The organism is Paludibacterium purpuratum (assembly GCF_004363805.1).
GTDB classification, from domain to species: domain Bacteria; phylum Pseudomonadota; class Gammaproteobacteria; order Burkholderiales; family Chromobacteriaceae; genus Paludibacterium; species Paludibacterium purpuratum.
In genome coordinates, this window is record NZ_SNZP01000014.1 from 57,672 (window position 1) to 114,784 (window position 57,113).

Sequence of the window (57,113 nt, forward strand, 5' to 3'; positions counted from 1 at the left end):
AGAGGCAAGACGCGAAATGCCGTTGCAGTTGTGGTATTCTTTGTCCTATGCGACAAGAAACCCGACTGAGCCTGATCCTCGACTTGTTGGCGGAAAAAGGCAGCGTGACCGTGACGGAACTCGTCGAGGCGCTGGAGGCTTCCAGCGCGTCGATCAGGCGCGATCTCGAATTGCTGGAAAGCCAGCATCTACTGTCGCGCACGCATGGCGGCGCGGTGGCGGGCGGCTTGGCTTATGAGCTGCCGCTACGCTATCGAGGCGGGAGAAACAAGGAAGAGAAGCAACGCATCGCCGCCGTGGCGGCGACGCGGGTCGGCGAGGGCCCGCTGTCGCTGGGCTTGACCGGCGGCACCACCACCACCGAAGTGGCGCGCGCACTGGTCAACCACAAGGGGCTGACCATTGTGACCAATGCGCTGAACATCGCATCCGAATTGGCGTTGCGCCCCAATTTGAAGCTGATCGTCACCGGCGGCACCGCGCGCAGCGAATCCTACGAGCTGGTGGGGCCGCTGGCCGAGGCGAGTCTGGAGGGGATGAATCTGGATCTGGCCTTTGTCGGCGTCGACGGCATCAGCGCCGATGTCGGCTTGAGCACGCACCACGAGGTCGAAGCCCACACCAACCGTGTGTTGATCGAGCGGACGCGTCGGGTCATCGTGGTGGCAGACGGTTCCAAGGTCGGCCATAAGGCCTTTGCCCGTATCTGTCCGCCGAGCGGTGTGAGCGAATTGATCACCGATGCCAGCGCCGACGCCGACGCGTTGCAGCAGTTGGAAAACGCCGGCATCAAAGTGACACTCGCCTGATTCAACACCGCGCCAGCGGATTGGGCGTCGGTTCGCCGATCTTTTGCAGATGGTTGCGGTCGGTGTGATGGAACAGCTCGTCGCGGCCGAGAATCTTCATCACGGTATCTTCGTCGTATGCCCAGCTACCGTCGTCGTGAATCGTCACCTTGATGCGAAATTCCACGGTATCGAAGGCATGCTCCAAAAATGCGCTGGAACTGATGCCGCAGCCGGTGCCGCCTTTGGTGGCGACCAGCTCGAAAGTCTTGGCCTCCGGTGTCGCCTTGCCCGTCGCCAACACCGCCATGCCGCGCGGAATGGTCAACGTGTGCATCACCGTGCCGGTCGCCGGCTCCCACAACCAGTACCCCACCTGATCGTGATAGGTTTCCACCTCGCCCGGCTTGACGATATGGGTGTGATAACGCAGGCCGTACAGTAACTGCGGCCCATTGGGCTGCGGATCGATCGGCTGCAGTTCCATCCGTTCCACGTAAGCCTGCTCCTCCCGGCCTTCGGCCACCGGCTTGATGTCCAGGCCGCGCACGCTTTGCCAAATGCCGGCCATGGCGCGCAACGGGCCGAGATTATTCAGGGTGTGGATGTCCCGGTCGTCGTCTTCGGTGTAGATATCTTGAGCGAATTCCTGCATGTCCGGCCTCTCGGTGAAATAAACCATTGTCCTGGCCGATTTTACCCTCCCGCACGCCGCGCCGCGATTTTCCTTTTTTCCAAGAAACTGTCTCCTCGTTCCTCGTCTGGTTTCGCTGTCCGCCTGCCGACATGATGGGCCCAACGTTTACTTGATGAAGGATGAAGACGATGAAAGCCGTTGCCTATTACCGCAACCTTCCCATCGAGGCACCCGATGCCTTGCTGGATATCGAATTGCCCGATCCGGAGCCGGGGCCGCGCGACTTACTGGTCGAAGTCGCCGCGGTGTCGGTCAACCCGGTCGACGTCAAGGTCCGCGCCGGTATGGCACCGCCGGAAGGGAGCGCCAAAGTCCTGGGTTGGGACGCCGCCGGGGTGGTTCGCGCGGTGGGGCGCGACGTGACGCTGTTCCAACCCGGGGATCGCGTCTGGTACGCCGGGGATTTGCAACGACCAGGCAGCAACGCCGAATGGCAGGCGGTGGATGAACGTCTGGTCGGACATATGCCGCGTTCGCTCGATTTTGCCGCCGCCGCCGCACTGCCGCTGACCAGTATCACCGCTTGGGAGTTATTGTTCGACCGGCTGCAGATTGCCGAGGGGGCGGCATCGAACGGCCAGTCGCTGCTGATTGTCGGCGCAGCCGGCGGGGTCGGCTCGATCATGCTGCAACTGGCGCGTCAGTTGACCGGCGTCACGGTGATCGGCACGGCTTCGCGGCCGGAAACCGCGGCTTGGGTGCGCGAGTTGGGGGCGCATCATGTCATCGATCACAGCCAGCCGTTGGCCGAACAGTTGCGGCGGCAGGGTATTGAATACGTCGATTTTGTCGCCGGCCTAAACCAGACCGATCGCCATTTAGATCAGATCGTCGAAGCGTTGCGTCCGCAGGGGCGGTTGGCATTGATCGACGACCCCGAGTCGCTCGATGTGCGCCTGCTGAAACGTAAGAGCCTGTCGTTGCATTGGGAATTTATGTACACCCGCTCGCTGTACGCCACGGAGGACATGATCGAACAGCATCGGTTGTTGGCGCGCGTGGCCGAACTGGTCGACGCCGGTACGCTGAAGTCCACCCTGACCGAAAAGTTCGGCCGCATCGTCGCCGCGGATCTGAAGCGGGCGCATGCCTTCATCGAGCGCAACCAGGCGCGCGGCAAGGTGGTGTTGGCGGGGTTTTGAGCGTTATTCGCCAGCCAGATAGTCGGCGATGCGTTGCTGCAGGAAGCGGCGCAGCCGATCGATGGCAGGCGACAGCATCTTGCGATGCGGGCACAACAGGTACAGCGGCGCGGCCTCGCCTTGCCAATCGTCGAGCACGGTCTGCAGGTGGCCGGCGCGCAGATCGGCCAGCACATCGAGACGGGATTTGTAGGCCAGGCCGAAGCCGGCCAGCGCCCAGTGCCGCACCAGATTGCCATCGTCCGCGGCGCGGTCGCCGCTGACCGGTACCGTGGTCGGTTGGTCCTCGCGCCAGAAGGTCCATTGATCGTGGGTGGTCTCGTTCAGCATGTAGCGCAGGCAATGGTGACGCCTGAGCGCGTCGGGGTTGGCCGGCCGGCCGTGGTGGCGCAGGTAGTCCGGCGCGGCCACCAGCACGCGCCGGTTGTCGGCCGCCAAGGGCAGCGCGACCAGCGACGAATCTTCCGGTTGACCATAGCGCACGGCGAGATCCACCGGTTGTTTGAACAGATCGGTCAGGTGGTCGCTGATGCGCACCCGTAGCGACAGCTCCGGGTACTGTTGCATGAAGGTGTCGAGCCAGGGGACCAGCAGATTGCGGCCCAGATCCGATGGGATGGCCAGCGTCAACGGGCCGCCGATTTGTTGCTGCTCGCGCGCCAAGGTATCGCGCCCCGCCTGCAGCGACTCCAGCGCGGCGCGGGCGTGAGTCAGATAGTGTTCGCCGTGGCGGGTTAGGCGCAGACTGCGGGTCGAGCGCGCCAAAAGACGCGTGCCCAGCTCGTCCTCCAGGCGCTTGATGGCGGCGCTGGCGACCGCCGGGGTGAGATCCAGCTCGCGCGCGGCGGCCGACAGACTGCCGCTGTCGGCCGCCAGCACGAAAATCGCCAGGTCGTTGAGGCGCATTAGAGGCGGGTGATCACAGCCTCGGCCGGCAAGCGCGACTTCGGCAATTGGGCGTTGAAGTCTTCGCCGCTACGATAACCGAGCGCGACGATCACCGAGCTGACCAGGCCGCGTTCGTGCAGGCCGAGCACCTCGTCCAGTACGATTTGGTCGAAACCTTCGATCGGGCAGGCATCGATGCCCAGGGCTCCGGCGCCGAGCAGCAGCGTCCCGACCGCCAAATAAACCTGCTTTTCCATCCAATGCTGCACATCGCGGCGCTCGAAGCGGTGCATGTCGACGTAGAACGAGCGGGTGCGATGGTAATTGGCGCGCGATTCATCGCTACGCAGTCGTCCGTCGCTCGTCTCTTGATCCAGTAGCGCGCTCAGGTGGGCGTCGTCCAGCGTGGCGCGGGTACAGAACACCACCACATGCGAGGCGTTGCGGATTTTCGGATCGTTGGAGCTATAGGTACCCTGAACCGCTTGGGCGATCCGCGCCTTGCCTTCGTCGCTCTCGGCGATGAAGAAGTGCCAGGGCTGCGAGTTGGTGGAAGAAGGGCCGAAGCGCAGCAGCGTTTCGATCTGGTTAACCACGTCGGCCGGGATTTTGCGCGTCGGGTCGAAAGCCTTGGTGGCGTGGCGGGTCAAGGCGATTTCGGCAATATTCATCATCGGGTATTCCTTTTCCATGGTCGATCGCGTGATTATGCCGGCATACCGCGGTGGGAATCAGCAGTCGGCCGGCAAATCAGTTTCGCTGTTTTTTTGATAATAACGTACCGATTGTCGAATTAACGGCGAAGCCGTGCCATGTGATAGACGTCGACATATTCGCCGTTGCGAAAGGCGAACTGTGCCGACTCGCCTTCGATGACGAAGCCGTACTTTTGGTACAGTGCGATGGCCGGCTGGTTGTCGGTGAAGACTTCCAATTCCAGCCGGCTCAGGTTGAGCCAGTTGTCGGCCATGTCGATGGCGGCGGCCAGCAGCCGGCCGCCGATACCCTGCCCCTGGTAGCGTTCCAGCACACCCATGCCGAAAGAGCCGACGTGCTTGCGTCGCGGCGAGGGACAAACTTTCAGTCCAAGTTGGCCGACCACGGCGCCTTCGAGCTCGGCCACCAAGCTATAGCTGCCCGGCTGCGACTCGGCGAGGCGTTGTTGCCAGAGTGCCAGCGACGGATAAGGTTGTTGCAGGGTGCCGGCAAAGACCTTGGGACAGGCATAGATATTTCGGATGGCCTCGGCATCGGCCGCGCCGGAATGGCGGATGGTGATGGTCTGCATGGTGTGCTGCTCCAGGATGCCCTATTGGACACACCATGCTATCTGATGCAATTTGTATAGGCAAACAGCATTATTGCGGTGCATCAACCGTAACGCCGCGCCGCCTCCAGCGCCAGGCCGCAGCCGATACTGCCAAAGCGGTTGCCCTCGACATGGCGTGCCGTCGGAAACTGGCTGGCGATGCGTTGGCGCAACCAGGGGATGGCACTGGCGCCGCCGGTGAAATACAGCGTGTCGATCTGGTCGTCGCGCAGTCCGGCATCCAACAGCACGCCGTGCGCGGTGCGGCCGATGCTATCGATCAGCGGCGTCAACGCCAGCTCCATCTGCGACTGTTCGAAGCGGGCGATCAAGCCTTTTTCCAGGTGGGTCAAATCCAAGTCGGCGGTGGGGGCCGCACACAAGTCGATCTTGGCCTGCTCGATCTGCATGGCGAGCCGGTGGCCAGCGCGCTGATTGATCAGGCTAAACAACCGGTCGAGCAATGGTAGTGCCAGCGCATCGCGGTAGACGTCCTGCAGTTCCATCCACACCTTGCGGGTATAGAGCGAATTGATGCTGTGCCAGGTGGCCAGGTTGAAGTAATAGCCTGACGGCATGGCGGCGCCGTTCTTTAATTGGGTGCGGTAGCCGAATAGCGGCATGGCTTGGGACAGGCTGAGCACCCGGTCGAAGTCGGTGCCGCCGATATGCACGCCGCCGGTGGCCAGGATATCGGACTGGCGATCGCTCAAATTGCGTCGTTCCGGCGACAGGCGTACCAGCGTGAAGTCGGAGGTACCGCCGCCGATATCCACCACCAGCACTCGCTCTTCGCGGGTGATCACCGATTCGTAGTCCATGGCGGCGGCGATCGGTTCCAACTGAAAGCTGACCTCGCCGAAGCCGACGCTCTGGGCGATCTCGGCCAGCGTGTCTTGTGCCAGCCGATCCGCCTTGGGATTGTCGTCGACGAAGAAGACCGGCCGCCCCAATACCGCGTGCTCGAAGGTTCGACCGGCATGGGCCTCGGCGCGTCGTTTGAGCTCGGCGATAAATACCGTCAGCAGTTGTCGGAAAGGCAGCGCCCGCCCCTGTACTTCGGTTTGCCCGTCCAACAGGTTCGATCCCAACAAACTCTTGAGCGAGCGCATCAACCGACCCTCGTCCCCCTGCATGTAGATGTCGAGCGCGCTGCGGCCAAAGTGGACACGATCTTCCTCGTAATCGAAGAACACCACCGACGGCAGGGTTTCCTCGTTGTTTTCCAGTGGAATCAGCGGGGAGTGGCCAGCATGGTGCCAGCCGACCGTCGAGTTGGAGGTACCGAAGTCGATGCCACAAGCTTGGGCGATGGTCGGAAGCGTCATAATCGTTGTGGGCGAACGGAAGGGCCGGCGATGATACGCCTTATGTCACTGATCGACAAGGCTTTGATGGCCAGAGAGTGGTCACTGGAAAGTGGTCGCGGTATATTTATGCCAAATTCATTTTGGGGGATTTATGACGCTCGACGATGTCCTGCAGCAGTTGCGGGCCGCCGGCCCGTTCGACAGCGAGCGCGAACGCGCCATCGCGATTCATGACTACGTGCGCGACCAGATCGCTTTCGGCTTTACCACTTGGTTCGAAACGGTGACGCCGGAAGAGACGCTCGCGCGTCGCCGCGGGCATTGCAACGCGCAGGGTGACCTGGTGCGTGCCTTGCTCGACGAGGCCGGTATTGCCGCGCGATTGCGTTTCGTTCAGCTCGACAAGCGCGTGTTGCGCCAAGCGGTACCGGGGTTGATCTACCAATGTTTGCCGCCGCATCTGTTTCATGCGGTGGTCCAGGCCGAGATCGACGGCACGTGCCGGCATGTCGACAGCTACCTGTTCACGCCGGCGGTCTTCGCCCGCCAGTTGCGGCAGCTCAACGTTGCGGGGCTTGCCATCGGTTTCGGGGTGACGCGGGACGGGCGCTGCGACTGGCAAGCCGATGGCGATGCCTTCTGTCAGGCATGCGCCGGCGATCTGACGTTGGCCGACCCGGTCTTCGACTCGCTGGCGGCGGCCATGGCCGCGCGCGCCGGCAACAACCACCTGCTGGGGCTGCATTTCAATCAGTGGCTGGGCGCGGTGCCCGCACCGCTGCATAAGGCGGCCGAATCGTATCTGAACAGCCGGCTCGATGCGGAGCGATAATCCATTGTATCTGCCTGGGCGATAGGCTAGGAATGAAGAAACACGCGCACTTTGCCGCGAGAGAGCCCCATGCGCCTATCCCCGTTTTTTGTCGTGATTGCTCTGCTGCAGCCCTGGTCGGCGCATGGTGCCAACAGTTGCATCGGCGTTGTCGGCGCCGGCGGGCGTGCTAGTTTCTGGCAAGTGGTTGGCGAAGGGGCGCAGGCCGCGGGTCGCGAGCTAGGCGTCGATGTGCATTACCTGCTGCCGGGCGACGAAAACGACCGCCAGGAGCAGGCGCAATTGATTCGCCGAGTGATCGAGCTGAAATGCGGTGCGTTGGTGCTCGCACCCAATGCGCACGAACGGACGCAGCTGATCGCCCAACTCCGGCGGCAGAGTGTGCCGACCATCTTCATCGACCGCTCCGAGCCTAAGGCCGCCCCGTTGTCGCTGATTGAAACCGATAACTACGCCGCCGGCCGGCTGGCCGGCGAGCAGATCGTGCGGCGCCTGCACGGTACAGGCCGACGGCGCGTGGTATTGATGCGGATGCAAGAAGGCGTGCAATCGACCGACGAGCGTGAACGAGGCGCGGCCGACGTTCTGCGCCAGGCCGGGTTGACCGTGGTGGCCAGCCCCTATCTGGGCGCGTCGGTCATCGAGGCCAGAGCGGCTGCCGAAAAGGCGCTGACGCCGCTCGCGGGGCAGTTCGACGCGGTGTTCATGCCCAACGAAACCACCACCGACGGGACGCTGCAGATCCTGGATAAACTGGGGCTGGCCGGCAAGGTGCTGGCGATCGGGTTCGATATCAATCAACGGCTGTACGACGCGCTGCGCCAACGCGTGATCGCGGCGCTGGTGCTGCAGCGGCCGTTTCAGATGGGCTATATGGGGGTGACGCTGGCCTATCGGGCCATGCTAGGCGCCAAGCATGTGCCCAAATCGGTGGATAGCGGGGTGAGCCTGCTGACGCGCGATAATATGGATCAGCAGGACATTCTGTATTTCTCCGCCTATCGCAGCGTGGCCAAACCCTAGGCCCTAGCCTGCCAGTCGCTCGATCGCCTCTTGCCAGCTTGGCGCATAGCTGCCGGTGTGCGCCGCACAGCAAGCGGCGCTAGCCGCGGCGACGGCCAGTTGCCGCGCCGGTGTGGCATCCGGCTCGCGTGTCAGGCAGGCGAGCCAGCCGCCGAACGCCGCATCGCCGCAGCCAACCGTATCCGCCAGCACCACCGGCAGTGCCGCGTTGTCGACAGTCCGACCGTCTTTGCCGCGCCATGTCATCCCCGCGGCACCCCGCGTCACCAAGATATCGGCGCGTGGCGCCAAGTCGCGAAGCGCCAGCAGCGCGGCCGCTTCGTTCAGCCCGGGAAACAGGCTGGTCAGATCCTCATCCGACACTTTCATATAGCGGCACAACCCGGCCAGTGCCTCGAAGCGCGGCCGGTATGCCGGCGCGCGCATCGGCAAACGAAAATTGGGGTCGAAGGCGATGTGGACACCCCGCGCGGCCAGGGTTTGCGCCAGGCCCAACAGTCGGTCTGCCAACGGCTGGCGCGTCAGACTGATGCCGCCGAAGCAGGCCATGTCGACCGCGGCCATCCAGCCGTCCGGGAGTCTGTCTGGATCGAAGTGCAGATCGGCGCTGTCGTCGCCGACGAAGAAATACTGCGGCGGGTTCGACTCGGTCACCATGGCTAATAGCGGCGAGCGCGGCGGCATCTGGGTAAAGCGCATATCGAGTCCTGCCGCTTGTGCCTCATCGAACAGCTGGCGGCCGAAACGATCCGGGCTGATCGCCCCGGCGAAAGCGCCGGCAAGCCCAAGCCGCGCGCCGACACGCGCCAGATTCCAGCCTGCCCCGCCCGGGCAGGCATGCCAGCTGTCGTCGGGTTGGCGGATGAAGTCGGTCAGCGCGTCGCCGAAGACGATAAATCGGGGGAGGGACATGGCGTATCCAACAGAGTTGGGAAAAGCTGCAGGATAAAGCCGCCCGGCGGCGGCGGCCAGTCCGCGCGACCGCTCAGCCGGGGGTGCGCGGTTTGCGGCCGCGTTTGGCCGGCAAGGCCCGCGCCTGTTGGCAATACCAAGCTTCCAGCGCTTCCTCGGCATGCAGAATATGTTGGCGTAGGAACGCGGCGGCGCCGATGGCGTCCTTGGTTTTGCAAAGCGTCAGCAGGCGGCAGTGTTCGTCGTGTGCGCGCTCGCTGAAGTCGGTGAGCAAAATTTGCATGCGCGTATAACGGTCGGTCCGGTTATGCAACTGCTCGATGAGGGCCAGTGTCTGCGGACGCTCGGCAGCGCGGTACAGCGCCAGGTGGAAGCGGGCATTGAGCACGCCCCAGGAGGCGATGTCGCGTTGCTGGAGTGCTTGCTCGAAGTCGATCAAGAGCGCCTCGGCCGCGGCGATGTCGGCGGCGGTTTGGCGCGGAACGGCCTCCAGCAGGACATCGCATTCCAGCAACACCCGCACGCGCAGCAATTCGACGATCTCCGGCAGCGACAGCTGGCTGACCACCGCGCCGCGATTCTCGACGATGGTGACCAGCCCCTCGGCCTCCAATTGTCGCAGCGCCTCGCGGATCGGCACCCGGCTCATGCCGAGCTGGCGCGCCAGCGCATCCTGGCGCAATTGGCCGCCATCGGTCCATTCGCCCGTCAGGATGCGTTGGCGGATGGCATCGGTGGCGAGGGCGGTCAGACTCTGCGGTGTGTCGTTGAGGTCGTTCATGGCCGGCCCATGTTACCACTGTGCCGCGTCTTACCGCTCGGGCAGCTTCGGACGCGTCGCCAGCCCAGTGCGCACGATGGCCTGCACCCGCTCGCGTTCGGCGCCCGAGAGCGGCATGCGCGGGGCGCGCACATGCTCGTTGCCCTGCCCCACCAGGCTTTGCGCCAGCTTCAGGTTCTGCACCAGCTTCATCGAGACATCCAGATGCAGCAGCGGCGCGAACCAACGGTAAATCGCCCGCGCTTCCTCCCAGCGTCCGGCGCTCGCCAGCCGGTAGATCGCCACCGTTTCGGCGGGAAAGGCCACCACCAGGCCGGCTACCCAGCCGTCGGCGCCCATCATCAGGCTTTCCAGCGCCAGATCGTCCACGCCGCAGAACAGCGCGTAGCGCCCGCCGACCGTGTTGATGATGTTGGTCAGCGTGCGAATGTCGCCGCTCGATTCCTTGACGGCGACGAATTTCGGCTCGTCCGCCAAATCGGCCAACATCGCCGGTGTGATATCGACTCCGTAGGCCAGCGGGTTGTTGTAGATCATGATCGGCAGCGGGCTGGCCGCGGCGACGCGTCGATAGTGGTTAAGCGTTTCTGGCGTATCGGATACGTAGCGCATGGCCGGCAGCAGCATCAGTCCGTCGGCGCCAGCAGCGTGTGCGGCATGCGCCAGCGCTTGTGCGGCGCGCGTGCTGTCCTCCGCCACCGTCAGCAATACCGGCAGATCGCCGGCCACCTCCTTGGCGGTTTTCAGGATGATCAGCTTTTCCTCGGCGCTCAGAGTCGATGCCTCGCCCAACGAGCCGCATAGGATGATGCCATCGACGCCCTGCTCGATCTGCCAGGCGATGTGGCGCGCGGTAGCGGCCAGATCCAGCGATTCATCGGCGTGAAATTGCGTGGTGATGGCGGGGAAAACCCCGCGCCAGGGATGGGACATGGCGGCAACTCCTAGAGAAGGTGGGGAACAAGTGTTGGTGATATGCATTCATGCTAGGAATTTTTGTATACAAAAATCAACTATTTTTATTGACGGTAAGGTAGGAAAAGGCAGCGATCATTGCCGGAATCAGCGATGATTTTTTTGATTGAAACATTGAATACTATTTATTTTTCAATGTTATGCAGTGCGATGTGAAGGCTGAAGGGCAATATACTGACCTATCAGATGATATGGCAATATTGTATTCAATATGGTTTGGTCATAGAGTGAGATGACCGTCTCTGGGAGCACATATGGCAATCCACCAATTCGAATGTATCGACGGTCATACCTGCGGCAATCCGGTGCGTCTGGTGGTGCGCGGCGCGCCGGAACTGCGCGGCCGTACCCAGGCCGAACGCCGCCTGGATTTCTTGGCTCGTTATGATTGGATCCGCACCGGGCTGATGAACGAACCGCGCGGCCATGCGCAGATGTCTGGCGCTTTCCTCTATCCCGCCACACGCGACGATTGCGACGTGGCGGTGCTGTACATCGAAACCAGCGGCTGCCTGCCCATGTGCGGGCACGGCGCCATCGGCGTGGTCACCCTGGCCATCGAACACGGACTGGTACGGCCGCGGACGCCTGGCATGCTGAACCTGGATACGCCGGCCGGCAAAGTCACGGCCAGCTACCATCAGGAGGGCGGTAAGGTGACCTCGGTCAAGCTGACCAATGTCCCGTCGTTCCTGTTCATGTCCGATGTCGAAGTCACGATTGGCGCGCTTGGCCGGCTCAAGGTCGATATCGCGTACGGCGGCAATTTTTATCCGATTGTCGAAGCGCAGGAGAATTACCGCGACATGGCCGATTTCACGCCAGCAGAGCTGGTGGCCATGGGCAGCGAACTGCGAGACGCCCTGAATGCCCGCTATGAAGTCGTTCATCCGCTCGATCCGAACATTCGCGGCATCCGTCATGTGCAGTGGACCGGCGCGCCGAAAACGCCAGGGGCCCATGCCGCCAACGCGGTACTGTACGGCGCGGCGGCGCTGGATCGTTCGCCCTGCGGTACCGGCACCTCGGCACGGCTGGCGCAGCGCTATGGTCGCGGATGGATGAAGAAAGACGACATCCTGGTTCACGAGAGCCTGATCGGTAGCCAGTTCATCGGCACGATCGAGGAAGAAACCGAGGTGGCCGGTTTACCCGCCATTATCCCGGGTATTGCCGGTTGGGCCATTGTTACCGGCTACAATCGGCTGCTGCTCGACGATGCCGATCCGTATGCGCACGGCTTCGTGGTGGCCTGAATGGAGACACGCACCCAAACGTCGCAGCCGTCGGTCATCGTTGTCGGCGCCGGGATTGTCGGCATTGCCTGCGCACTGCAGCTGCGGTTGGCCGGCTGCCCGGTGACGCTGATCGATCGTGGCGAGCCTGCGCGCGAGACCAGCTTCGGTAATGCCGGCGCCTTTGCCATCAGCGATGTGATGCCGTTGGCCGGACCCGGTGTTCTGGCCAGGGTGCCGGGCTGGCTGTTCGATCCGCTCGGGCCGCTGGCGGTGCGTTGGCGCTACCTGCCTTCACTGCTGCCTTGGCTGGTGCGCTTCGTCGCCGCCGGCCGCTCGACACGGGTGGCGACCTTGACGCGCGATTTGGCCGCGCTGTTGGGACGCGTCAACGCCGACTACGCGCCATTGATCGAGCATGCCGGTATCGGCCGGTTATGGCGCCGTCACGGTGCGTTGACACTGTACCGCTGCGAACGCGAATTCCAGGCCGCGGCGGCGGCCTGGGCCTACAAACGCGCCCATGGCGTCCAATGGCGCAAGCTCGAACGAACGGCGTTGGCCAATGCCTCGCCGCGGGTCGACCAGGCCTGGCAAGTCGCCGTCGAGGTGCCGGATTGGTCGCATGTCGACGATCCCTACCTGTTCAGTCGCGGGCTGTTCGATGCGTTCATGCGTGAGGGAGGACGATTCATCCGCGACGACGTGCTGGCCGTCGGGCGCGATGCGCAAGGCCGGCTCGGGGTCGATACCGCGCACCTCGGGCGCTTGCCGACCGAGCGCATGGTGGTCGCCTGCGGCATCTGGAGCGATCGCTTTTTCCGCCAGCAACACTATAGCGTGCCGTTGGAAAGCGAGCGCGGCTACCACGTGACCCTGCCGAATGCCGGTGTGCCGCTGCATCATTTCCTGCTATGCGCCAGCGAACACTTTGTGATCCTGCCCATGGCCGACGGCGGTCTGCGCCTGGCCGGTACGGTCGAACTGGCGCATCGCGATGCGCCGCCCGACTGGCGGCGCGCGCATATCCTGATCGAACGCGCCCGGCGCATTCTGGGTCCGTTCGATACCGCCGACATGAGTGTGTGGATGGGCAACCGGCCGTCGTTGCCCGACACCTTGCCGGTGATCGGGCCGGCGCCCGACCTGCCCGGCCTATACTTTGCCACCGGGCATGGCCACCTCGGTCTGACGCTTGCGGCCACCACCGGGGCGCTGCTGACCGAACACATCTGCCGTGGCCGCGCTTCGCTGGATCTGACGCCTTACCGACTCACCCGTTTCAGTGCCGGCGGCGGTATGGCCGACTGAGATCCTAGTGCTGATCCCACCACCAGCTGGTGTCGCTGGGCGGGGTGCCGGGCGGCAGTTGCGGGTTGGTCAGCCGGACGATGCGGCGATGTGCGTGCCGTACCTCGGCGATCTCCTCGGCATGGGCGCGCAGGAACAAGGTCTTGAGCGTGCCGTCGGCCAAGGCGGCCTTGAGGCCGCGCTCTATCCGTTCGGCCAGGCGCGGGTTGTTTTTGTTGACCCAGAAATACACCGGGTAGTTGACGAACAACGCCAGCGTCTTCTCTTCCGCCAGATTCGGGTATTGCCGACGGAATTTCGTCAGCTCCGGACGAATCTCGTTCAATCCGCGCGGCAAGGCGTCGAAGCGCCCGGCGGCCAACATGGCGAACAGGCTGTCGTAACCCACCGTGGCGGTTACGTTGAAGCCGTTGGCAAGCAGGATCGGGTAATCCGCCCATTGGCTGTTGAAGCCCAGCGCGATCCGCTGGTGCAGCGTTTGCGTGTCCATATGCCGGAAGCGTTGCTGGTCGCCGGCGCGGATCATCAGTACGCGGTAGCCCAGCATGCCGCGCAGAATGTCGATGCGGATCGGGCGCAACGTCGCTTCGCGTTCCGGCGAAGTGGCGTAGGACACGACATCGATTTGGTTGTGTTGCAACAGCGCGGTGAGCCGCGACTGGCTCAGCGTTTCGCCGTTGTAGGCTGTCAGGCGGTAGGGGCCGTCGCTGGCGCGTGTGTGATCCATGGCCAACGCCAACACCTGCCAGCGGTAATCGTAAATCGGGCCGATGGGGGCGTAGCGCAGCACCGTCGTATTGGCTGCCCGGGCCTGGCCGAGGCAGAGTACCGCCAACAATGGCAGCAGCCATCGAGCAATCCGTGCGGTGGCGGACGTTCTGCGCATGAGAGAGGCTTCTCCTGTTCCATGGGGGGCGGTTTCGCGAGCCTCCGTTCTTGTTAAATATCACAGGGACCCGGCAAAGGACAGCCAAATTCGCGATTTCCCGGCACCTCCGAATGGCCGGCAAATTGGCCTGTTGCGACCTTGTTGCCGATCGGTGACAAAGAAAGTCGTTACAAATCATCGCGTTACTTTATATCGACTGCTTTTTGTCGCCAGGAGGTGACAGAAACGACGCATTTATCGCGGCTTGATTTTTCAATAGATTGATTTTAATGGGAATTTCAATGCTGGCATGGTGCTTGCAAAGGCATGGGGGCAATGTTCAACAAATCGAAAGGTAACCCGATGAAAAAAATGCTGATGGCCTTTGCCCTGACTTCTTCGCTGCTGGCTTGCTTTAGTTGGGCTGCGCAGTCCGCGCCGACCAACCGTGCGACGGACACCTCGCAAAGCCATGGCGATGCCAGCGGCGCCGCGTCATCTTCGACTTCTCCCGCTCAAGGGAATAGCGCCACCAACGGATAATGGCGCAAGCGTAGGCTGCTTGAAAGCCGCATCAAACTTGGGAACCGTCTCGGGGCAGGCTCTTTATTGAGTCTGCCCCGAGACCTTTCTGGCAGCGTGCGTTCGCGCGGCAACGCACGGATAACCACCGTACAAAAATAAACCCCGCCGTGCGGCGGGGTTGGGAAGGTCCAAGGCCCGAAGGCGGCGGGTTTAGTGATCCGCCGCCTTGACCAGGTCTTCAACCACCTTCTTGGCGTCGCCGAAGACCATCATGCTCTTGTCCATATAGAACAGATCGTTATCCAGGCCGGCGTAGCCGGTGCTCATCGAGCGCTTGACGATGATCACGGTGCGCGCCTTGTAGGCTTCCAGGATCGGCATGCCGTAGATCGAGCTGGACTTGTCCTTCTGCGCCGCCGGGTTGACCACGTCGTTGGCGCCGATGACCAGAACCACGTCGGTGTTGGCGAAGTCGGAGTTGATTTCCTCCATTTCCAGCACCTGCTCGTAAGGCACGTCGGCCTCGGCCAGCAGCACGTTCATGTGACCCGGCATGCGGCCGGCCACCGGGTGGATGGCGTAGCGCACATTGACACCCTTCTCGGTCAGCATGGTGGCGAATTCCTGCAGGGCATGTTGAGCACGCGATACCGCCAGGCCATAACCCGGAACGATGATGACCGAGTCGGCATTGGCCATCAGGAAGGCCGCGTCCTCGGCCGAACCGGAGCGGTAGTTCTTCGGTCCGGACGGGCCGGCCGCCGCGCCGCCGGCATCGCTGCCGAAGCCGCCTAGCAGCACCGAGATGATCGAGCGGTTCATCGCCTTGCACATGATGTAGGACAGGATCGCACCGCTGGAGCCGACGCAAGCGCCGCCGATGATCAGCACCGGGTTGTTGAGCGTGAAGCCGATACCGGCCGCCGCCCAGCCCGAGTACGAGTTGAGCATCGAAACCACCACCGGCATATCGGCGCCGCCGATCGGGATGATCAGCGTTACGCCCAGTACCAGCGCCACGGCCACCATGGCCAGGAAGGCCGCATGGCTGTCGGCGACGAAGTAGGCGACCCCGAAGCCCACCATCACGATGGCCATCAGCAGGTTCAGCAAGTGTTGGCCGTTGAAGACCACCGACTTGGAGCCGAACTTGCCCGACAGTTTGCCGTAGGCGATCACCGAGGCGGTGAAGGTGATGGCGCCGATGAAGGCGCCGATGAACAGTTCGACCTTCTGGTCGGCACTGTGGGTCAAGCCGGTATGGAAGATCGACGCGATGGCGATCAGCACGGCGGACAGGCCCACCAGCGAGTGCATGGCGGCAACCAGTTCCGGCATGCCGGTCATTTCGACCGTGCGCGCCTTGTAGGCGCCGATCAACGCGCCGGCGGCCATGGCGGCGCCGATCAGCGCCAGCACCGGTTTGTCCATGATCAGGAAGGTGGTGCCGATGGCGATCACCATGCCGATCACGCCGAACAGGTTACCGCGGCGCGCGGTCACCGGCGAAGACAGTCCCTTGAGCGCCAGGACGAACAGTACCGCGGCAATCAGGTACAAAATCGCAGAAATGTTTTGCATCATCGTTCCTTAGCGTTTCTTCTTGAACATTTCGAGCATGCGCTGGGTGACCATGAAGCCGCCGAAAATGTTGATACTGGCCAAAAAGATGCCAACGGCGCCGAGCACCGAGGTCAGCGTGATCGACTGACCGTTGATGTCGACCACCTGCAGCAACGCGCCAACGATGATCAGGCCCGAGATTGCGTTGGTCACCGCCATCAGCGGGGTGTGCAATGCCGGGGTGACGTTCCAGACCACGTGGTAACCCACGAACACGGCCAGAACGAAAATGGTGAAACTGGTGATGAACGGATCAACCATGTTGTTTAACTCCTGTTCCCTGTAAATGCCGACACGATCAGCCCTGGGTTTTGCCGAAGCGGACTTCGCCGTTGTGGGTGATCAGCGTGGCATCCAGCAATTCGTCTTCCATCTGGATAGCGAAGCCTTCCTTGGTCAGCATCAAGCTGAGGAAGGTCAGCAGATTGCGCGCGTACAGGCTGGAGGCGTCGGCCGCCAGCAGGCTGGGCAGATTGTGCGTGCCGACCAGGGTCACGCCTTGTTCGGTGACGAACACTTCGTTGCTCTTGGTCAGTTCGCAGTTGCCGCCATTTTCGGCTGCCATGTCGATGATCACCGAACCCGGCTTCATGCCTAGCACGGTGTCGGCGGCCAACAAGCGCGGCGCCGGACGGCCAGGGATCAGTGCGGTGGTGATGACGATGTCGGCTTGGCGGGCGTGCTTGTCGACCAGTTCGGCCTGCCGGCGCTTGTAGTCGTCCGACATTTCCTTGGCGTAGACACCGTCGTTCTGTGCCTTTTCCTCTTCGCTCATCGGCACTTCGATGAACTTGGCGCCCATCGACTCGACTTGCTCCTTGGTGGCGGGACGCACGTCGAAGGCTTCGACCACGGCGCCGAGACGCTTGGCGGTGGCGATGGCCTGCAGACCGGCCACACCCACGCCCAGGATCAGCACGCGAGCCGGCTTGACGGTGCCGGCGGCGGTCATCAGCATCGGCATGAAGTGCGGGTAGTACTGGCAAGCCAGCAATACGGCGCGATAACCGGCGATGTTGTTCTGCGAGGACAGCACGTCCATCGACTGCGCGCGCGTGGTGCGCGGTAGCAATTCCATGGAAAAGGCCGACAGCTTTTTCTCTGCCATCAGCGGGAGCATGGTGTTGGCGTAGGGGTTCATCAGCGAGATCAGCGCCGCGCCGGGCTTCATTTCCGCCAGCTCCTCCGCCGATGCGGGGCGAACCTTCAGCACAATATCGCCCTGCGACAATGCCGCTTGGCGACTATCGACCACGGTTGCGCCGGCGGCGGCGAATGCCGCATCCAAGATGGCCGACTTCAGGCCTGCGCCTCGCTCGACCACGACACTATGCCCCATGGCCACAATCTTTTTCACCGTTTCCGGTGTGGCGGCCACGCGCGTCTCGCCAGCCGTATATTCGGCCGGAATAGCGATCTGCATCGTCTTCCTTTCATTCAAAGTCAAATGGCATCAATACAAGATGGTAGGTACCCGAGCGGCGCTGTTATTGCGATCGGGTAAATGAATCTAATTTATGCGTCAACCATGCGCAATACGTTTCGTCAAATCATTGCCGGGAAGAATAGCGGTGCATTTTCATAGTGCAAGAAAATACACTGGCTATCTTCTTTTTAGCCAGTGAATAACTTATGTATTTTTGCGAATATATAGTGAATATTGCATCGCAAAAACTTTAGGACAGGAGCGCCGAGAAATTTTGTGTCGTTGCCGTTCGGCAACAGGCTTGGCGCTCATACAAAGGCCACCTCTCCGATTGGGACACTAATTCTTTACCGTAGAGAAGTAAATCGCCTAAACGCAAAGGCGGAATCTCGGGTCGCCTTTTCAAAAAAAAACAATATTCGATATGGATTGGATTAAAATTCCAACCACCTTTTCGAGGGTTCCTAAAACGGCTCCGCCGGTATCACCATAAGGATCGAGCATGCAGTCTTGGCCCTACCCACGTATTTTCTCCCACCGCTTAGGCGGAACGCTTGCGCCGGAAAACACCCTGACCGGTCTGCGCCGGGCTTATAAAATCGGCGCGCGCGCGGTGGAGTGCGACGTCAAATTGTCGGCGGACGGGGTTTTGTTCTTGCTGCACGACGATACGCTGGAACGCACCACCAGCGGCAAGGGGCCGGCCGGTGCGCTCAGCATGGCCGAGCTGCGCTTGCTCGACTGCGGCATCAAGCACCACCGCGCCTATCGAGGCGAAGTGCTGCCGACCTTGGCGGAACTGGCCGAATTCTGCGTCGCCCACGGCGTGGCGGTTAATCTGGAAATCAAACCCAATCCGGGGCAGGACGAAGAAACTGGCCGTCAGGTGGCATTGCAGGCCAAGGCCCTGTGGCGCGACGCGGCCATCCAACCGCTGTTGTCGTCCTTCTCGCCCGCGGCGTTGCGCGCCGCGCGCCAGGCGGTGCCGGAACTGCCGCGCGGTTATCTGGTGGAGGGCATTCCGCTCGATTATCTGAGCGAATTGGGACAGTGCGCCGCGGCGACGTTACACGCCGATCACAGCGGCCTGACGCAAGAGGCGGTGCAGAAGCTGCACAATCAAGGCTTCCGCGTCATGGCTTATACCGTCAACGAGCCGCTCAGGGCGCGCAAACTGCTGTCGTGGGGAGTCGATATGCTCTGCACCGACCGGCCGGATCTGCTGCTGACGCTGTAACGCGTTGCGGCGGACGGATTGGTGCGTTGCCTGCGGCGAACGCACCCTACCTCTTATTGTTCGATCGTGGCGAGCATGCGATGAATCTCGCCCGATTCCACCATCTGGCGCAGCGCGCGCTGCAGCTTATCCTTCATGCCGTATAGCGGGGAATGACGCGCCAACACCACGTTGCGCGGCCCGGTTTTCACTGGTGGGCCGGCCAGCGCCAGTCGGTGCTGGAACTCCGAGTGCGCGATCAGCAGCTCCGCCTCGCCGCACACCATGACGACGACGTCGACTCGGCTCGCCAATAGCTTGCGCAGGTTGGAAACCTTGTCCGGCGCGCTGTCCTTGATCAACAAGGTATCCTGGTCGAAGCGCGGGAAATAGTGGGCACCGTTGGTCGTGCCGATGCGCAGGCCCTGCAGATCGCTGTAGTTGTTGACATGGGATTGCCGGTCGTCGCGGCGGCGGTAGAAGCAGACGGTACTGCCTTCGGCGAAGGGAGGACGCAGGAAGTCGACGATGTCGTCGCGATCCGGTCCGGGGGCGATGCCGATGCCGAGATCCGCTTCGCCGAGCTTGAGCATCTCCAGGCAGCGCATCAAGGGGCACGGATGGACTTCCAATCGCATGCCGGTACGATCCGCCAAGTGTTGAACGATATCCAAGTAAGGACCGGAGGCTTTGCCGTGGGTGTCGACCACTTTCCACGGTGGCAGCGGACTGAACGCCAGCACCAGAGACGGGTGTGCTGCAGGCGGTGCGGCCAGCGCCGGCAATGCCAGAATGGACAACAGCGCAACCGGCAAGAGCCGGCTGATTAGAAGGATTGCAACGCCTTGCATAGATCTTCTGCTTATTCCCGCGACCGAAACGGCGGCCGGGTCGTGATGCTGTTTAGATGGGAGAGATTCTTAAGTACGGCGCGCCATCAGTATGAAGCAAGAAAATGACGCGTTGGCGGGGATTGCTGAAAATATTAACGCTTTATGACAAATTGATTTAATTTGGGCATTTTTTGCCACACATGATTGGCGTATGGCATTGCGGGCGCTCGCCGCATTTTGTCCGATGCGGCCGCGAGTCGATATCCACGCGGCCGCAGGCCGGTTGTCAGAGCCGGAAATGCCCCGCTTTGGCCCGTAACGAGCTGGCCAGTTCGATCAGGTTGTCGGCGGCGTTCGAAACCGACACCACCGCTTGGCTGTTTTCCTCGGTCATGCGCGCGATCTTCTCCACGTTATCGGCGATGTCGTGGCTGGCCGATCGTTGCTCGCCCAGCGCACTGGAGATTTCCGCCACGGCGGTCAATACCTGACGCACGCCGCCTTCGATCTGCGCCATCGCCGCGCCGGCACGCTCGGCCATCGCGACGCCGTTCTGCACTTTGTCGCTGCCGGCCGTCATGCCGGCGACGGCGTTTTGCGTGCCTTGCTGGATGGCGCCGATCATGGCGCCGATCTCCTGGGTGGCGCCGGCGGTCTTTTCCGCCAGTTTGCGCACCTCGTCGGCCACCACGGCAAATCCGCGCCCGGCCTCGCCGGCGCGGGCCGCTTCGATGGCGGCGTTGAGCGCCAGCAGGTTGGTCTGGTCGGCGATCTCCTTGATGACATTGATGATGCTGGAAATCCGGTCGGATTGCGCACCCAGCTCATGGATCATCCCGGTCGAACGATGCACCTCGCCGGCGACCTGATTGATTTCGTCGGTGGTGTCGTGAAATAACCGCCCGCCCTGCACCGACAGCTCCCCGGTGTCCAAGGCGACACCGTGCGCGCTTTCGGCGCTCTCGGCCACGTGATTGATGCTGACGCTGACCTGCTCGACCGAGGCCGCGACGGCCGAAGCGGCTTCGCTCTGGTCGCGTGCGCGGCTGGACACCTGCTCGGCGGCGGCAGAGAGATCGCGGGCGGCATGCAGCGACTGCTCGGCCGCCGACTGGATCTCGCCGATCAATTGGCGCAAGGCGCGTTGCATGGCGGCCAGTGCGGCCAGCAGGCTATCGTCGTCGCCGGGACGCAGCACGATGTCGGCCGACAGGTCTCCATTGGCGATGGCCCGTGCCATCTGGGCCGCGAACTCGGGTTCGCCGCCCAGGCTGCGGGTCAGTCTGCGGGCAAGACGCGCGGCCACGATCGTACCGGCCGCCATGGCGGCCAGCAGGGTTGCCAGCATCAGCCAAGTGGCCATGCTGATCTTGCTTTGCGCCGAGGCCTCGTCGGCCGCGGTCTTTTTATCCACCAGGCCGACCACTTTATCGATGGTCTGCTGATGGCTTTCGTAAGCGGCCTTGATCAGCGGCATCACCGAGGCGATGCCATCCTTATCGCCCTTTTGCACCGCCGGTATCAACTGGTTGAATACCTGGTCGTAGAAGTCCTCGACCGACTCGTGCGACTCCTTCAGGAACGACTGCTGCAAGTCGTCGTCCAGCGCTTGCGATTTCCAGTAGGCATAGCGGCTTTCGTAGCGCTTCTTCTGTGCTTCGATTTTGTGGATCAGCCGGTTTTGCTGATCGGGATCGGTGGTTTCCGCCAACTGGAAGGTCGTCAGATAGGACTCGATAATGTTTTCCGGCGGCGGCTGCACGTCGGCGACCAGATCCTTGCTTTGTTCGATGCGGTTGTAGAGCGGACCGTTGACCTTGAGATCGTTCAGCGTTTTGAACGACCAGACGCCATATACGGCGAAACCCAATGCGAATACGGCCAATAGAATGGCAAAACGATGGGCCAGTTTGAGCGAGCGACCTTGATGAGTCATTGCGACACCCGAGTGTTGGAAGGGCGGCATATTGCCGATTGCTAATAATAAAATATCTTTATGTAAAAATACCAGCGGCATTTGACATGCGGTGGTCATGAAGTGTGGCAAATCGCCCGGGAACGACACGGGTTGGCGCAATAGGCAAAAAAATGCCCGACATATGCCGGGCAGGATTGGGTCGATCGATTGGCCTTACTGGGCGGGCGTCAGACGCTGGGCACCGGTCAGGGTGGACACGAAATCCGCCGTGCGCGGATGGCGCGGTTGGCCGAACACCGCGTCGGGCGCGCCGGACTCGATCACCGCGCCGTCCTCCAGGAAGACCACATGCTGGGCGATGTTGGCCGCCAGCCGCAGGTCGTGCGTGGCCATCAGCATGGTCATCCCCTCTTGCGCCAGTTGGCGCAGAACTTCGACCACCTCGCCGGCCAGCTCCGGGTCGAGCGCCGAGGTCGGCTCGTCGCACAACAGCACTTGCGGCGCCGGCGCCAGCGCGCGGGCGATCGCCACCCGCTGCTGCTGGCCGCCCGACAACGTGGCCGGCCAAGCGTCGGCCTTGTGCGCCATGCCGACTTTTTCCAGCAAAGTCATCGCCCGCTCGCGTGCTTGGTCGCGCGACCATTTTTGTACCGTCACCAAACCTTCCATCACGTTCTGCAGCACGGTGCGGTGCGGAAACAGCTGGAAGTTCTGGAACACCATGCCGGTTTGGCGGCGCAGCGCCAGGATGGCGTGGCGCGAGTGCTGACCGCGATGATCGAAATCGATGCGTGTCTCGCCGACCTGCACGCTGCCGTGCTGCGGCATTTCCAGCAGGTTGACGCAGCGCAGCAGCGTGCTCTTGCCGCTGCCCGACGGGCCGATCAGCGCAGTGACCGAGCCGGCCGGCAGCAGTAGGTCGATACCCTTGAGCACAGGGTGCGCGCCGAAGTGTTTCTGAATCTGCGACAAGCGAATCATGGGCGCGCTCCTTCCTGCGTCAGGTGCTGGCCAAAGTGGATCTCGAGTTTCTGTTGTCCCCAGGACAGCACCGAACTGAACAGCAGATAGATCAGCGCGGTTTCGGTATACAGAATCAGCGGTTCATAGGTGACCGAGGCGATGCGCTGTGCCGCCTGGAAGATTTCCGGCACGGTCAGCACCGCCGCCAGCGAAGTGTCCTTGATCAGCGAAATGAAGGTATTGGCCAGGGGCGGCACCGCCACGCGCGTCGCTTGCGGCAGAATGGTGCGCTGCATCGCCTGGCGCCAGGTCATGCCAATCGAGTAGGCCGCCTCCCACTGTCCCTTGGGTACCGACTGAATCACGGCCCGGATCACTTCGGAGGTATAGGCGCCGACATTGAGCGAAAAACCGATCAGCGCGGCCGGAAACGGATCGAACACGATGCCGACCTTGGGCAGACCGTAGAAGATCAAGAACAGCTGCACCAACAGCGGCGTGCCGCGGATCAGCCAAACGTAAAACCGCACCACCGCCACCAGCGGCGCCGGCGCGAACAGGCGCGTCAACGCCGTCGCGAAGCCCAGACTCAGACCGAGCACGAACGACAGCAGCGTCAGCGGCACGGTAAAGACCACGCCTGCGTAGAGCAGGGGCGGCAGGGATTCCCACATCAACTGCAACCAATCGTGCATGATTTTCCTTCATCTATGCGCGCGCAATAAAAGCAAAGACCCCGGCGCTGGCGCCGGGGCATCTCGTTGACTCAGCGTATCTCTTAGTTTACTTGGAGACGTCGGCGCCGAAATACTTGCGCGAAATCTTTTGATAGGTGCCGTCGGCCTTCAACTGCGCCAGCGCACGGTCGAGGGCGGCCTTCAGTTCCGGATTGCCCTTGCGGAAGAGTACGCCGGACGAATCGGCATTGGCGTCGGTCGCCACGATTTTCACCGGCGCTTTCGGCTGGTGTTTCTTGAAGTCCAGGAACGACAGGCTGTCGTTGACGGTGGCGTCGACACGGCCGGAAGCCAAGAGCTCGATGGCATCGTTGAAGCCCTGTACCGGAACGATCTCGGCGCCGTTGGCCTGAGCGATCTTCCCGAAGTTGCTGGTCAGCGTGTTGGCCGACTTCTTGCCCTTCAGGTCGGCAAACGACTTGATGCTGCGGTTGTCGGTGCGCACGATCAGCGCTGCCTTGGAGACGATGTAGGGGTTGGAGAAATCGTATTTGGCCTTGCGCGCGTCGGTGATACCCACTTCGTTGATCACCGCGTCGTAGCGCTTGACGTCCAGGCCGGCGATCAAGCCGTCCCACTTGCCTTCGACGAACTCGGCCTTCACGCCGATGCGCTTGGCTAGCGCCTGGCCCAACTCGACGTCGAAGCCGACCAGCTGGCCGCTGGCATCGTGAAAGGTGAACGGGGCATAGGTACCCTCGGTGCCGAACTTGATCACGCCGGCGGATTTGATCTGTGCCAGATCGTCGGCCAAAGCGGCGGAAGCGGCCAACGGCAGGGAAACGGCCAGCAGAAGGGTCGGGACGAATTTCATGATAGCTCCTGGTTCTTGATGTGTTTTGTCCGGCTTGACCGTGGGTGGCTTGCCGGTATGACTGACACCGACTTTAACAGGTATAGAATAGTCCTAGAAATAATAATAACTTATGTTTTTATCTCAAGAAGAAATATCGACATGTCGCGTGGCGAAAACCTCGGCAAGACGATCGTGGCGTTGTGAACCGCCGGCGCCTCTTGACGGCTATGTCCGCTTTTCCTATGCTGGCACGATCCCAAGGGGGAGTAGCTCTTCGCTGGGGTGTCGTCAATACGGATGGCCCGATTCGGGCGTCCCGGCACTTCAGGCAGCCGCCGGCTGCGAGCAAGACCTTTGCTGCGTAAGCTGAGGTCTCCCTTGTCAGGCAAAAACACGGCCCTCAGTCCGCAATGGATTCGGGCCGTTTTTTTGTGCGCCATGGTGGCGCCGCGGCCGTTGTCTGACCGGGAGAATCATCGATGGAAACCATAGGAACCTGGTGGATGTGGGCGGGCTTTTTCGCTTTCGTCCTCGTCATGTTGTTGATCGACTTGCTGGCGGTGGGCGGCGCCAAGGCGCATAGGGTGTCGTTACGCGAGGCCGCCGTCTGGTCGGCCGTCTGGGTCGGCGTCTCGTTGGCTTTCGCCGGACTGTTGTGGTGCTACCTCGACCATGCCATGGGGCGCGAAGTGGCCGATGCCAAGACGCTGGCGTTCGTCACCGGCTATCTGATCGAGAAGGCGTTGGCGGTCGACAACGTCTTTGTCTGGCTGATCCTGTTCGGCTATTTCGCCATCGATCCGGCGTTGCAAAAGCGGGTGCTGGCGCTCGGCGTATTCGGCGCCATCGTCATGCGTTCGGCGATGATCTTCGGCGGCGTATGGCTGATCAACCAGTTTCATTGGCTGCTGTACGTCTTCGGCGCTTTCCTGCTGTTGACCGGCATCAAGATGTGGCGCGCGGCGGACGAGGCGCCCGATCTGGCCGACAATGCCCTGCTGGCTTGGCTGCGGCGCCGTCTCAATGTGACCGACCGCTTGCATGGCGAACGTTTTGTCGTGACGCAGATGCGCGACGGCAAGGCGGTGCGTTTCGTCACCCCGCTGCTCTTGGTGTTGGTGCTGGTGGAGATTTCCGATCTGATCTTCGCGGTCGACTCGATTCCGGCGATCTTCGCCGTCTCGCTCGACCCGTTCATCGTGCTGACCTCCAACGTGTTCGCCATCCTCGGCTTGCGCGCCATGTATTTCCTGCTGGCCGGTATGGCCGAGCGCTTCTCTTTGCTCAAGTATGGTCTGGCCATCGTGCTGGTTTTCGTCGGCGGTAAGATGTTGCTGATGGATGTGTTCCACGTGCCGGTGCTATTTTCGCTCGGCGTGGTGGCGGCGATCATCGTCACGTCAGTCGTGCTGTCGCTGCGCCGCACGGCGCGGCAGGCGCCGACCGATGGTTGGCGCGACGAATGTTGAAAAGGAGATAGATGGAAACGGTGTGGTTTCTGCTGGCGGCGTCGATGGTTGTCATCGGCTTGATGGGGATTTTTCTGCCGCTCTTGCCCGGTGTGCCGCTGATTTTCGGCGGCTTGTGGCTTGCCGCCGGACTTGACGGCTACCGCCACGTCGGCGGCGCGACGCTGATCGCGCTGGCTGTGTTGGCGTTCATGGCCTGGCTCGCCGACTACCTGGCCGCCGCCTGGCTGGTGCGGCGCGCCGGCGCCAGCTCGCGCGCCTCGATCGGCGCCGGGCTGGGCAGTTTGATCGGGATGTTCGGCGGCCTGCTGTGGATGCTGATCGGCCCGGTGTTGGGCGCGTTGCTGGGCGAACGCTCGACCGGGCGCGACTGGCGTCAGGCCGGTCGCGCCGGCCTGTACGCCGGCGGCGGGTTGTTGCTGGCGGCACTCTGCAAGCTGCTGCTGGCGCTCGCCATGCTGATCTGGTTCGGCGTGGCTTGGCTGGTGTGATCACGCACCGAGCAGCCGCCCCAGACGCGCCACCCCTTCTTCGATGCGCGCCGGCGGCACCGTGACGAAGGACAGCCGCAGCGTGCGCGGGTCGGGGGCGCCGGTATAGAACGGCTCGCCCGGCACGAACGCCACCTTTTCGGCCAGCGCGCGTTGCAGTACGTCGAGCGAGCGCATGCCTTCCGGCAAGGCGAGCCACAGGAACATCCCGCCGCGCGGCCGGTTCCAGTGCACGCCAGCCGGCATATGCGCTTCGAGTGCTTGCAGCATGGCCTGGCATTGCGTGGCATACAGTTGGCACACCTGCGGGATGTGCTGCGACAGATAGCCGTCCTTGACCACTTGGTGCGCGACGATCTGGGTGAAGCTCGGCGTGTGCAGATCGGCCGCCTGCTTGGCTTGCACCAGTTTACCGATCAGCGCCGTCTCGGCGATGACGTAGCCGAGACGCAAGCCCGGCGCCAGGATCTTGGAGAACGAGCCGAGATAGACCACGCCATGCGGATTCAACTCGCGTAGCGTCGGCAGCGGCGCACCGTCGTAGCACAGATCGCCATACGGGTTGTCTTCCACCAGCGGCAGGCCGAGCCTGGCGGCCCGTTCGACCAGTGCTTGCCGCCGATCCAGCGGCATCAGTCGGCCGGTCGGGTTCTGGAACGAGGGTAAGGTGTACAGGAAACGGGCGCCGTGACACAGGCCGTCGTCCAGGCTTTCCGGCACTAGGCCGTCGTCGTCGCTGGGCACCGAGACGAAGTGCGGCTCGTATAAGCCGAAGGCCTGGATGGCGCCGAGGTAGGTCGGGGTTTCCACCAGGACGCGGCTACCGGGGTCGATCAATACCTTGCCCAGCAGATCCAGCGCCTGTTGCGAGCCGGTGGTCAGCAAGACTTGTTCCGGCGACACCGGTGCGCCGGGCAAGCTGTGCCGTTCGGCAATCCAGGCGCGCAGCGGTGCGTAGCCCTCCGTGGGGCTGTATTGCAGCGCATTGGCGCCTTGCTCGACCAGCACCCGGTCCGCCGCGTCGCGGATCTGCGCGACCGGAAAGGTGGCTGGATTAGGCAGACCGCCGGCAAACGAGATGACGTCCGGCTGTTCGGTAATTTTCAAAATTTCGCGGATGGCCGAGCTTTTTAGCTGCAGTGCGCGGCGCGACAGGGTACACAATGGCATGAGACGGCGGCTCCTGGGTGGACTCGGGCGTAGCGGTTTTACAGTAAGCCATCGACACACCCTATGACAATAGCTATGCCATTAGCACCCCGGCGGCAACTTGCTATAGTTCGACGGGGGGGAAAATGAATAAGGCATTCGGGCGCTTGTGTGCGGCGGTCGCATTGTGTGCTGGGCTGGTTGCCCACGGCGAGCCGGTCAGGCTGCTCACCGAAGACGACCCGCCGTTCAATATCCTGGAAGACAACGGCCAGATCGGCGGCGTCTCGACTGAAATGGTGCGCGAGCTATTTCGCCGCGCCGACGTCCCCTACACGCTGACCCTCATGCCCTGGATCAGGGCCTACCACATCGCCGTGACGGATAAAACGGCCTGCCTGTACTCCACCACCCGCACCGCGGCGCGCGAGAAGCAATTCCGTTGGGTCGGCCCGTTGCTGAATAACGCCTGGGCCATCTACGCCGGCCCGCATAGCCCGGCCGGCATGAGGTCGCTGGACGATATCCGCCAGTCCGCGATTGGCGGTTATCTAGGCGATGCCGTGGCGCAGTATTTGATCGAGCGGGGCTTTCACGTTCAGCAGATCAACGACGATGCGCGTAATGTCCAGATGTTGGCGCTCGGGCGGATCGATTTTTGGGCGAGCGGCGTGTTCCACGCGCGCTACTTGCTCGCCAAGCTGAAGCAGCCCGATATCCACCCGATCATCCAGTTCGAGACCACCTCGCTCTATCTGGCCTGCAGCCCCTCTTTGCCCGACGCCACCCTACAGCGCTTGCTCGACACGCTGACCGCCATGCGCAACGACGGCACGCTGGAGCGAATCCGCCGGCGTTATTGATGGCTTTACGCGGCACTGCAGCGGGCATGCCATTTGCTTAGTTCATGACATTCGTTCCATGGATCCGCCATGAGTCCTTCTAGCAAACTGCGGCTTTTGCTGGTGAATGACACGGCCCGGCCGATGCAACAATTGCATGACGCTTTGACCCGTGCCGGCTATCACGTGATCGCCCAGGCGCAGGGTGCGGCGGAGCTATTGCAGTTGGTCGAGGCGCAAAAACCGGACGTCATCATCATCGATACCGAATCCCCCTCGCGCGACACGCTGGAACAACTGGCGGCGATGGGGCAGGCCGCGCCGCATCCGGTGGTGATGTTCGCCGAACAGGGCGGCTTGCCCGCCATCCAGGCCGCCGTCAGCGCCGGGGTGACCGCCTATGTGGTGGATCGGATCGCGGCCGAGCGGCTGGCGCCCATCATCGATATGGCGCGGGTGAAATTCGAAGAGGATGCCAAGCTGAAGAAGCGCCTGGCCGACATGGAACAGCAGTTGGCCGACCGCAAGCTCATCGAGCGGGCCAAGGGTCTGTTGATGCAACGCCGCCAACTGAGCGAAGCCGAAGCCTACGCCTTGCTGCGAAGCCAAGCGATGCAATCCGGCCTGCGGCTGGCCGAACTATCCCGCCAATTGATCGACGCCAGCAAACTGCTTGGCTGAAAGACCGTCATGACCGATAACGCCGACTTCTCGACTTCCGCACCGCTGCCGATCCGCTTGGGCTTTGTGCCGCTGACCGACTGCGCCCCGCTGGTGGCGGCGCGCAAGCTGGGACTGGATCGCGCTCACGGGCTGGATTTTCAACTGCAGCGTCAACCCTCGTGGGCGGCGGTGCGCGACAAGCTTATCGCCGGCCAGCTGGATGCCGCCCAGGCGCTATACGGCCTGGTATACGGCATGCAGTTGGGGCTTTCCGGGCCGCAATGCGATATGGCGATCCTGATGACTTTGAACCAGAACGGCCAGGGCATCAGCCTGGCGCCGCCGCTGGCCGAACAATGGCGCGCGGGAGTGGGGTTGGCGGCGATCGCCCGGCGGCTGGGCCGGCCGCTGGTGTTGGCGCATACCTTCCCCACCGGCACCCATGCCATGTGGCTGTATTACTGGCTGGCGGCACAAGGCGTGCATCCGTTTCGCGACGTCAAGTGCGTGGTGATCCCGCCGCCGCAGATGAGCCAGGCCATGCAAGCAGGCATGCTGGATGGCTTTTGCGCCGGTCAGCCTTGGCATGCGGTCGCCGAGCGCGATGGCGTGGCGGTGCCGGTGGCGGATAGTTCGAGCATTTGGCTGGATCATCCGGAAAAAGTACTGACCTGCCGGCGCGATATGGCGCGGCAACGGCCGCTGCTGGCGCAGCGGTTGATCCAGGTGCTGCTCTTGGCCTGCCGCTGGTTGGATCGGTTGGAAAACCGCGCGCAAGCAGCGGCTTGGCTGGCGGAGGACGACTACCTGGCGATGCCTGCCGCGCTGATCTTGCGGCATTGGCCGAACCGCGCGCCGCAAAGCGGCGATCTGCGTTTTTGCGATGAGGGCCGGGTCAATTTCCCCTATCGCTCCGATGGCCTGTGGTTTCTACAGCAATACCGGCGCTGGGGCATGTGGCAGGGCGAGCCCGGCGCCGAATGGGTCGACCCGTTGAATCAGACCGAGTTGTACCGTGCCGCGGCCGGACTGTGCGGTTTGCCGCTGCCGGATAGCGCCGATCGCGACGGTGTGTTGATGGATGACATGACCGGCCCGACGATGTTTGCCGCACCGCACAATGCTGGTGCAAATCGGGGTGCCGATGCACTGTTGCAGTGCATCAATCGGCGCTCATGAGCGTGAACGGGCGCTAAATAGCCCGGTCGAGGCTGGCATGCTAATTGCGTAGTCTCCCGCATCCGGCGCAATGGCGCGTCGGCCGAATGACACGGGCGGCGGCCAATGCGGGCAGCCTCCCAACGGACAACGGCGTCCTCACCCGAAGTACATCGGGGAGGGCGCCGTTTTTGTTTTGGCGATTTTGGGAGCAGACATGGACCGAACTTTCTGGCAAGCCGGACACAAGCCGACCCTGTTTTCCGCTTTTTTGTATTTCGACCTCAGTTTCATGGTGTGGTCTTTGCTGGGCCCGTTGCAGGTACCGATCGCCGCCGCGCTGCATCTGTCGACCCGACAACGCGGGCTGATGGTCGCGACCCCCATTCTGGCCGGCGCCGTGCTGCGTCTGTTGATGGGTGTGCTGGTCGATCGATTCGGCGCCAAGCGGGCGGGGCAGATCGGCCAAGCGATTGTGATCGTGGCGCTCTTGGCCGCCTGGCGTCTGGGGATCGACAGCCTCGGCGCCGCGCTCTGGTTCGGCCTGTTTCTAGGTGTGGCCGGGGCTTCGTTCGCGGTGGCCCTGCCGCTGGCGTCGCGCTGGTATCCGCCGCAGCACCAGGGTACGGCCATGGGCATCGCCGGCGCCGGTAATTCCGGCACCGTGCTCAGCGCCCTATTCGCCCCGGCGCTGGCATTGGCCTACGGCTGGCAGAACGTGTTCGGCCTGGCCTGTCTTCCGCTGCTGCTGACCTTGGGGCTCTACAGCGCCTGCGCGCAAGAGGCACCCGGTGCGCCGGCGCCCAAGCGCTTGGCCGATTACCTGGCGGTGTTGAAAGAGCGGGATGCCTGGTGGCTGATGTTTTTCTACGCCATGACCTTCGGCGGCTTCTCCGGCTTCGCCAGCGCCTTGCCGGGCTACTTTCACGACCAGTTCGGTTTCGATGCCAGAACCGCCGGGCTATACACCGCCGCCTGTGTGTTTGCGGGGTCCGTGATGCGTCCGCTGGGCGGCATGCTGGCCGACCGTCTGGGCGGCGTGCGCGCCTTGCTGATGGCGTATTTGGCCTCGGCGCTGCTCATCGGCCTCGCCGGTTTCGGCCTGGGTGGCGCCGGCGCGGTATTGCTGCTGTTCGTTCTGGCCATGCTGTGCCTGGGGGCCGGCAACGGCGCGGTGTTCCAACTGGTGCCGCAGCGCTTCGGCAAGGAAATCGGCGTGACGACCGGTCTGGTCGGCATGGCCGGCGGTGTGGGCGGCTTTGCCCTGGCCGCCGGGCTTGGCGCCATCAAACAAGCCTCCGGCGGTTACGCGGCCGGTCTGTGGGTGTTCGCCGGCCTCTGTGCGCTGGCCTGGTTGAGCCTGGTGGGCGTCAAGCAACGCTGGCGCGCCCACTGGACGGTCGCCGCCGCCAGGGTGTGAAGGAGAGAAAGATGGATATGTCGCAAGTGCCTGTTCGGGCAAGACAAAAGCTGGTGGTGGTAGGCAACGGCATGGCGGGCATCCGCACCGTGGAGGAACTGCTGGCGTTGGCGCCGGAACTGTACGACATCACGGTCTTCGGCGCGGAACCGCACCCCAATTACAACCGCATCCTGCTGTCGCCGGTGCTGGCCGGCGAGCAGGCGTTTCAAGACATTATCCTCAATACGCCGCAATGGTACGCCGAGCATGGCATCGCCTTGCACATGGGTAAGACGGTGAATCGTATCGACCGAGTGCGGCGCGTGGTGATCGCCGACGATGGCACCGAGGCCGCCTACGACCGGCTGCTGCTGGCCACCGGTTCCACGCCGATCATGCTGCCGGTGCCGGGCAAGGATCTGGCCGGCGTCATCAGTTACCGCGACATCCACGATACCGAGGCGATGATGGCGGCGGCGGCCTGCAAGCGCCATGCCGTGGTGATCGGCGGCGGCCTATTGGGGTTGGAGGCCGCCAATGGCCTGCGACTGCGCGGCATGGACGTCACCGTGGTGCACTTGGGCGACTGGTTGCTGGATCGGCAGTTGGATGCCGTGGCGGGCGACTTGCTGCGCCAGGCCCTGGCGGCGCGCGGCATCGCCTTCTTGCTGGGCAAGCAGACCGCCGCGCTCGTCGCCGATGCCGCGGGTGCGGTGGCCGGGGTGCGCTTTCAGGATGGCGAGGAAATCGCGGCCGAACTGGTGGTGATGGCGGTGGGCATCCGCCCCAATACCGCCTTGGCGCAGGCCGCCGGCCTGCATTGCGACCGGGGCATCGTGGTGAGCGATGCGCTGCAGACCTTCGACCCGCGCATTTACGCGGTCGGCGAATGCGTCAGCCATCGCGGCGTGGCCTATGGCCTGGTGGCGCCGTTGTTCGAACAGGCCAAGGTGTGCGCCAACCACCTGGCGCGCCTGGGCATCGGCCGTTACCAGGGCTCGGTGCTGGCGACCAAGCTGAAAGTCACCGGCATCGATTTGTATTCGGCCGGCGACTTCATGGGCGGCGAGGGACAAGAGGAGATCGTCCTGTCCGACCCCGCCGGCGGGGTCTACAAGAAGCTGGTGATCGAGAACGACAAACTGGTCGGTGTCTGCCTGTACGGCGACACGGCCGACGGCGCCTGGTACTTCAAGCTGTTGCGCGAAGGCCGTGCGGTGAACGATCTGCGCGATAGCCTGATGTTCGGCGAATCCGCTATCGGCGACGCCGGGGTGCAAGGCCAGAGCCGCGCCGCCGCCATGCAAGACAGCGACGAAGTGTGCGGCTGCAACGGCGTGTGCAAGGGCACCATCGTCAAGGCCATTCAGGATAAAGGCTTGTTCACCCTGGACGAGGTGAAGAAGCACACCAAGGCCGCCAGCTCCTGCGGCTCCTGCTCGGGGTTGGTCGAGCAGATCCTGATGAGCGTGGTGGGCACCGATTTCCAACAAACGCCCAAGACCCGGGCGGTCTGCGGCTGCACCGACTACAGCCATGGGGAAGTACGCCAGGCCATCAAGGCGCAGCATCTGCTCTCGCATACCGAGGTCTTTCATTTCCTGGAATGGCGCACACCCAACGGCTGCGCCACTTGCCGGCCAGCCATCAATTACTACCTGCTGTCGAGCTGGCCGCACGAGGCGGTGGACGATCCGCAAAGCCGTTTCATCAACGAGCGGGTGCACGCCAACATCCAGAAGGACGGCACCTTTTCGGTCATCCCGCAGATGAAGGGCGGCGTGACCAACGCCGCCGAACTGCGCCGCATCGCCGACGTGGCCGACAAATACCAAGTCCCGATGGTGAAAATTACCGGCGGCCAGCGCATCGATTTGCTGGGGGTGAGGAAAGCGGATCTGGTGGATGTCTGGCGCGATCTGGGCATGCCCTCCGGCCATGCCTACGGCAAATCCATTCGTACGGTGAAGACCTGCGTCGGTAGCGAGTTCTGCCGCTTCGGCACGCAAAACAGCACGCAGATGGGCATCGATCTGGAGACCATGCTGGCCAATATGTGGTCGCCGCACAAAGTGAAGCTGGCGGTATCCGGTTGTCCGCGCAATTGTGCCGAGGCCGGCATCAAGGACGTGGGGGTGATCGCGGTGGAGTCGGGCTGGGAGTTGTATGTCGGCGGCAACGGCGGCATCAAGACCGAGGTGGCGCAGTTCCTGTGCAAGGTCAAAACGGCCGAAGAGGTCAAGGAGTACGCCGGCGCCTTCCTGCAGCTGTACCGCGAGGAGGCCTATTACCTCGATCGTACCGTTCACTACATCGCCCGCGTCGGGCTCGACGACATCAAAGCGCGGGTGGTGGCGGATGCCGCCAATCGCCAAGCGTTATACCAGCGCTTGCTGTTTTCCCTGCAGGGCCTGCCGGACCCGTGGGGCGAACGGGTCGCCGGTGGCGCCAAGCATGAATTCATTCCGCTCAAAGTGATTGCCTGAGGTTGCCACCATGAAGAAAGCCACCGAAAGCTGGGTGCGGGTATGCACCCTGACCGACATTCCGCCGCTGGGTAGCCGCGTACTGGCGCGCGACGACGGCGATATCGCCCTGTTCCGCACCGACGACGACCGGGTGTTCGCGCTGTTGGATCGCTGCCCGCACAAGGGCGGCCCGCTCAGCCAGGGCATGGTGCACGGCGATAGCGTAACCTGCCCGCTGCACGGCTGGCAAATCGAGCTGGCCAGCGGCGAAGCCCGCGCGCCGGACGTGGGCTGCGCGCGCCGGGTGCCGTCCAAGCTGGAAGACGGCATGGTCTGGCTCGCCTTGTAGGCCGGGACGTGCCGTCAGGACGAGGATAGACATCATGGCCAACATCGAAACCCGCTCCACCTGCTGCTATTGCGGCGTGGGCTGCGGCGTGCTGATCGAAAGCGACGGCGCGCGCATCACCGGCGTGCGCGGCGACCCCGAACATCCGGCCAATTTCGGCCGGCTGTGCGGCAAGGGGCTGTCGCTGGCGGCCAGTGCCGCCAGCGACAGCGGCCGTGCGCTTTATCCGGAAATGCGGCTGACCCGCGAAGCGGCCCGGGCGCGCGTCGCTTGGGATGATGCACTGGACAGCGTGGCCGACGGTTTCGCCCGCATCATCCGCCGCCACGGCCCGGACGCGGTGGCCTTCTACGTCTCCGGGCAACTGTTGACCGAGGACTATTACCTGTTCAACAAGTTGGCCAAGGGCGTGGTGGGCACCAACAACATCGACACCAACTCGCGCCTTTGCATGTCCAGCGCCGTCACCGCCTACAAACAAGCTTTCGGCGCCGACGGCCCGCCCACCTGCTACGACGATCTGGAGGCGGCCCACTGCCTGTTGTTCGCCGGCAGCAATATGGCGTATGCCCACCCGGTGCTGTTCCGCCGCCTGGAAGCCGCCCGCGACGCGCGGCCGGATTGCCGCTGGATCGTGATCGACCCGCGTTGCACCGATACCGCCGCCATGGCGGATCTGCATCTGCAGATCCAACCCGGCACCGACGTGGCGCTGTTTCACGGCATGCTGCACCACTTGATCTGGGAAGGGCTGGTGAACGCCGACTATGTCGCCGCCCATACCGAGGGCTTCGCCGAACTCAAGCGGCTGGTGCGCGATTACCCCCCGAAAATGGCGGCGGAAATCTGCGGCATCCGCGAGTCGGATCTGGTGACGGCCGCCGAGTGGTTCGGCCGGAGCCCGGCCAGCCTGTCGCTGTATTCGATGGGGCTTAACCAGTCGAGCCACGGCACCGACAAGAATCTAGCGCTGATCAATCTGCATCTGGCGACCGGCCAGTTGGGCCGGCCCGGCGCCGGACCGTTTTCGCTGACCGGCCAGCCCAATGCCATGGGCGGGCGCGAGGTGGGCGGCATGGCCACCATGCTGGCGGCGCATCGCGACATCGGCAATGCCGAGCATCGCCTCGACGTGGCGCGGCACTGGGGCGTGCCGGTCTCGCGGCTGTCGGATCAAGCCGGCTTGCCGGCCGTCGCCATGTTCGAGGCGCTGCGCCAGGGACGCGTCAAGGCCATCTGGATCGCCTGCAGCAACCCGGCGCATTCGCTGCCCAATCTGCCGCTGGTGCGGGAGGCGTTGGCGTGCGCCGAACTGGTGGTGGTGCAAGATGCCTTTGCCCATACCGATACCACCGCCTTTGCCGACATTCTGCTGCCGGCGGCGGGCTGGGGCGAAAAAGAAGGCACGGTCACCAACTCCGAGCGTCGTATCAGCCGCGTGCGCGCCGCCGTGCCGCCGCCGGGCGAGGCGCGGCGCGACGGCTGGATTGTCGGCGAAGTGGCGCGCCGGCTGGAGACGCTGCTCTATCCGGGGGCCGCCAGCCTGTTCTCCCACACCGACCCCGACCGTGTGTTCGACGAGCACCGCGCCCTGACCGTGGGGCGCGACCTGGACATCGGCGGACTGGACTATGCGCTGTTGGATCGCACGGGGCCGCAACAGTGGCCGCTGCCGGTCGGTGCCGCCACCGGCCTGGCACGTCGCTATACCGACGGCCGCTTCGCCACCGCCAATGGCCGTGCCCGCTTTCACGCGCCGTCCTACCTGCCGCCGGCCGAAAACGTCTCGGCGCATTACCCGTTCCGGCTCTTGACCGGGCGGCTACGCGACCAATGGCATGGCATGAGTCGCACCGGGCGGCTGCCGCAATTGTTCGCGCATAGCCCGGAACCGGCGCTGCAGATGCATCCGGAAGACGCCGAGCGACGCGGATTGGCTGCCGGCGATCTGCTGCGCGTCAGCAGCAAACGCGGCCAACTGGTACTGCCGCTGGCGTTGTCCGACGAGGTGATGCGCGGCACTTTGTTCGCCGCCATGCACTGGAACGGCCAGTTCCTCAATAGCGGCGGCGTTAATGAAGCCAGCCAGCCGGCGGTCGACGGGCAATCGTTCCAGCCGGAGCTTAAGCATGCGGCGGTCAAGGTGGCCAAGCTCGATCTGCCGTGGCGGGTAACCGCGGCGCTCTGCGACGGCGATCTTCCGGCGCTACAGGCGCGGCTCGCGCCGCTCTTGGCCGCCTGCGATTACGCCGCGCTGGGCCTCGCCGGCCAGGACGTGGTGGTGCTGCGCGCCGCGCACACGCAGGCGCTTGGCGATTGGCTGCTGCGACTGCTGGCGACGCTGGCGTTCGAGACCGGGCCGGCGGTGCTGGAGTACCGCGACGACCGGCGCGGCATGCTCAAGCGCGTGCGCTGGCAGGGCGACCGGCTGGCCGGTTTTGTGTTCGCCGGCGACGTGGCGGGGGCGGACCGGCTACTTGAGTGCCTGGTGGCCGGCGCACCCTGGCAGGGCTCGCGGCTCGCGGCCTTCGCACCGGCGGGCGCCGCCGCGCCGCGCGACCGGGTGGTGTGCCAATGCAAAGAAGTGCGCGAGTCCGCCATCCGCCAGCGCCTGGCGGATGGCGACAGCATCGAACAACTGAAGAGCGGGCTTGGCTGCGGCAGCGTGTGCGGCTCGTGCCTGCCGGAACTGAAACGCCTGGCCGCCGCGCAAGCGGCGCTGGCCTGAGAGGAAAAACGATGGGCAAAGTGACCTTGCTGGGCGCCGGCCCAGGCGACCTGGAACTGTTGACCTTGCGGGCCGCGCGCTGCCTGGCCGAGGCCGATGTGCTGTTGATGGACGAGCTGGTCAATCCGGACATCGTCGCGCTGGCGCCGCGGGCGCGCGCGATCAAGGTCGGCAAGCGCGGCGGTTGCAAGTCGACACCGCAGGATTTCATCCTGCGGTTGATGCGGCGCTACGCACTACGCGGCCAGCACGTGGTGCGGGTCAAGGGCGGCGAAGTGCTGCTGTTCGGCCGCGCGGGCGAGGAAATCGATTATCTGCGCCGGCACGGCGTCGCGGTGGAGATCGTCAACGGCATCAGTTCGGCGTTGGCCGCCGCCGCCAGCCTGGGCATGTCGCTGACCCACCGCCAGCATTGCCGGGGTGTGACGCTGGTGACCGCGCATGCGCAAGATCATAGCGAGCCGGACTGGCAGGCGCTGGCGGCCACCGGCACCACGCTTGCCATTTACATGGGCATGAGCCGGCTCGGCAGTCTGAGCCGGACGCTATTGCGCCACTTGCCGGGCAGTACGCCGGCTGCGGTGGTGCAGTGGGCCAGCACCGCGCAAGAGCGGCGGCTATGTACCACGCTGGCCGGGCTGGAGCGCGACGCGGCCCGGGCCGGCATGGGCAGTCCGGCCGTCATTCTGGTGGGAAGCGCCGTGGCCGAGGCCGTCGATGCGGCCATGCCGACAGTGCGGGACGACCTGACATTTCGGTCAGCCGGCCGTGCTGGTCTGCTAGGCTGAATCCTGCACTGACGAGGGTTTCGGGCGATCCTCGTCAGGATTGTATACATACGTTTGTATATTCTCTGTACATTTATATTCTCTTTGCATATTTCGTTAAATGGGTGATTGACCCTTACGACGAAAAATATCAAGGAGAAATAAGTGAAACGAAAATGGCAGCGTTTTCTGCTGATGCTGGCCCTGGCACTCAGTGTGCCGGCCATGGCCAGCACCGGTAGCGGGTATACCCAAACCCGCTATCCGATCGTCCTGGTGCACGGGCTGTTTGGTTTCGGCCAGATACTGGGGGTCGATTATTTCTACCAAGTGCCGGCGGCATTGAAGACCGACGGCGCCCAGGTGTTCGTGGCGCAAGTGTCGGCGACCGGCAGCAACGAGCAGCGCGGCGAGCAATTGCTGCAGCAAGTGCAGCAGATCCTGGCGATCACCGGTGCGACCAAAGTGAATTTGATCGGCCATAGCCAGGGGGCGCCGACCGCGCGTTATGTGGCGGGGGTGCGGCCGGACCTGGTGGCCTCGGTGACCTCGGTCGGTGGCGTGAACCGGGGTTCGACCGTGGCCGATGTGGTCAGCGGGCTGGCGCCGGACGGCTCGGTCAGCCGGGTGGTGGCCTTGGCGGCCGCCAAAGCGCTCGGCACGCTGCTCGCGTTCTTCTCCGGCAGCGGCGATCAACCGCAACAACCACTCGGGGCGCTGAACTCGTTGACCACGTCAGGCTCGCTGGCCTTCTCCGCCAAGTTCCCCGGCGGCGTGCCCAACACGGCCTGCGGCGAGGGCGACTACCAGGCCAACGGTATCAACTACTACTCGTGGACCGGTTCGGCCACGGCGACCAATGTCCTCGACCCGCTGTCCGGTCCGGTCGGCGCACTGGGCCTGGTATTCGGCTCGACACCGTCCGACGGCTTGGTTGCCACCTGCTCGGCCCACCTGGGGCAGGTGATCCGCGACAACTACCACATGAACCACGTCAACGAGATCAACCAGAGCTTCGGTTTGGTGGATCCGTTCGAAGTCAGCCCGGTGACCCTGTACCGTCAACAGGCGAACCGGCTGAAGAACGCGGGGCTGTGACATGCGCGCCGGCATCTTGCTGACGCTGTTTGGCGGGCTGGCGCTCGGGGGCTGGCTCTGGGCCCGCGCGGCGCCGGCGCCGATAGCGCTCGTGGCGCGGGCGCCCGCCGCCATGCAGGGTACGGCGCCATCGCAGCGCGGCACGCGGGTGGATGGTGCCGCGCGGGACGATGCCGGTGGCGCACTGCGAATCGACATGGGCTTACGCCGACTGTTCGACTATTTCCTCGCCACCTATGGCGAGCGCGATATGTCGACAATCCGCAAAGCCTTGCAGCAGAATCTGCAGCACAGCCTATCGGCCAAGGCGCTACAGCAGGCATTGGCGTTGTTCGACCGTTATGTGGCCTATCGCCAGGCGCTGGCCGGTCTCAAACTGTCGGCCGATAGCAGCGTTGCCGATCGGCTGGATCGGATCGCGGCCATTCGCCCCCGCTTCTTCTCGCCGCAAGAAGTGCAGGGTCTGTTTGGCGCGGAAGACGCTTACGACCGATTTACCGTCGCCCGACTGCGCATCCAGACGAACCCGACACTGACCGCGGCAGAGAAGCAGGCCGAGCTCGCCCAATTGGAAAGCGCCCTGCCGCCCGATCTGTTGGCGGCGCGGCGCGAACCGGTGATCCAGCTCACCTTGTCCGAGGCGGAAGCCAAGCTTCGGCAACAAGGCGGGAGCGAGCAAGACGTCTATGCCCTGCGCAGCCGCATGGTGGGGCAGGCGGCGGCAGACCGGTTGAGTCAGCTGGATCGGGAACAGGCCGCCTGGCAGCAGCGTATCGATGGCTATCTGCGTCAGCGGCAACAGATCCTGGCCGACCCGGCACGCGCGGCCGAGCAGAAACAGCAGGCGATCTCGGCACTGGAGACGGCGAACTTCAATGCTCAGGAGCGTTTGCGGCTGGGGGCTTATACGCCGTAACCGTGGTTGGTGCGTTGCTTCGCGAACGCACCCTACGGCCTACCCCCGCGATAATGCGTCTGCGTCGGCCATTTTCCCCCTACGGCTGGCGCTGGCGCACCAGCTCGTCGAGTAGCTGGAAGGTCTGTTGACTGGCCTTCTCGACGATTTCGAACTGTTGCACGATCTGCTGCTGGCAGGCCGGGTCATCCTGCCAATTGGCGGCGGATAGCCGCATGGCCTGATGCAGGGCGGCATGCAGGCGTTCATGCGGCTCGGGCAAGGCGCGAAATGCCGGCAGCCCCGCATAATCGGGCGCATCGGCGTGGTTGCGGTACCAGGTGCCAAAGGCGCTGTCGCCCGCCGCGATTTCCGCCTGCCGCCGCGGATTGTCGGACTGCTCGCCGCCCATCACGCCGATATAGCCGTTCTGTTTGAGTGCCAGCAGCTCGACTTTGGCTTGCGATGCCACGCAAATATCGTGCACATGCGCGGTGCCGGCCAAGGCCTGATCCGCGTGTTGCGCGCTTAGCTGAAAGCGTTGCTCAACGCCGGCCAAGTGTTCGCCGGAGGCATGCGCCATATCGCGCATGGCCTGGCTGATCTGGGTAATGTCGCGGGCTCGGCTGCCCAGCGTTTCCATCGCCTGGGCGATCTCGCCGGACGCGAGCTTGCTGCGCTCGGCCAACTGGCGCACGGCGTCGGCCACCACGGCGAAGCCGCGGCCCATTTCGCCGGCGCGCGCCGCTTCGATCGCGGCATTGAGCGCCAGCAGGTTGGTCTGGTCGGCGATATCGGCAATCACCTCCACCGCCCGTCCCACTTCGTCCGATAGGCTGCCGAAGTCTTGCACCGAGGTGCTGGTGCGGTCGATCTGCCCGGTAATGTCGCTGAGCGCGAGGACAATCTCGCCGATCAGCCGCTGGCTGTCGGTGGCCGCCTCGGCGTTGTCGCGCGCCAGGGTCGCCAACTGCTGCGTGGTGCCGGCAATGCCCTGCATATCGCGCTCGGTGGTGGCCAGATTGGCCAGTAGATTGCGCGAGTTGAGCACCGCCAGCCGCGATAGCAGCGCATCGCGATGTTCCGCGTCGGCATTCTCGGCCAGGATGGCGAACGAGCGGTCGGCGCGTTCAAGCGCCGTCTTGAAGCTGCCGTGCAGGCCGATCGGCTGTACGTGGCGGTGAAATTGGCCGGTGCAGGCCTTGTCGATGGCGGTCTGCTGTTCGCGGAAACACGCTTCCAGTTGATCCTGCATGTCGTTGAGCGTCCAGGCGATACGGCCGAATTCGTCTTCCGACGGGATATGGGTGATCCGCCCCGACAGCTTGCCGGCGGCCACTTGGCGCATCGTTTCGGAAATCCGCCCCAGCAAAGCGAAATCGGTTTTACTGCGCCGCACGTAGAGGTGGCCGGCGACGATGGCGGCCAACCACAGCGCCAGCAGCAGCCCATCGAAGCCGAAGCGCCAGCTGACCCAGACAAAAGCCAGTCCCTGCAGCGCACACAGCAGGATGACCGTCAGGCGCACCCTAGAGTGAAAGGACAAGCTGTTCATAACTGATGCCTTTCTGGTTTAGAACCGATTGCAGCAGGGCAATGGAGGCGGCGCAGGCATCGCGCGGGCCGGCACGTTGTTCTTCCGCCAGCATCTGGCGATACAGGTCGGCGCAAATATCCACCGCGGCGCGCTTCGGGCAGCGGCGCACCGAGTAATAACCGCAGATCCGGCCGTGCTCGTCATAGTCAGGCGTGACGTTGGCGAACACCCAATAGAAGCTGCCATCCTTGGCCAGGTTCTTCACATAGGCAAAGATTTCTCCGCCGCCGGCGATGGTGTCCCATAGCAGTTTGAAAACGCCGCGCGGCATGTCGGGGTGGCGGATGATATTGTGCTGGGCGCCGAGCAATTCGTGCTCGCTGTAACCGGAAAACTCGATGAAGATCCGATTGCCGTAGGTGATGATGCCGCGGGTATCGGTCTTGGAAACGATGAAGTCATGCTCGCGCATGACCTTTTCCTGTCGGGTAGGCGTTATTTTGTTTTTCATCTTTCTTCCTCTATACCCGCGTTGGCAAAAGGGCCAGCCGCATCGATGACCTATCTGTTTTTTAGTCGAAAGATCTGCACATCAGAAACGATTATTTCCCGGCGCGGAGTAAGTCGGTAGCGGCAAGATGGGCTGTACGCCTCATTGAGAGCGTGACAAAGCGGTCAGGTGAGTGTGCCGGCGATCTGTGGCAGATCCATCATTTTTCTTTTTATGTCCCCATGCATTTTGTCGATCTTGTCCTGCTATGACCGGCAAAAAATGCCCAATCTTGAACCTGCATTTCAAAAAAACCACCCGGTACTATTTCGGCACGATTCGGTTTAGCTCGTTCAAAGAGTGAAATCAAGTCTCCAATAGAACAGTTTTCTTACAACAAGTTCATGCGGCGCTGAGTTTATGGCTGACGGTGTTTGGCACATTGGCGCATTTGTGGTCGTTAACCATTAGGGATGGAAATGAAATCGAATAAAGCGCTTGCTGCTGAGAAACAGAGTGTACCGGTGCATGTCATTAATAGCCTGCTGGAAAGCGAAGCTGCCCCGGTTGCCTTGGATGGCGCAACCGTGCATGGCGCCGGTGAAACGCAATGGTGGTTCGATGCGCGCGATGCCAAGGACGATGCCTTGTTGGAGGCTGTGGAGAAAAGCAACTGCACCCACGTCGTCTTGAATCTTGATCAATTGGCCGGTCATCGCAGTAATAAACAAAAAGTTGTTTGGCTGGATAATATTTCCCAGCTGGAAAATTTGGAAGACGGCGTTTGGGTATTTACCGCCTCCGAAGATATTCGTCGTGCCGCTATCGCCAAGCGCTATAAAGCAGGCTTGCTGATCAGCGTGAATGACCTGGAAAAAGAATTTCCGTATTGCATCGCCGTTTGCGAACGCGGCGACGATTTTGTCGTGATCGATATCGAGCACGCCACCTATATTCCCTACGAGTTATTGCTGGCGAAAGCGGAAGGCAAAAAAACCAAGATCCTGCGCAGTGTGCCGATCAAAGGTTTGAAGAATATCGTGCAGGACGTCGATCAATCGCTGAACGCTTTTGCCACCATGGAGCAGGGTGTCGGCGTGCTGTTCAAAACCAGCCAAGTCGGCAGCATTCAATCGCTCAGCAAAAACCTGCAAGGCCGTCAATCCTCTCAGCTTTCCTTGCTGTCGGCCGAGGTGGTGGAAGTGCAGCACACCGGGCTTGGCAGCCGCGTCTGCGTGGATACCACGTCGATGATGACCGCCGAAGAAGGCATGATCATCGGCTCCACTGGCTGGGGCGGCATTTTCGTCTGCTCGGAAACCCACTACCTGCCGCACATGAACCTACGCGAATTCCGGGTGAATGCCGGCGCCGTACATTCATACATCTGGGGCAAGGACGGCACCGCGATGTATCTGAGCGAAATGGAAGCCGGCTCGGAGGTGCTGTGCACCAACAAAAACGGCACGGCCCGCGTGGTATCGATCGGCCGCGCCAAGATCGAGCGCCGGCCGCTGTTGAAAATCAAATGCCGCGTGCCGCTGTCGCAGGTCGACGAGCGCATCGCCGAGGCGGCGCGCAAAGACGCGCTGCTCAAGCGCAACGTCACCCCCAACGGCGAATCCATCGCCAGCGCCGACGAAAACTACATCTATCTGAACACCTTCCTGCAAAACGACTGGCATGTGCGCGTGATGGGCGACGACGGCAAGATCCGCCATTGCACCTTGCTGCAGCCTGGCGACCGGGTCATGGCTTATGTCGATCTGCCGGGCCGTCACACCGGTTTGCGCGTGACCGAGCACATTCTGGAAAAGTGAGGCAGCGATGAACATCGGCAAAAAATCCCGGTTGGCCCGGTTGTTTCACCCGGTATCGGGCCGCGGCGTGATCGTGCCCTTGGACCATGGCGCCACGCTCGGTCCGATCCAAGGGCTGACCGACCCCGCGCAATGCATCGCCAAGCTGTGCGGCGATCTTTCGCTGGTGCAGGGCCTGGTGCTGCATCGCGGCGTGCTGGAACAAGTCAGCAGCGTGCTGTCGCCCTATGACCTGCCGGCGCGTGTATTGCACTTGTCGGCGTCGACGGCGGTCAGCCCCAAGGTGACCGAGAAAGCGCTGGTGGCCAGCGTGGAGGACGCCTTGCGTATGGGGGCGGACGCCGTCTCGGTGCACGTCAATCTGGGCGTGGACGCCGAACCGGACATGCTGCGCGATTTCGGCCTGGTGTCGTCGTATTGCCAGCAATGGGGCATGCCGTTGCTGGCCATGATGTACACCCGCGTCGACGGTCAGGTGTCCAACGCCACCGCCCATGTGGCGCACGCCGCGCGGCTGGCGGCGGAGATGGGGGCGGACCTGGTCAAGGTCGGCTATCCCGGCTCGGCCGAGGCGATGGAAGAGGTGGTGGGCGGCTGCTTCATCCCGGTGCTGATCGCCGGCGGCGAGAAGTGCGCCGACAACCAACAAGCGCTGCAGATGGTGGCGCAGGCCATCGCCGGCGGCGCGGCCGGTGTCTGCATGGGACGCAATGTCTTCCAGCAGGAACATGCCGCCGACTTCATCAACGAGGTGGGGCTGGCCGTGCATGGCTGGCGGCCGGCTTTGGACCGTCACGTACCGCAGACGGCCGCATCCTGACTTTTATGGAGAACGATGCGCGATGAAAGTGGGCGTCATTGGAGCGAGCGGCGTTATCGGCCGCAGTCTGCTCCCCAAGCTGCAGGCCCGGGGTATGGCGGTACGCTGCATCGTCCGCCCCGGTAGCGAGCGCGCGCTGCCGGACGGCGCGCTGGAAGTGGCCGAGGCAGACCTGCTGGACGCCTCGGCGCTGGCGCAGGCCCTGCAGGGCCTGGATGCCGTGGTCAATCTGGCCACGCGCATCCCCGGCGCCGGCGGCGACTGGCAGCAAAACGATCTGATCCGCACCGAAGGCACGCGTTGCCTGCTGGCGGCGCTGGCTCAGCAATCGCAGCCGTGCCGCCTGGTGCAGCAAAGCATCGCCATGTTGCACCAATCCCCCCACTTGGCCGACGAAAGCGACGAACTGTGCGGACAGGGGAACTTGGCTTCGGCCTTGTGGATGGAGGCCGCGGTGCAGACTTCCCCGCTCGACTGGGTGTTGCTGCGCGGTGCGGCCCTCTATGGGCCGGGCACCGCTCGCGACGATGGCTATTTCGCTCGGATCCGCGACGGCGAGGTGGCCTTGCCGCTCGAACCCGGCCGCTATCTGAGCCTGATCCACATCAACGATTTGGCTTGCGCGTTCGCCACGGCGCTCACGGCGCCCGCGCGTCAGGCGTATATCGCCAGCGACGACGCGCCGCTGACCTACCGTGCGCTCTTTGCCGGCATGCGCCCCTGCGGCAGCGCCAAAGCCGACGCGAGCCCTTTGGCCACCCTGCCGTCATTCCGCGTGAGCAACCGCCGACTGAAGTGCCTGGGCTGGCAGCCCTGCTATCCGAACGTTTTCGCCCATTGGCATCCGAGCGCGGGTCGGGCCTGGCCATTGGCAACCATTACTGTTTGAGGAGTTGTTTTGAATACTTTGACTATGACAATGAGCCGTTCCTGGCTGTTGGTTGGCTGGGTGACGATTTTCCTGGTGGGGACGGACCTGTTCGTCGTGGCGCCGTTCTTGCCCGGCATCGGTCAGGATCTGCACCGACAGGCTTCGTCATTGACCATGCTGATCAGTATTTTCAGCATCGTCTACGCCATTGCCTGCCCGATTCAGGCGCGCTTCGCCGAGCGTTTCGGCGTGGGCAACGTGCTGTTGTTCGGCATCCTGACCCTGGGGCTGGCCAACCTCTACACCGCGTTGGCGCAAGACCTGCCCAACCTGCTGTTGAGCCGGGGCCTGGCCGGGCTTGCCGCCGCCTCCATCTCGCCGATGATCTACGCGCTGACCGCTAACCGCACCCGGCCGGAAGAACGCGCGGGCAAGCTGGCGCTGATCAACTCCGGCCTGGTCATCGCGCTGATCCTGGGCGCGCCGCTCGGCCTGGTGCTGGGCGCGCATTCCGGCTGGCGTCCGGTGTTCGCCCTGTTGGCGCTGGCGTTCCTGCTGGTGTGGCCGGTCAACAAAATGACCTGGCAAAGCGAAATCGGCGGCGGTGCGGCCAAGGGCAAGTCGGCGACCGAGCATCTGTCGTCGGCCTGGGTGTTCTTCCTGTGCATGATTTGCTGGGCGGCCAGCGTGTATGCCACCTACACCCTGTTGTCGTCCGCCATGTCCAACGAGTACCACGTCTCCGAAGGCGATCTGGCGCTGGTGTTGACCAGCTACGGCGTCGGCGCCGCCCTGGGCGGCATCCTCGGCGGCAAGCTGGCCGACCGCATCGGTGCGTCGTCCATGGTGCGACTCGCCTTCAGCCTGATGATCGTTACCTTGCTGCTGTTGACGGCGGTCTACCAGACCCACCAACTGGGCTGGCTGTCGCTCAACCTGTTCCTGCTGGCGCTGGTCGCCTACGGCTTCTTCCCGGCGCTGCAAGCCTGCGCCGCGCAGATCTTCGTGACGCGCCGTCCCACCGTGATGGGCCTGCTCAGTAGCTGCCTGTACATCGGCATCACCCTGGGTTCGTCGGTCGGCGGCAAGCTGTTCACCGCGGGCGGCATGGCGCTGGTGCAACGCTACTCCATCGCCATGGCCGTGCTCGGCCTGATCCTATCGATGTTTATCCGCGGCAAACGCCGGGCGTAGTCAATCAAAAGAGATGGCGATCGAACCATGATGAGACCGATGATGAATCCGCATTCGCAAGCCGTGCGCGAAGCGCTATACGCCGATTCGGCGCTCGGTATCGGCAACTTCCTGTTCAAGGTGCTGGAACAGGATGTCGACCGGGAGGGGGTACTGTTCTCGCTAGAGCAACCGTTCGCCACACCGCGCGGTACCTGCTTCGAGCAACTGTCGTTGACCGACCTGTACCGGGCCGTGGCCGAACTGGCCGCCTGGTATCAACAGCTGGGCGTGCGCGCCGGCGAAATCGTGCTGACCTATACCGGCGAAGGCATTTCGCAATTCCTGCACTTCCTGGCGCTGACCAGCCTCGGCGCCATCCCGGCGCCGGTGAATTGCAATATGCGGCCGGACATCGTCCTGCTGTACCACCGCAAATACCGTTTCGACTGGCTGGTGTACGACCGCCATGCCCAGAGTGCCGAACTGGCGCGGTTGGCGGCCGGGCAGCGCGGCATTCACGCCTGCGATGGCGCCGATCCGTCTCTGCCGGCGCAGCCGGAAGGCGATTGGCCGATGCAGTACCGCCACGACGTCACGGTCATGATCTGCCATAGCTCGGGCACCACCGGCGTGCCCAAGGCGGTGCTGTTCGGCCATCAGCAGTTTTTCCACGGCAAGCGCGAGCGCCTGCTGCAGTTCTGGCAAGCGGATCGGGAGCGCATGCTCAGCGCCCTGCCGCACTCGCATTCGGCCGGCGTCAGCTATCTGATGACCGCGGTGTTGCTCGGTATGCCCACCCGGGTGCTGACCCACTTGACCAGCCCCGCCCTGGCCGACGAGATCGCCGCCTTCGAACCCAGCGTCATGGCCGGTTTCTCGCAAAGCTACGCGGCGTTGGCCGAGGCCCATCCGCGCGACAACGCCTTCCCGTCGCTACGTCGTTTCTTCAATACCGGCGACACCGCGCACGAAACGCATATCCGCGCCCTGCTGGAAGCGGCGCCCGAGGCCGCCTTCCATGACGGCTTCGGGGCCTCCGAACTCGGCATGGCCTTGTTCAGCAAAGTCTCGCGCCGCGGCCGGATCGCCACCGGTCGCTGCGTCGGCCGGCCGGTACCGTTTGCCCGGGCGCGCATCGAGGACGATTTGGGCCGGGTGTTGCCGCAGGGGGAGATCGGCTATATCGCCGTTCAATCGCCCACCATCACCGCCGGCTATTTCCTCGACGACAGCCTGACGGCCCGCTGCCGACGGCCGGAGGGTTACTGGCTGACCGGCGACGTCGGCTACCTGGATACGGACGGTGCCTTCGTGCACCTGGATCGGGCGGTCGACGTCATCCACAGCGCGCGTGGGCCGGTGTACACGCTGCAACTGGAAGAAACCGTGCTGCGTCAGTGCCAAGTGGACGACATCACCGTGGTCGGCGTACCGCTCAGCCCGCGTCGTTGCGAAATGGTGGTGGCGCTGCTGCGGCCGACGGCGGCGCGCGCCGTGGTGCTGTGCCACGAGGTCGCCGCCGTGCTCGCCGCCAGCCTGCCGGCCGACGTGCCGTACACGGTGGTGAATCTGTCAGCCGATGCCGAACTACCCACCGGAGCGACCGGCAAGGCGCTCAAGCGCGTCATCCGCGACCGTTTCTGGCAAGACCTCAACCAATATCGCCGCGGCGACCGGGACACCTATCAATATGTCCTGCAAGTCCGGTCGGACTCCGACACCCTCACGCTCAAGAGACCCATGCAAATGCTCGAAGCCAAGAAAACCCTGGAAGCCGAGAAAGCCAAATTGATTGCCAAGCTGCAATCGCACCCGTTCTTGACCCGTTGCCGCGCGGGGCAGGCCTCGCTTGACGAACTGAAGTACTTCCTGGTGCAGCAGGGGCATTACAGCGGCTATTTCACCCGCTACCTGTGCGCGATGATGGCCAATCTGCCCAGCAACGTGGAAGTGTTCGAGCTGGCGGAAAACCTGTTCGAAGAGCTGGGCTTCGCCGGCAGCGACGAAACGCCGCATTACCTGCTGTATCGCAAGATGCTGACCGATTTCGGCCTCAGCCTGGAATCGCCGGCGCCCAACCCGGCCACGCTTGGCCTGATCGACGCCATGTTCGCCCATTGCCGCGACCCGCAGCCCAGCGTCGGCCTGGCCGCGCTCTGCCTGGGGGCCGAAGCCCTGGTGCCCGCCATGTACGCCGACATCATCGCCGGCTTCGAAGCGCACGGCGTCGAGGCGGAGACCATTCGATTCTTCCACCTGCATGTACAATGCGACGACGGCCACGCCGAGACCATCGAGAACATCCTGGTCGAGATGGTGGAGAAGGACAGCAGCCAGCTTGAGGTCATCATCGCCGCCGGCCATGCGCTGGTCGACGCGCGACGGGATTTCTTCACTGCCGTCGAACAGGCGTACAGCCCGTCCGCCGAGCAGGCCGTGGCTTCCGTTTAACCACCGACCGACCCAAGGCGCTCCGACGTGCAAACCTTACATGACTCCAAGGCCGAGCTGATCGAGCGCGGCAAGCAGCAGATCAAGACGGCGCTGCCGCGCTTGGATCTGACGCTACGGCAGAAGCTGGCGTTGACCTGCCGCATCCTGTTCAACCATGGCCACGATTCGGGGCTGGCCGGCCAGATCACCGGCCGCACCGGTACACCCGGCACGTTCTATACCCAGCAGTTGGGCTACGGCTTCGACGAGATCACCGCGGCGTCGTTGCTGGTGGTGGACGAGGACTTGCAAGTGCAGGAAGGACAAGGCATGGCCAATCCGGCCAATCGCTTCCACGCCTGGATCTACCGGGCGCGGCCCGACGTGCAATGCATCATCCACACCCATCCGACGCATGTGTCCGCCTTGTCGCTACTGGAGCGGCCGTTGCGCGTGGCGCATATGGACAGCTGCATGCTGTACGAGGACGTGGGCTTTTTGGCCCAATGGCCGGGCGTGCCGGTGGGCAATGAGGAGGGGCGCCTGATCAGCGAAGTGCTGGGCAGCAAGCGTGCCGCCATCCTGGCGCATCACGGCCTGGTGGTGGCGGGCAGCTCGGTGGAAGAGACCTGCGTGCTGGCCATCCAGATCGAGCGCAGCGCCAGGCTGCAGCTGTTGGCGGAGGCCGCCGGCGAAATCCGCGACATCGAGCCGGCCTTGGCGCGCGAGGCGCACGACTGGATCTTGCAGCCGGCGCGCAGCCAGGCGAGCTTCGCCTACTTCGCCCGCCAACTGCTCAAGACCCTGCCGCAGGATGAAGTCTTGTAATCGTAGGGTGAATTGATGCGTTGCTTCGCGAACGCATCCTACAAACACGCGGCCAGGCTGTCCACCGCGCGCTCGGCGTCTTGCCGCGTCGTGAAGTTGGCAAAACCGAGCAGCAAAGCCTGGCCATAGTCGTGACGCAGCGCCCGCGGCGACAACGCGCCGACCGAGAGGCCGATTTGCGCCGCGCGCGCCTGCACCTCGACATCGCTCACGCCCGGCGGCAGGTGGGCCAACAGGCATAGCCCGCGGCTGGATGGGCTGATGCTAAGCCGCTGGCCGAACCGGGCCGTCAACACCTCGACCAACATGGCGCGCCTGGCTTCGTACAGCGGGCGCGTTTTCTTGATGTGGCGGGCGTAATAGCCCTGCTGCATCATGTCCGCCAAGGTTTTCTGGCTATGCAAGGGGCAGCCGTCCAGGATGTGCTCGGCCAATTGAACGAAGCGGGCGATCTGCCGGCAGGGCACCACCACATACGCCAGCCGCAGCGCGGGACACAGCGTCTTGCTGAAGGTGCCCATGTAGAAGGTGCGGCCGTCCCGGTCCAGGCTGGACAGCGTGGGCGCCAGCCGGCTATCGCCGCAGTATTCGCTGTCGTAGTCGTCCTCGATCAGCCAACGCTGGTTATCCACCGCCCAGTCCAGCAGTTCGGCCTTGCGCTGCGCCGACATCACCACGCCCAGCGGGCTTTGGTTGGCCGGGGTGACGATGGCCACGCGCGCCTCGGGCGCCTGCTTGATCCCCGCGCCGACGATGATGCCCTCGGCATCCACCGGCAGCGGGTGATGCGGGATGCGATTTTGCGCCAGCAAATATTGGCTCGGCGGATAGCACGGATCTTCGGTCCAGACGCTCTGGCCATGCTCGAGCAGTCCGGTCAGCAACAGCTGCAGCGATTGCCGATAGCCGGTGGTGACGATCACCTGGTCGGCGCCGCACTGGATGCCGCGAGCGATATTGAGGTACGCGGCGATCGCGCTACGCAAAGGCGCATAGCCCTGGCTGCCGGCCACGATCTGATGTTCTTTCGAATGCGCCTGACGCAAATTGCCCCACAGCTTCCTGGGGAAGGCGTCCTGCGCCGGAATACCGATCTGGAACGGCCGCACCGGCGGTAGCGCCGGGACATTGTCCGGCTCGGGCTGCCGGCGGACTTGCTGGCGCGAAAACTGTCTGGCTACCGACGTGCCGGCCTGGCCGTTGGAGACGAAATAGCCTTCGCCCACCAACAGGTCATACGCCATCTCTACCGTATTGCGCGACACATTGAGCTGCTGCGCCAGCGTGCGAATGGAGGGCACGCGGGCGCCGGGCGGATAACTGCCGTTGGCGATCGCGTCTTTGAAACGATGATAAAGCTGTCGATACAGCACCTCATCACTGTCCGTCTGTAACGAGAAGGTGGGGAGCAGTAAATTCTTTGTCATATTTTTTGTGTTGGCAAGAATCTATGTGGCGGATTCCCTTGTAGGTGCTGGCTGCCATACTATGACAAAATAATATTCAGATCAATGTATTAGGTGAATGTTAGGGCTGTGGCAGTACCGTGTTCGAGCTACCCGAACACGCCGTTTGCGCAATAAGAGGGGGGTATGTCCGGGCACCGCCTAGCCCTGCTTGATCGTGGGCGGTCTGGGGCTGGGGTATGCCCATTTTCACCCCCATGTACCGACCGCGTCATGGCGGGTCTAGCCAAGTTGCACCAATTCCCATTCGCTATCGATGGCCAACTGGTCGGGCTCCCCTTTCAGTTTTTGCCAAACGCTACGCTGATTCGGCACCAGCACCGCCGGCATGGTCTGGCCGGCCATGAGCGATAGCTGACGCGGCGTGGCCTGCGGATGCGTGCATTGCCACAAGCCGGTTTCCGGGCAAGGTTGGCCGCTGGCCACCTTGCTGCCCAAGGGCAGACGATCCGATGTTTTGCTGGGGGCCGGCGTGGCGGCGGCGGTTTTGCCCGCTTCCCCCGCCTTGGCTTTGGGGCGACCGGTGGCCGGGTCCAAGCCCTTGGCTGTGGCCAGCTTCTTCATCAGCTCTTCGGACGGTTTTTCCGGCGCCACATTGGCCTTGAAGTCCTCCAACCATTTGATCTTGCCGTTCCAGTGCGGCAGCTTGGCCGGCGGCAGAGGTACGATCTCGTCTAGCTCGGGGACGCTGGGGTGGGCGTAGGAGTAGTCGCTCAGTATGCCACTGATGATTTTGTAGCGACGGCTGCGTTCATCATCCTGCTTTAAGCCCAGATCAATCGACTGCTTATTCTCTGTTGGAATGGAACCAAAACCATTTTCCAAATTGTAAGCAGCGGTTTCATCTCCCCACTTAGTGCTCAATTGAAAAAATTTGACGGCTTCGGCGAACTTTTTTTCAAACTGTAACTGATTCGCATATTCCAATGCTGCAGTTGCGTGTCCCTGTTCAGCCGCACATTTAAGCATCTGGTTCCCGATGGCAAACGGCACGGGCTGTGCAATCGTCAGGCCAGTCAATTTACCGCCCACCAGGTATTGCGCTTCCGGGCTGCCCATGTCGGCTGCCTTGCGATAGTAACGATTGGCCAGTTCTTCATCCTGTTTCACGCCGTAGCCGGCCTTGATATAGCGCCCCATATCGTAATAGCCGCCCGGGATGCCGCGGTCGATCAGCTCCTGGGTCAAATCCAGCGTTTCCTTGACCGGATCGTCGCTCTTGGCGGTGCCGCGGCCGATCATGTCGCGCAGATCCAGGTTGGCCTTGTAGTGGCCATAGGCGGTGGCGATGCGGTAGTAGCGCTCCATTTGCGGGTAACGCAGCGGATCCTCTTTCTCGATCTGGTTCTTGCGCAGCCAGCGGGCATAGCGGTACAGCTGGCCGGCCTCCGGGTCGAGTGCGGGCAGATGGTCTTTTTCGTAGCTGCAGGTAAAGGCGAGATTGGTCTCGACGTTGTGCAAATCGGGCATGGCGCGCTCCTTGGAACCGCTGCAGGCGGCCAGGCTGAGAGTAAGAATCAGGGCAAAAAGGGTTGGCTTAGTCACTGTTGCTCCGGGCTGGGTCAGTGCGCAGGAATTCGCGTAAAGGGGCGATAGGTGGCTGGCCGTTTTTAAATGCAGAAAAGTTTTTCTTCAAAATATCTCGCCACGCGGTAAAGGTCGCCTTTGAGTTTTCTGCCATATCCATCCGCTCCGGGTTTGCATCTTTCCAACTGTGAGTATGCCTGCCCCACAGCTCCTTGCGCAGCGGATGGGCGATTTCCGGCCGATCCAGCGCCAAGTTCAGCTCGCTGTCCACCTGCATGCTGCGGGTGTTGATATTGGCCGAGCCGAGGGTGAGGAAGGTGTCGTTGACGATCATCAGCTTGGCGTGGATGTAGACTTCCGTCCACCCGGTGGCTGGGGTTTTGACCACCGAAATCTGTTTGCCCTGATCGTAGTTGTAGCGTTGCTCGTAGGTGGCCGGCGTGACCTTGGAGTCCATCGCCACCAGCGAGCAGATATGGGTTTTCAGGCCGGGTTGTTCGACTTCGGCCACCGGTGCATCCGGCTTTTGCGCCGCTTCGTAGGCTTGTTCCGCCTGCTGGCGCCTGGCCGTGGCTTCTTCCTGCGCTTGCCGGGTTTTCTCCCGGAGCTTCTCGGGGCTCAGCACGTTCGCCGCATGGATGATGCTCGCCTCGCGCTCGGCCTGCTTGGCCTGCCCCAAGCGCGCCTCCAGGTCGTCGGCCCGTTCGGCGCGGGCCACGGCGGGGATGGTATCGGCGCGGCCGAGGCTATCCAGCATGCGGTAGGTATTGACGGTGCCGGCGCCGACGCCGGCGTCGGACGTGTTAGTGACGACGAACAGATAAATCGGATACGGCCGTCCGTGCTCTTTTTGGGCCTTGGCCGCCGCCTTGATCTTTTCCGCCAAAGGTGGCCAACGGAAATACTGGTTTTCGATGTAGATGAACGAGGTGACGTTGTTGACCGTCTGCAAGTACATCTTCTTGATGTCCTGCTTCTTGTACTCCGGCTGGGTGCGCAGCAATTGCACCATGGCCGGCTTGTTGGCGCCCTTATCCAGCCGCGGTTTGTAATTGATGAAGCCGCCAGACGGCAAGGCGAGGTCTTCCTTGGTTTCGTCGCGCCAGGCGCGGCGGAAATTATGGAACATATCGCCGATCACCGGGCCGGTGACCAGGCTGGAGAAGTCCTCGCGCGGGCCGACGATACCGTTGCGCCCCAGGTTCGGCGCCATGCGCTTGGCGCTGTGCTCGTTGGTATCCCAATACTCGTCGAGCATGTTGTGGCCCATCACAAAGCCGACGTGGGCGTGTTCGTCGTCGTAATCCACCAGCACCATCTTTTGGTGATGGCTAGGCCCGAGCGCCAAGGCGGACTTGGTCGTCAGTTTCAGGCCGCTGTCGTCGTACTCCTGATCCAGGATGTGCTTGCGGGTACGCGGGCCGAAGCCCCGGCTACGGAAGTGCAGGGTTTGGCTTGGGATGTCCGGGTGGCGCCGGTCGCGGTCGGCTTTCTCGGTGGCGCCGGCGGCGGCTTGATCCTCGTCGTACAAGGCATACCAATGCTTGTCGAAGTCGTATTGCGCGGGTGTTTCGAAGCCCGGCTTGTCCTTGATGCCCACCGCCCAACGACCCGGCGTCTGCGATTCCTCCACCGTCGCGCCGGTGGAGTTGACGTACAGCCCGCCGACTTTTGAGGCGAAGGACAGCACGCGGACTTGCACCCCCTGCTTGGCCTTGTATTCCAGTAGCTTCCCGATCTGCGCCGGCACCGCCTCGGCCATATCGGCGTACTTCACCGCATCGGCGCCCTTGCGCACGAAATACATGGACGGCTGAAAGCCCCAGCAGATGATGCAGACGTTCTTCTTGGCCTTGGCGATCGCATAATGCACCGCGGCAAAAGCCGCCTCGCCATTGACCAGAATCTGGAAACTGGCCTGCTGGATATGGTATTCGCTCTTTTGTAAAAACCAGGGCAAGGTCAGATTGGCCGCCATCCGCTTTTTGGGGCTGACCGGGACGACGATGGGGCTGTTCATGATTGTTCTCCGTCATCGGTGCCGTTCACCAGGTGGTTGTAGCGTGCCCGGGCATGATGATCGATCTCCTCGCGACCATCCGGCGGCGCGCCGCCCGCATCCACTTTATGGAACCCGGCATTGGCCAGATCGCCTTTATCCGGGGTGCGCATTTCCTCGGCGATGGGGATGTGGAACTTCACGCCGTTGGCCAATTCCACGGTGTACTTTTGTGTGGTGACGGCGTGCTCGACGTGCAACTGTCCGCTGTGGTCGACGATGCCGCGCTCGATTTCGCCACCATCGGCATGCAGGGTGTAAGGCATGCCGGCCCAGCTACTGTTACTCCCTTGCGGTGCTTGGTCCAAATGCAGCGCCAGCGGTGTTTTGGGTGAGCTCTGCGGGAAATTGGGATGCGTCACCGTCATGCGTTCCGGGCCATTCATGAGGTGTTGCGCGCCCTTGATGTCGATCTTACCGGGGCAATGCAGCTCGATATTGCCGCCCTTGAGGCGGATGTACGCACCGCCGCAGGTCAGCAGAATTTCTTGTTGGGCGGCGACCACAATGCGTTGCTGGGTCGATGTGACCACGAGGTTGCGCTCGGAGGTCAGTTCCATTTCCCCGTGCTGTGCTTGTACCTGCACTTTGCCCTTGGCGGCGATCAGCTTCATCGTCGCTTTATCCGCCACCCCGGCGACGAACAGGCTGATGTGCTCTTTGACGTTGGCGAGCCATCGACGCCCGGCGCTGTGATTGACGTCGCGTTGCGCCACCAGGTCGAGGTTCGTGCCGGCGGCGATTGTCTGGCTTTGTTCCGTTAGGCTGGCAATGCCGGCCGGGGCGCTCGTCACCAGAATGGGCTGTTTGCCGTCTTGCCATTTTTGCTGGGCGTCGTTGAGTTTTTGTTGCGGCGCGCTGTCGAGGGTGTCGGCCAACTGCGCCGTGGCCACGTCGCCCAGGCTTCTGCTCAGGGCGAGCGCCGCATCGAGTTGGCTTTGGGCATGGGTTCTGGCCAGGTGCGGGCCGGCGGCGCCGTTTTGCGCTTCGGTGGAAAGCAACAGGCCGTGCGCGGCGCGCAGTGCGCCGTGTTGGTCGCTGCGTAGCTCAAAACCTTCGCCGCGCGGCTCGGCTTTGCCATCGGCGCGGGGCTGGGTGAGGAAGCCTTGGTTAAGCTGGGTGGCGCCATGCGTGCTGGCCAGCCGGGCGCGCACTTGTTGCGGCGTGTCGTCGAACAGCAGTTCGTTGTGGCCCTGGCCTTGATGCTCTTTCGACTTGATGCCGGACAGCGTCTTGTTGCCCGGCAGATTGCCGGCGGCGGAGAAGGCCGGCGGGGTGTGGCTGCCGTTGTAGACCACGCTGCGCACCACCGGGCGGTCGATATCGCCCTCGATGAAGTCCACCAGTACTTCCTGGCCGATGCGCGGGATGAACTGATGCCCCCAGGCGGCGCCGGCCGAGGGCATGGCGACGCGCACCCAGCAGCTGGAGCGTTCGTCGAAGCCGGCGCCGGCGTCCGGGTGCTCTTGGCTGCGCGCCCAGTGGAACTGCACCTTGATGCGGCCTTGCTCGTCGGTGTGCACTTCCTCGCCGGCCGGGCCGACGACCGTCGCCGTTTGCAGCCCCGGCGCAGTCGGCTTGGCCAGCGTGGTACCGGCATAGGCGGCAGTCAGCGGGATACCGCGGCGTTGCGTCTGGATCGAGGTCGAGAAGGGGGCGCTATGCTCTTCGGCGCCCAAGTGTTGCGCCAGGTCGTGCGGCAGGTTGTTGCGCGCCTGGAAGGTTTGCCCGGTGACGACGAATTCGCGTTGGCTCGCCGCGTCGCCGCTGTGGGCGGGGTGGTCATCCAAGCGGAAATATTCGCCCGGCACCAGCCCGCGCACCGAGCCGCTGCCGCTGAATTGCTTGGCCTGCTGGTCGTGCGCTTGCTGGCGCAGCGCGGCGTAGCGGCCCAGTTGCTCTTCGTCGCCGGCGTAGTACAGGCCGGGCGCGTCGTACTGCGTTAGGCTGCTTTGCAGGGCAAGCCCCGCTTGGCCCTGATCGACGCGGCTGCCGTCGCCGTTTTGCTGGGTGTAGACCGGTTTGTAATCGTAGCTGGCAAGCGATGTGCTGCCCGGGATGATCTGGCGTGCGGCCTCCCAGCCGGTCAGGCCGTCTTCCTCCTCGGTGGCATCGCTGCGGTGGAAACGGACCCGCGCCAATTTGGCGGCCGGCAGGCTGTTGGCATCGTCGAACACCACCAGTTTGACTTGCGGGCCGTCGTCGTCGAGATGGACGAAGCGCCAGCTATAACCCTCTTCGCCGAGCAAGCGGCGGATGAAATCGTAGTCGCTCTCTTTGTACTGCAGCGTGTAGCTGCGCGGGGCGGCGGGTTGAACCTGGATGTCCAGCGTCTGCATCCGGGCAAACAGGGGATTGGCCGCCTGATGCTCGGCGAGGATCTGCTTGACGATGTCGGCCACGCTTTGATCTTGGAACACGCGTGCCGTGCTGCGATGGCGCAGCAAAGCAAGGGGCGGCTCGATCGTCAGCTCGTACTTGGCAAAGCCGCCGTCCGCG

The 57,113-nt window shown here is 63.2% G+C and carries 50 protein-coding genes and 1 pseudogene (1 of these 51 only partly in view); 26 read left to right on the forward strand and 25 right to left on the reverse strand.

The features are described 5' to 3' along the window. The first annotated feature begins 47 nt into the window (after positions 1-47). Complete coding sequence (locus tag DFP86_RS15855) at positions 48-809, forward strand: DeoR/GlpR family DNA-binding transcription regulator (RefSeq protein ID WP_133683037.1); 762 nt, start codon at positions 48-50, stop codon at positions 807-809. Position 810: 1 nt separating this feature from the next. Here the strand turns inward: DFP86_RS15855 and DFP86_RS15860 are convergent, their stop codons facing one another. Continuing rightward, positions 811-1,443, reverse strand: coding sequence for an FABP family protein (locus DFP86_RS15860; protein WP_133683038.1), 633 nt, complete (start codon positions 1,441-1,443; stop codon positions 811-813). A gap of 170 nt (positions 1,444-1,613) precedes the next feature. Here DFP86_RS15860 and DFP86_RS15865 point away from each other — a divergent pair, with 170 nt between their 5' ends. Further along, positions 1,614-2,627, forward strand: coding sequence for a zinc-binding alcohol dehydrogenase family protein (locus DFP86_RS15865; protein WP_133683039.1), 1,014 nt, complete (start codon positions 1,614-1,616; stop codon positions 2,625-2,627). A gap of 3 nt (positions 2,628-2,630) precedes the next feature. Here DFP86_RS15865 and DFP86_RS15870 read toward each other — a convergent pair whose 3' ends face one another. The 4 genes from DFP86_RS15870 to DFP86_RS15885 all read right to left on the reverse strand — a co-directional run bounded on the left by DFP86_RS15870 (position 2,631) and on the right by DFP86_RS15885 (position 6,152). After that, positions 2,631-3,533 carry a LysR family transcriptional regulator gene (locus DFP86_RS15870; protein ID WP_133683041.1) on the reverse strand — a complete coding sequence of 301 codons (903 nt, stop codon included), beginning with the start codon at positions 3,531-3,533 and terminating at the stop codon, positions 2,631-2,633. Then, positions 3,533-4,189, reverse strand: coding sequence for an oxygen-insensitive NAD(P)H nitroreductase (gene nfsB, locus DFP86_RS15875; RefSeq protein WP_166642306.1), 657 nt, complete (start codon positions 4,187-4,189; stop codon positions 3,533-3,535). The genes DFP86_RS15870 and nfsB overlap by 1 nt, the downstream gene beginning before the upstream one ends. Positions 4,190-4,308: 119 nt before the next feature. After that, positions 4,309-4,803 carry a GNAT family N-acetyltransferase gene (locus DFP86_RS15880; RefSeq protein ID WP_133683043.1) on the reverse strand — a complete coding sequence of 165 codons (495 nt, stop codon included), beginning with the start codon at positions 4,801-4,803 and terminating at the stop codon, positions 4,309-4,311. A gap of 83 nt (positions 4,804-4,886) precedes the next feature. Further along, positions 4,887-6,152 carry an Hsp70 family protein gene (locus DFP86_RS15885; protein WP_133683045.1) on the reverse strand — a complete coding sequence of 422 codons (1,266 nt, stop codon included), beginning with the start codon at positions 6,150-6,152 and terminating at the stop codon, positions 4,887-4,889. Between the two features lie 133 nt (positions 6,153-6,285). Here DFP86_RS15885 and DFP86_RS15890 point away from each other — a divergent pair, with 133 nt between their 5' ends. Together DFP86_RS15890 and DFP86_RS15895 are read left to right on the forward strand one after the other, a co-directional pair. Then, positions 6,286-6,966, forward strand: coding sequence for a transglutaminase-like domain-containing protein (locus DFP86_RS15890; RefSeq protein ID WP_133683047.1), 681 nt, complete (start codon positions 6,286-6,288; stop codon positions 6,964-6,966). A 69-nt stretch (positions 6,967-7,035) separates the two neighbouring features. Continuing rightward, positions 7,036-7,989: a substrate-binding domain-containing protein gene (locus tag DFP86_RS15895; protein WP_133683049.1), complete on the forward strand. Its 954-nt coding sequence runs from the start codon at positions 7,036-7,038 to the stop codon at positions 7,987-7,989. A gap of 3 nt (positions 7,990-7,992) precedes the next feature. Here DFP86_RS15895 and DFP86_RS15900 read toward each other — a convergent pair whose 3' ends face one another. The 3 genes from DFP86_RS15900 to DFP86_RS15910 all read right to left on the reverse strand — a co-directional run bounded on the left by DFP86_RS15900 (position 7,993) and on the right by DFP86_RS15910 (position 10,615). Beyond that, positions 7,993-8,901 (reverse strand): carbohydrate kinase family protein, encoded by a 909-nt coding sequence (locus tag DFP86_RS15900; RefSeq protein WP_133683052.1) that lies wholly within the window; start codon positions 8,899-8,901, stop codon positions 7,993-7,995. A gap of 73 nt (positions 8,902-8,974) precedes the next feature. After that, a complete protein-coding gene (locus tag DFP86_RS15905) occupies positions 8,975-9,682 on the reverse strand; it encodes a GntR family transcriptional regulator (protein WP_133683054.1) in 708 nt (235 codons plus the stop codon). A 30-nt stretch (positions 9,683-9,712) separates the two neighbouring features. Further along, complete coding sequence (locus DFP86_RS15910) at positions 9,713-10,615, reverse strand: dihydrodipicolinate synthase family protein (protein WP_133683056.1); 903 nt, start codon at positions 10,613-10,615, stop codon at positions 9,713-9,715. Between the two features lie 296 nt (positions 10,616-10,911). Between DFP86_RS15910 and DFP86_RS15915 the strand changes: the two genes are divergently transcribed. Beyond that, positions 10,912-11,913 carry a 4-hydroxyproline epimerase gene (locus DFP86_RS15915; RefSeq protein ID WP_133683058.1) on the forward strand — a complete coding sequence of 334 codons (1,002 nt, stop codon included), beginning with the start codon at positions 10,912-10,914 and terminating at the stop codon, positions 11,911-11,913. After that, entirely contained in the window at positions 11,914-13,203 is a 1,290-nt protein-coding gene (locus DFP86_RS15920; protein WP_133683060.1) for an NAD(P)/FAD-dependent oxidoreductase, read from the forward strand. It begins immediately after the preceding gene. A gap of 4 nt (positions 13,204-13,207) precedes the next feature. Here the strand turns inward: DFP86_RS15920 and DFP86_RS15925 are convergent, their stop codons facing one another. After that, positions 13,208-14,089 carry a substrate-binding periplasmic protein gene (locus DFP86_RS15925; RefSeq protein WP_208108364.1) on the reverse strand — a complete coding sequence of 294 codons (882 nt, stop codon included), beginning with the start codon at positions 14,087-14,089 and terminating at the stop codon, positions 13,208-13,210. Positions 14,090-14,434: 345 nt separating this feature from the next. Between DFP86_RS15925 and DFP86_RS15930 the strand changes: the two genes are divergently transcribed. Further along, entirely contained in the window at positions 14,435-14,614 is a 180-nt protein-coding gene (locus DFP86_RS15930) for a hypothetical protein (RefSeq protein ID WP_133683062.1), read from the forward strand. Positions 14,615-14,806: 192 nt separating this feature from the next. Here the strand turns inward: DFP86_RS15930 and DFP86_RS15935 are convergent, their stop codons facing one another. The 3 genes from DFP86_RS15935 to DFP86_RS15945 are packed head-to-tail and all read right to left on the reverse strand — an operon-like array spanning position 14,807 to position 17,642. Further along, positions 14,807-16,180: an NAD(P)(+) transhydrogenase (Re/Si-specific) subunit beta gene (locus DFP86_RS15935; protein ID WP_424991633.1), complete on the reverse strand. Its 1,374-nt coding sequence runs from the start codon at positions 16,178-16,180 to the stop codon at positions 14,807-14,809. A gap of 6 nt (positions 16,181-16,186) precedes the next feature. Continuing rightward, positions 16,187-16,480 (reverse strand): proton-translocating transhydrogenase family protein, encoded by a 294-nt coding sequence (locus tag DFP86_RS15940; protein ID WP_133683066.1) that lies wholly within the window; start codon positions 16,478-16,480, stop codon positions 16,187-16,189. A 37-nt stretch (positions 16,481-16,517) separates the two neighbouring features. Then, positions 16,518-17,642: a Re/Si-specific NAD(P)(+) transhydrogenase subunit alpha gene (locus DFP86_RS15945; RefSeq protein WP_133683068.1), complete on the reverse strand. Its 1,125-nt coding sequence runs from the start codon at positions 17,640-17,642 to the stop codon at positions 16,518-16,520. 505 nt (positions 17,643-18,147) lie between these two features. On the opposite strand from DFP86_RS15945, the gene ugpQ reads away from it, so the two are divergent. Beyond that, positions 18,148-18,882, forward strand: a complete 735-nt coding sequence (ugpQ, locus tag DFP86_RS15950; protein WP_133683070.1) for a glycerophosphodiester phosphodiesterase — start codon at positions 18,148-18,150, stop codon at positions 18,880-18,882. Between the two features lie 53 nt (positions 18,883-18,935). Here ugpQ and DFP86_RS15955 read toward each other — a convergent pair whose 3' ends face one another. The 5 genes from DFP86_RS15955 to DFP86_RS15975 all read right to left on the reverse strand — a co-directional run bounded on the left by DFP86_RS15955 (position 18,936) and on the right by DFP86_RS15975 (position 24,126). Continuing rightward, entirely contained in the window at positions 18,936-19,712 is a 777-nt protein-coding gene (locus DFP86_RS15955; protein WP_133683072.1) for a substrate-binding periplasmic protein, read from the reverse strand. Positions 19,713-19,980: 268 nt separating this feature from the next. Beyond that, positions 19,981-21,630: a methyl-accepting chemotaxis protein gene (locus tag DFP86_RS15960; RefSeq protein WP_166642307.1), complete on the reverse strand. Its 1,650-nt coding sequence runs from the start codon at positions 21,628-21,630 to the stop codon at positions 19,981-19,983. 195 nt (positions 21,631-21,825) lie between these two features. Further along, a complete protein-coding gene (locus DFP86_RS15965) occupies positions 21,826-22,593 on the reverse strand; it encodes an amino acid ABC transporter ATP-binding protein (protein ID WP_133683076.1) in 768 nt (255 codons plus the stop codon). Further along, positions 22,590-23,270: an amino acid ABC transporter permease gene (locus tag DFP86_RS15970; RefSeq protein WP_133683078.1), complete on the reverse strand. Its 681-nt coding sequence runs from the start codon at positions 23,268-23,270 to the stop codon at positions 22,590-22,592. The genes DFP86_RS15965 and DFP86_RS15970 overlap by 4 nt, the downstream gene beginning before the upstream one ends. A gap of 88 nt (positions 23,271-23,358) precedes the next feature. After that, complete coding sequence (locus DFP86_RS15975; protein WP_133683080.1) at positions 23,359-24,126, reverse strand: amino acid ABC transporter substrate-binding protein; 768 nt, start codon at positions 24,124-24,126, stop codon at positions 23,359-23,361. 461 nt (positions 24,127-24,587) lie between these two features. On the opposite strand from DFP86_RS15975, the gene DFP86_RS15980 reads away from it, so the two are divergent. After that, the gene (locus tag DFP86_RS15980; RefSeq protein WP_133683081.1) at positions 24,588-25,577 is read left to right on the forward strand and encodes a TerC family protein; all 990 of its coding nucleotides are present in this window, start codon (positions 24,588-24,590) and stop codon (positions 25,575-25,577) included. Between the two features lie 11 nt (positions 25,578-25,588). After that, positions 25,589-26,068, forward strand: a complete 480-nt coding sequence (locus DFP86_RS15985) for a DUF456 domain-containing protein (RefSeq protein ID WP_133683083.1) — start codon at positions 25,589-25,591, stop codon at positions 26,066-26,068. On the opposite strand, the gene DFP86_RS15990 is transcribed toward DFP86_RS15985, so the two are convergent. Then, positions 26,069-27,238, reverse strand: a complete 1,170-nt coding sequence (locus DFP86_RS15990; protein WP_133683085.1) for an aminotransferase-like domain-containing protein — start codon at positions 27,236-27,238, stop codon at positions 26,069-26,071. 125 nt (positions 27,239-27,363) lie between these two features. Here DFP86_RS15990 and DFP86_RS15995 point away from each other — a divergent pair, with 125 nt between their 5' ends. The 10 genes from DFP86_RS15995 to DFP86_RS16040 all read left to right on the forward strand — a co-directional run bounded on the left by DFP86_RS15995 (position 27,364) and on the right by DFP86_RS16040 (position 39,608). After that, positions 27,364-28,080, forward strand: a complete 717-nt coding sequence (locus tag DFP86_RS15995; protein ID WP_133683087.1) for a substrate-binding periplasmic protein — start codon at positions 27,364-27,366, stop codon at positions 28,078-28,080. 69 nt (positions 28,081-28,149) lie between these two features. After that, the gene (locus DFP86_RS16000) at positions 28,150-28,740 is read left to right on the forward strand and encodes an ANTAR domain-containing response regulator (protein ID WP_133683090.1); all 591 of its coding nucleotides are present in this window, start codon (positions 28,150-28,152) and stop codon (positions 28,738-28,740) included. Positions 28,741-28,749: 9 nt separating this feature from the next. Further along, on the forward strand, positions 28,750-29,901 hold the full coding sequence (locus tag DFP86_RS16005) for a CmpA/NrtA family ABC transporter substrate-binding protein (protein WP_133683092.1): 1,152 nt from the start codon (positions 28,750-28,752) through the stop codon (positions 29,899-29,901). Positions 29,902-30,097: 196 nt separating this feature from the next. Then, positions 30,098-31,300, forward strand: coding sequence for a nitrate/nitrite transporter (locus DFP86_RS16010; protein WP_133683094.1), 1,203 nt, complete (start codon positions 30,098-30,100; stop codon positions 31,298-31,300). 11 nt (positions 31,301-31,311) lie between these two features. Beyond that, positions 31,312-33,768: a nitrite reductase large subunit NirB gene (nirB, locus tag DFP86_RS16015; RefSeq protein WP_243729422.1), complete on the forward strand. Its 2,457-nt coding sequence runs from the start codon at positions 31,312-31,314 to the stop codon at positions 33,766-33,768. Positions 33,769-33,778: 10 nt separating this feature from the next. Continuing rightward, positions 33,779-34,099: a nitrite reductase small subunit NirD gene (nirD, locus tag DFP86_RS16020; protein ID WP_133683096.1), complete on the forward strand. Its 321-nt coding sequence runs from the start codon at positions 33,779-33,781 to the stop codon at positions 34,097-34,099. A 34-nt stretch (positions 34,100-34,133) separates the two neighbouring features. Then, the gene (locus tag DFP86_RS16025) at positions 34,134-36,827 is read left to right on the forward strand and encodes a nitrate reductase (RefSeq protein WP_133683098.1); all 2,694 of its coding nucleotides are present in this window, start codon (positions 34,134-34,136) and stop codon (positions 36,825-36,827) included. Between the two features lie 11 nt (positions 36,828-36,838). After that, positions 36,839-37,615 carry a uroporphyrinogen-III C-methyltransferase gene (gene cobA / locus DFP86_RS16030; protein WP_133683100.1) on the forward strand — a complete coding sequence of 259 codons (777 nt, stop codon included), beginning with the start codon at positions 36,839-36,841 and terminating at the stop codon, positions 37,613-37,615. Positions 37,616-37,759: 144 nt separating this feature from the next. Then, on the forward strand, positions 37,760-38,692 hold the full coding sequence (locus DFP86_RS16035; protein ID WP_208108365.1) for a lipase family alpha/beta hydrolase: 933 nt from the start codon (positions 37,760-37,762) through the stop codon (positions 38,690-38,692). A gap of 1 nt (position 38,693) precedes the next feature. Continuing rightward, complete coding sequence (locus DFP86_RS16040; RefSeq protein ID WP_133683102.1) at positions 38,694-39,608, forward strand: lipase secretion chaperone; 915 nt, start codon at positions 38,694-38,696, stop codon at positions 39,606-39,608. A gap of 79 nt (positions 39,609-39,687) precedes the next feature. On the opposite strand, the gene DFP86_RS16045 is transcribed toward DFP86_RS16040, so the two are convergent. The 3 genes and pseudogenes from DFP86_RS16045 to DFP86_RS16050 all read right to left on the reverse strand — a co-directional run bounded on the left by DFP86_RS16045 (position 39,688) and on the right by DFP86_RS16050 (position 41,635). After that, positions 39,688-40,842 (reverse strand): methyl-accepting chemotaxis protein, encoded by a 1,155-nt coding sequence (locus DFP86_RS16045; protein WP_424991635.1) that lies wholly within the window; start codon positions 40,840-40,842, stop codon positions 39,688-39,690. After that, positions 40,834-41,142 (reverse strand): annotated as a pseudogene (locus DFP86_RS19870) (HAMP domain-containing protein); the annotation flags it as partial. The pseudogene DFP86_RS19870 and the gene DFP86_RS16045, both read right to left, overlap by 9 nt. After that, positions 41,117-41,635, reverse strand: coding sequence for a PAS domain-containing protein (locus tag DFP86_RS16050; RefSeq protein ID WP_133683104.1), 519 nt, complete (start codon positions 41,633-41,635; stop codon positions 41,117-41,119). The pseudogene DFP86_RS19870 and the gene DFP86_RS16050, both read right to left, overlap by 26 nt. Positions 41,636-42,093: 458 nt before the next feature. On the opposite strand from DFP86_RS16050, the gene DFP86_RS16055 reads away from it, so the two are divergent. The 6 genes from DFP86_RS16055 to DFP86_RS16080 are packed head-to-tail and all read left to right on the forward strand — an operon-like array spanning position 42,094 to position 49,562. Continuing rightward, complete coding sequence (locus DFP86_RS16055) at positions 42,094-43,434, forward strand: 3-dehydroquinate synthase II domain-containing protein (protein WP_166642308.1); 1,341 nt, start codon at positions 42,094-42,096, stop codon at positions 43,432-43,434. A 7-nt stretch (positions 43,435-43,441) separates the two neighbouring features. Then, positions 43,442-44,254 (forward strand): 2-amino-3,7-dideoxy-D-threo-hept-6-ulosonate synthase, encoded by an 813-nt coding sequence (locus DFP86_RS16060; protein ID WP_133683108.1) that lies wholly within the window; start codon positions 43,442-43,444, stop codon positions 44,252-44,254. A 22-nt stretch (positions 44,255-44,276) separates the two neighbouring features. Further along, a complete protein-coding gene (locus DFP86_RS16065) occupies positions 44,277-45,143 on the forward strand; it encodes an NAD-dependent epimerase/dehydratase family protein (protein ID WP_166642309.1) in 867 nt (288 codons plus the stop codon). 30 nt (positions 45,144-45,173) lie between these two features. Then, positions 45,174-46,319: an MFS transporter gene (locus DFP86_RS16070; RefSeq protein WP_166642310.1), complete on the forward strand. Its 1,146-nt coding sequence runs from the start codon at positions 45,174-45,176 to the stop codon at positions 46,317-46,319. Between the two features lie 27 nt (positions 46,320-46,346). Beyond that, the gene (locus DFP86_RS16075; protein ID WP_133683114.1) at positions 46,347-48,752 is read left to right on the forward strand and encodes an AMP-binding protein; all 2,406 of its coding nucleotides are present in this window, start codon (positions 46,347-46,349) and stop codon (positions 48,750-48,752) included. A 27-nt stretch (positions 48,753-48,779) separates the two neighbouring features. After that, entirely contained in the window at positions 48,780-49,562 is a 783-nt protein-coding gene (locus DFP86_RS16080; protein ID WP_133683116.1) for an aldolase, read from the forward strand. A gap of 38 nt (positions 49,563-49,600) precedes the next feature. On the opposite strand, the gene pdxR is transcribed toward DFP86_RS16080, so the two are convergent. From pdxR to DFP86_RS16100, 4 genes are all read right to left on the reverse strand, one after another. Beyond that, positions 49,601-50,989, reverse strand: coding sequence for a MocR-like pyridoxine biosynthesis transcription factor PdxR (gene pdxR / locus DFP86_RS16085; protein ID WP_133683118.1), 1,389 nt, complete (start codon positions 50,987-50,989; stop codon positions 49,601-49,603). A 261-nt stretch (positions 50,990-51,250) separates the two neighbouring features. Continuing rightward, positions 51,251-52,573, reverse strand: a complete 1,323-nt coding sequence (locus DFP86_RS16090; RefSeq protein ID WP_133683119.1) for an SEL1-like repeat protein — start codon at positions 52,571-52,573, stop codon at positions 51,251-51,253. After that, positions 52,566-54,575 carry a phospholipase D-like domain-containing protein gene (locus DFP86_RS16095; protein ID WP_133683121.1) on the reverse strand — a complete coding sequence of 670 codons (2,010 nt, stop codon included), beginning with the start codon at positions 54,573-54,575 and terminating at the stop codon, positions 52,566-52,568. The genes DFP86_RS16090 and DFP86_RS16095 overlap by 8 nt, the downstream gene beginning before the upstream one ends. After that, a protein-coding gene (locus DFP86_RS16100; RefSeq protein ID WP_133683124.1) for a type VI secretion system Vgr family protein crosses the window boundary here: on the reverse strand, positions 54,572-57,113 show its 3' portion. Its footprint extends 293 nt past the window's final position; the window shows 2,542 of its 2,835 coding nt (coding positions 294-2,835); its start codon lies off the right edge, out of view — the gene reads right to left on this strand; its stop codon occupies positions 54,572-54,574. The genes DFP86_RS16095 and DFP86_RS16100 overlap by 4 nt, the downstream gene beginning before the upstream one ends.

Coding starts and splice junctions, on each gene's coding strand:
- DFP86_RS15855 (WP_133683037.1), top strand. CDS start 48: ATGCGACAAGAAACCCGACTGAGCCTGATCCTCGACTTGTTGGCGGAA.
- DFP86_RS15860 (WP_133683038.1), bottom strand. CDS start 1,443: ATGCAGGAATTCGCTCAAGATATCTACACCGAAGACGACGACCGGGAC.
- DFP86_RS15865 (WP_133683039.1), top strand. CDS start 1,614: ATGAAAGCCGTTGCCTATTACCGCAACCTTCCCATCGAGGCACCCGAT.
- DFP86_RS15870 (WP_133683041.1), bottom strand. CDS start 3,533: ATGCGCCTCAACGACCTGGCGATTTTCGTGCTGGCGGCCGACAGCGGC.
- nfsB (WP_166642306.1), bottom strand. CDS start 4,189: ATGATGAATATTGCCGAAATCGCCTTGACCCGCCACGCCACCAAGGCT.
- DFP86_RS15880 (WP_133683043.1), bottom strand. CDS start 4,803: ATGCAGACCATCACCATCCGCCATTCCGGCGCGGCCGATGCCGAGGCC.
- DFP86_RS15885 (WP_133683045.1), bottom strand. CDS start 6,152: ATGACGCTTCCGACCATCGCCCAAGCTTGTGGCATCGACTTCGGTACC.
- DFP86_RS15890 (WP_133683047.1), top strand. CDS start 6,286: ATGACGCTCGACGATGTCCTGCAGCAGTTGCGGGCCGCCGGCCCGTTC.
- DFP86_RS15895 (WP_133683049.1), top strand. CDS start 7,036: ATGCGCCTATCCCCGTTTTTTGTCGTGATTGCTCTGCTGCAGCCCTGG.
- DFP86_RS15900 (WP_133683052.1), bottom strand. CDS start 8,901: ATGTCCCTCCCCCGATTTATCGTCTTCGGCGACGCGCTGACCGACTTC.
- DFP86_RS15905 (WP_133683054.1), bottom strand. CDS start 9,682: ATGAACGACCTCAACGACACACCGCAGAGTCTGACCGCCCTCGCCACC.
- DFP86_RS15910 (WP_133683056.1), bottom strand. CDS start 10,615: ATGTCCCATCCCTGGCGCGGGGTTTTCCCCGCCATCACCACGCAATTT.
- DFP86_RS15915 (WP_133683058.1), top strand. CDS start 10,912: ATGGCAATCCACCAATTCGAATGTATCGACGGTCATACCTGCGGCAAT.
- DFP86_RS15920 (WP_133683060.1), top strand. CDS start 11,914: ATGGAGACACGCACCCAAACGTCGCAGCCGTCGGTCATCGTTGTCGGC.
- DFP86_RS15925 (WP_208108364.1), bottom strand. CDS start 14,089: ATGCGCAGAACGTCCGCCACCGCACGGATTGCTCGATGGCTGCTGCCA.
- DFP86_RS15930 (WP_133683062.1), top strand. CDS start 14,435: ATGAAAAAAATGCTGATGGCCTTTGCCCTGACTTCTTCGCTGCTGGCT.
- DFP86_RS15935 (WP_424991633.1), bottom strand. CDS start 16,180: ATGATGCAAAACATTTCTGCGATTTTGTACCTGATTGCCGCGGTACTG.
- DFP86_RS15940 (WP_133683066.1), bottom strand. CDS start 16,480: ATGGTTGATCCGTTCATCACCAGTTTCACCATTTTCGTTCTGGCCGTG.
- DFP86_RS15945 (WP_133683068.1), bottom strand. CDS start 17,642: ATGCAGATCGCTATTCCGGCCGAATATACGGCTGGCGAGACGCGCGTG.
- ugpQ (WP_133683070.1), top strand. CDS start 18,148: ATGCAGTCTTGGCCCTACCCACGTATTTTCTCCCACCGCTTAGGCGGA.
- DFP86_RS15955 (WP_133683072.1), bottom strand. CDS start 19,712: ATGCAAGGCGTTGCAATCCTTCTAATCAGCCGGCTCTTGCCGGTTGCG.
- DFP86_RS15960 (WP_166642307.1), bottom strand. CDS start 21,630: ATGACTCATCAAGGTCGCTCGCTCAAACTGGCCCATCGTTTTGCCATT.
- DFP86_RS15965 (WP_133683076.1), bottom strand. CDS start 22,593: ATGATTCGCTTGTCGCAGATTCAGAAACACTTCGGCGCGCACCCTGTG.
- DFP86_RS15970 (WP_133683078.1), bottom strand. CDS start 23,270: ATGCACGATTGGTTGCAGTTGATGTGGGAATCCCTGCCGCCCCTGCTC.
- DFP86_RS15975 (WP_133683080.1), bottom strand. CDS start 24,126: ATGAAATTCGTCCCGACCCTTCTGCTGGCCGTTTCCCTGCCGTTGGCC.
- DFP86_RS15980 (WP_133683081.1), top strand. CDS start 24,588: ATGGAAACCATAGGAACCTGGTGGATGTGGGCGGGCTTTTTCGCTTTC.
- DFP86_RS15985 (WP_133683083.1), top strand. CDS start 25,589: ATGGAAACGGTGTGGTTTCTGCTGGCGGCGTCGATGGTTGTCATCGGC.
- DFP86_RS15990 (WP_133683085.1), bottom strand. CDS start 27,238: ATGCCATTGTGTACCCTGTCGCGCCGCGCACTGCAGCTAAAAAGCTCG.
- DFP86_RS15995 (WP_133683087.1), top strand. CDS start 27,364: ATGAATAAGGCATTCGGGCGCTTGTGTGCGGCGGTCGCATTGTGTGCT.
- DFP86_RS16000 (WP_133683090.1), top strand. CDS start 28,150: ATGAGTCCTTCTAGCAAACTGCGGCTTTTGCTGGTGAATGACACGGCC.
- DFP86_RS16005 (WP_133683092.1), top strand. CDS start 28,750: ATGACCGATAACGCCGACTTCTCGACTTCCGCACCGCTGCCGATCCGC.
- DFP86_RS16010 (WP_133683094.1), top strand. CDS start 30,098: ATGGACCGAACTTTCTGGCAAGCCGGACACAAGCCGACCCTGTTTTCC.
- nirB (WP_243729422.1), top strand. CDS start 31,312: ATGGATATGTCGCAAGTGCCTGTTCGGGCAAGACAAAAGCTGGTGGTG.
- nirD (WP_133683096.1), top strand. CDS start 33,779: ATGAAGAAAGCCACCGAAAGCTGGGTGCGGGTATGCACCCTGACCGAC.
- DFP86_RS16025 (WP_133683098.1), top strand. CDS start 34,134: ATGGCCAACATCGAAACCCGCTCCACCTGCTGCTATTGCGGCGTGGGC.
- cobA (WP_133683100.1), top strand. CDS start 36,839: ATGGGCAAAGTGACCTTGCTGGGCGCCGGCCCAGGCGACCTGGAACTG.
- DFP86_RS16040 (WP_133683102.1), top strand. CDS start 38,694: ATGCGCGCCGGCATCTTGCTGACGCTGTTTGGCGGGCTGGCGCTCGGG.
- DFP86_RS16045 (WP_424991635.1), bottom strand. CDS start 40,842: ATGCAGGATCAACTGGAAGCGTGTTTCCGCGAACAGCAGACCGCCATC.
- DFP86_RS16050 (WP_133683104.1), bottom strand. CDS start 41,635: ATGAAAAACAAAATAACGCCTACCCGACAGGAAAAGGTCATGCGCGAG.
- DFP86_RS16055 (WP_166642308.1), top strand. CDS start 42,094: ATGAAATCGAATAAAGCGCTTGCTGCTGAGAAACAGAGTGTACCGGTG.
- DFP86_RS16060 (WP_133683108.1), top strand. CDS start 43,442: ATGAACATCGGCAAAAAATCCCGGTTGGCCCGGTTGTTTCACCCGGTA.
- DFP86_RS16065 (WP_166642309.1), top strand. CDS start 44,277: ATGAAAGTGGGCGTCATTGGAGCGAGCGGCGTTATCGGCCGCAGTCTG.
- DFP86_RS16070 (WP_166642310.1), top strand. CDS start 45,174: ATGAGCCGTTCCTGGCTGTTGGTTGGCTGGGTGACGATTTTCCTGGTG.
- DFP86_RS16075 (WP_133683114.1), top strand. CDS start 46,347: ATGATGAGACCGATGATGAATCCGCATTCGCAAGCCGTGCGCGAAGCG.
- pdxR (WP_133683118.1), bottom strand. CDS start 50,989: ATGACAAAGAATTTACTGCTCCCCACCTTCTCGTTACAGACGGACAGT.
- DFP86_RS16095 (WP_133683121.1), bottom strand. CDS start 54,575: ATGAACAGCCCCATCGTCGTCCCGGTCAGCCCCAAAAAGCGGATGGCG.